General features: G+C 58.9%; 56 protein-coding genes (1 of these 56 only partly in view). 46 read left to right on the forward strand and 10 right to left on the reverse strand.

The annotated features are described in order from the left end of the window. From rimJ to murJ, 4 genes are all read left to right on the forward strand, one after another. A protein-coding gene (gene rimJ / locus AFK65_RS07580) for a ribosomal protein S5-alanine N-acetyltransferase (protein ID WP_032804492.1) crosses the window boundary here: on the forward strand, window positions 1–350 show its 3' portion. 235 nt of this gene lie to the left of the window's left edge; 350 of the gene's 585 nt are visible here — the last part of the coding sequence; the start codon falls outside the window, past its left edge; it ends in the stop codon at window positions 348–350. A 10-nt stretch (window positions 351–360) separates the two neighbouring features. Further along, window positions 361–1,014: a YceH family protein gene (locus AFK65_RS07585; protein ID WP_038857475.1), complete on the forward strand. Its 654-nt coding sequence runs from the start codon at window positions 361–363 to the stop codon at window positions 1,012–1,014. A gap of 2 nt (window positions 1,015–1,016) precedes the next feature. Further along, the gene (locus AFK65_RS07590; protein WP_038857474.1) at window positions 1,017–1,940 is read left to right on the forward strand and encodes a Gfo/Idh/MocA family protein; all 924 of its coding nucleotides are present in this window, start codon (window positions 1,017–1,019) and stop codon (window positions 1,938–1,940) included. A gap of 115 nt (window positions 1,941–2,055) precedes the next feature. After that, on the forward strand, window positions 2,056–3,591 hold the full coding sequence (gene murJ, locus AFK65_RS07595; protein WP_032804494.1) for a murein biosynthesis integral membrane protein MurJ: 1,536 nt from the start codon (window positions 2,056–2,058) through the stop codon (window positions 3,589–3,591). 160 nt (window positions 3,592–3,751) lie between these two features. On the opposite strand, the gene flgN is transcribed toward murJ, so the two are convergent. The 3 genes from flgN to flgA all read right to left on the reverse strand — a co-directional run bounded on the left by flgN (window position 3,752) and on the right by flgA (window position 5,230). Continuing rightward, complete coding sequence (flgN, locus tag AFK65_RS07600; protein WP_007707835.1) at window positions 3,752–4,177, reverse strand: flagella biosynthesis chaperone FlgN; 426 nt, start codon at window positions 4,175–4,177, stop codon at window positions 3,752–3,754. A gap of 3 nt (window positions 4,178–4,180) precedes the next feature. Continuing rightward, window positions 4,181–4,474: a flagellar biosynthesis anti-sigma factor FlgM gene (flgM, locus tag AFK65_RS07605; protein WP_007707837.1), complete on the reverse strand. Its 294-nt coding sequence runs from the start codon at window positions 4,472–4,474 to the stop codon at window positions 4,181–4,183. A 96-nt stretch (window positions 4,475–4,570) separates the two neighbouring features. After that, complete coding sequence (flgA, locus tag AFK65_RS07610; protein WP_007707840.1) at window positions 4,571–5,230, reverse strand: flagellar basal body P-ring formation chaperone FlgA; 660 nt, start codon at window positions 5,228–5,230, stop codon at window positions 4,571–4,573. A 153-nt stretch (window positions 5,231–5,383) separates the two neighbouring features. Here flgA and flgB point away from each other — a divergent pair, with 153 nt between their 5' ends. The 11 genes from flgB (at window position 5,384) to flgL (ending at window position 15,285) form a co-directional block, all read left to right on the forward strand. After that, window positions 5,384–5,797, forward strand: a complete 414-nt coding sequence (flgB, locus tag AFK65_RS07615) for a flagellar basal body rod protein FlgB (RefSeq protein ID WP_004385215.1) — start codon at window positions 5,384–5,386, stop codon at window positions 5,795–5,797. Window positions 5,798–5,810: 13 nt separating this feature from the next. After that, a complete protein-coding gene (gene flgC, locus AFK65_RS07620) occupies window positions 5,811–6,215 on the forward strand; it encodes a flagellar basal body rod protein FlgC (protein ID WP_004385214.1) in 405 nt (134 codons plus the stop codon). Between the two features lie 11 nt (window positions 6,216–6,226). Next, window positions 6,227–6,907 (forward strand): flagellar hook assembly protein FlgD, encoded by a 681-nt coding sequence (gene flgD, locus AFK65_RS07625; RefSeq protein ID WP_007707848.1) that lies wholly within the window; start codon window positions 6,227–6,229, stop codon window positions 6,905–6,907. A 26-nt stretch (window positions 6,908–6,933) separates the two neighbouring features. Then, a complete protein-coding gene (gene flgE / locus AFK65_RS07630; RefSeq protein WP_007707851.1) occupies window positions 6,934–8,166 on the forward strand; it encodes a flagellar hook protein FlgE in 1,233 nt (410 codons plus the stop codon). A 20-nt stretch (window positions 8,167–8,186) separates the two neighbouring features. Then, window positions 8,187–8,945, forward strand: coding sequence for a flagellar basal body rod protein FlgF (locus AFK65_RS07635; protein ID WP_007707853.1), 759 nt, complete (start codon window positions 8,187–8,189; stop codon window positions 8,943–8,945). Between the two features lie 16 nt (window positions 8,946–8,961). Further along, window positions 8,962–9,744 carry a flagellar basal-body rod protein FlgG gene (gene flgG / locus AFK65_RS07640; protein ID WP_007663430.1) on the forward strand — a complete coding sequence of 261 codons (783 nt, stop codon included), beginning with the start codon at window positions 8,962–8,964 and terminating at the stop codon, window positions 9,742–9,744. A 56-nt stretch (window positions 9,745–9,800) separates the two neighbouring features. Then, window positions 9,801–10,499 (forward strand): flagellar basal body L-ring protein FlgH, encoded by a 699-nt coding sequence (flgH, locus tag AFK65_RS07645; protein WP_015740836.1) that lies wholly within the window; start codon window positions 9,801–9,803, stop codon window positions 10,497–10,499. 12 nt (window positions 10,500–10,511) lie between these two features. Further along, entirely contained in the window at window positions 10,512–11,609 is a 1,098-nt protein-coding gene (locus AFK65_RS07650; RefSeq protein ID WP_015740837.1) for a flagellar basal body P-ring protein FlgI, read from the forward strand. Continuing rightward, a complete protein-coding gene (gene flgJ / locus AFK65_RS07655) occupies window positions 11,609–12,574 on the forward strand; it encodes a flagellar assembly peptidoglycan hydrolase FlgJ (RefSeq protein WP_007707876.1) in 966 nt (321 codons plus the stop codon). Before AFK65_RS07650 ends, flgJ begins: the two co-directional genes overlap by 1 nt. Window positions 12,575–12,649: 75 nt before the next feature. Further along, window positions 12,650–14,308: a flagellar hook-associated protein FlgK gene (gene flgK, locus AFK65_RS07660; RefSeq protein ID WP_007707879.1), complete on the forward strand. Its 1,659-nt coding sequence runs from the start codon at window positions 12,650–12,652 to the stop codon at window positions 14,306–14,308. A 14-nt stretch (window positions 14,309–14,322) separates the two neighbouring features. Continuing rightward, window positions 14,323–15,285 (forward strand): flagellar hook-associated protein FlgL, encoded by a 963-nt coding sequence (gene flgL, locus AFK65_RS07665; RefSeq protein WP_038857471.1) that lies wholly within the window; start codon window positions 14,323–14,325, stop codon window positions 15,283–15,285. Between the two features lie 81 nt (window positions 15,286–15,366). Here the strand turns inward: flgL and AFK65_RS07670 are convergent, their stop codons facing one another. Next, window positions 15,367–16,599 carry an MFS transporter gene (locus AFK65_RS07670; RefSeq protein WP_032804496.1) on the reverse strand — a complete coding sequence of 411 codons (1,233 nt, stop codon included), beginning with the start codon at window positions 16,597–16,599 and terminating at the stop codon, window positions 15,367–15,369. Window positions 16,600–16,714: 115 nt separating this feature from the next. Between AFK65_RS07670 and AFK65_RS07675 the strand changes: the two genes are divergently transcribed. Beyond that, window positions 16,715–17,653, forward strand: a complete 939-nt coding sequence (locus AFK65_RS07675; protein ID WP_038857470.1) for a LysR family transcriptional regulator — start codon at window positions 16,715–16,717, stop codon at window positions 17,651–17,653. A 56-nt stretch (window positions 17,654–17,709) separates the two neighbouring features. On the opposite strand, the gene rne is transcribed toward AFK65_RS07675, so the two are convergent. Beyond that, on the reverse strand, window positions 17,710–20,877 hold the full coding sequence (rne, locus tag AFK65_RS07680; protein WP_038857467.1) for a ribonuclease E: 3,168 nt from the start codon (window positions 20,875–20,877) through the stop codon (window positions 17,710–17,712). A gap of 567 nt (window positions 20,878–21,444) precedes the next feature. On the opposite strand from rne, the gene rluC reads away from it, so the two are divergent. Both rluC and AFK65_RS07690 read left to right on the forward strand, forming a co-directional pair. Beyond that, on the forward strand, window positions 21,445–22,398 hold the full coding sequence (gene rluC, locus AFK65_RS07685; protein WP_038857465.1) for a 23S rRNA pseudouridine(955/2504/2580) synthase RluC: 954 nt from the start codon (window positions 21,445–21,447) through the stop codon (window positions 22,396–22,398). A 124-nt stretch (window positions 22,399–22,522) separates the two neighbouring features. Beyond that, the gene (locus tag AFK65_RS07690) at window positions 22,523–23,239 is read left to right on the forward strand and encodes a DUF3053 family protein (protein ID WP_032805317.1); all 717 of its coding nucleotides are present in this window, start codon (window positions 22,523–22,525) and stop codon (window positions 23,237–23,239) included. Window positions 23,240–23,296: 57 nt separating this feature from the next. Here AFK65_RS07690 and AFK65_RS07695 read toward each other — a convergent pair whose 3' ends face one another. Then, window positions 23,297–23,884: a Maf family protein gene (locus tag AFK65_RS07695; protein ID WP_007707902.1), complete on the reverse strand. Its 588-nt coding sequence runs from the start codon at window positions 23,882–23,884 to the stop codon at window positions 23,297–23,299. A 140-nt stretch (window positions 23,885–24,024) separates the two neighbouring features. Between AFK65_RS07695 and yceD the strand changes: the two genes are divergently transcribed. The 14 genes from yceD to ptsG all read left to right on the forward strand — a co-directional run bounded on the left by yceD (window position 24,025) and on the right by ptsG (window position 36,371). Then, window positions 24,025–24,546, forward strand: a complete 522-nt coding sequence (yceD, locus tag AFK65_RS20870; RefSeq protein ID WP_007707904.1) for a 23S rRNA accumulation protein YceD — start codon at window positions 24,025–24,027, stop codon at window positions 24,544–24,546. 51 nt (window positions 24,547–24,597) lie between these two features. Beyond that, window positions 24,598–24,771 carry a 50S ribosomal protein L32 gene (gene rpmF / locus AFK65_RS07705; protein ID WP_007374494.1) on the forward strand — a complete coding sequence of 58 codons (174 nt, stop codon included), beginning with the start codon at window positions 24,598–24,600 and terminating at the stop codon, window positions 24,769–24,771. 72 nt (window positions 24,772–24,843) lie between these two features. Next, complete coding sequence (gene plsX / locus AFK65_RS07710) at window positions 24,844–25,878, forward strand: phosphate acyltransferase PlsX (protein WP_071602526.1); 1,035 nt, start codon at window positions 24,844–24,846, stop codon at window positions 25,876–25,878. A 6-nt stretch (window positions 25,879–25,884) separates the two neighbouring features. Further along, on the forward strand, window positions 25,885–26,838 hold the full coding sequence (locus AFK65_RS07715; RefSeq protein ID WP_007707907.1) for a beta-ketoacyl-ACP synthase III: 954 nt from the start codon (window positions 25,885–25,887) through the stop codon (window positions 26,836–26,838). A 17-nt stretch (window positions 26,839–26,855) separates the two neighbouring features. Continuing rightward, window positions 26,856–27,785, forward strand: a complete 930-nt coding sequence (fabD, locus tag AFK65_RS07720) for an ACP S-malonyltransferase (RefSeq protein ID WP_007707909.1) — start codon at window positions 26,856–26,858, stop codon at window positions 27,783–27,785. Window positions 27,786–27,798: 13 nt separating this feature from the next. Beyond that, window positions 27,799–28,533 carry a 3-oxoacyl-ACP reductase FabG gene (gene fabG / locus AFK65_RS07725; RefSeq protein WP_007707910.1) on the forward strand — a complete coding sequence of 245 codons (735 nt, stop codon included), beginning with the start codon at window positions 27,799–27,801 and terminating at the stop codon, window positions 28,531–28,533. A 154-nt stretch (window positions 28,534–28,687) separates the two neighbouring features. Next, complete coding sequence (gene acpP, locus AFK65_RS07730; RefSeq protein WP_000103754.1) at window positions 28,688–28,924, forward strand: acyl carrier protein; 237 nt, start codon at window positions 28,688–28,690, stop codon at window positions 28,922–28,924. Window positions 28,925–29,016: 92 nt separating this feature from the next. Then, window positions 29,017–30,258, forward strand: a complete 1,242-nt coding sequence (gene fabF, locus AFK65_RS07735; RefSeq protein ID WP_007707912.1) for a beta-ketoacyl-ACP synthase II — start codon at window positions 29,017–29,019, stop codon at window positions 30,256–30,258. A 107-nt stretch (window positions 30,259–30,365) separates the two neighbouring features. Next, window positions 30,366–31,166 (forward strand): aminodeoxychorismate lyase, encoded by an 801-nt coding sequence (gene pabC, locus AFK65_RS07740; protein ID WP_007707917.1) that lies wholly within the window; start codon window positions 30,366–30,368, stop codon window positions 31,164–31,166. Between the two features lie 10 nt (window positions 31,167–31,176). Continuing rightward, window positions 31,177–32,199, forward strand: coding sequence for a cell division protein YceG (gene yceG / locus AFK65_RS07745; protein ID WP_038857458.1), 1,023 nt, complete (start codon window positions 31,177–31,179; stop codon window positions 32,197–32,199). Further along, entirely contained in the window at window positions 32,189–32,827 is a 639-nt protein-coding gene (gene tmk / locus AFK65_RS07750; RefSeq protein ID WP_038857455.1) for a dTMP kinase, read from the forward strand. Before yceG ends, tmk begins: the two co-directional genes overlap by 11 nt. Further along, complete coding sequence (holB, locus tag AFK65_RS07755; RefSeq protein WP_038857452.1) at window positions 32,827–33,834, forward strand: DNA polymerase III subunit delta'; 1,008 nt, start codon at window positions 32,827–32,829, stop codon at window positions 33,832–33,834. Before tmk ends, holB begins: the two co-directional genes overlap by 1 nt. A gap of 10 nt (window positions 33,835–33,844) precedes the next feature. Continuing rightward, window positions 33,845–34,639, forward strand: coding sequence for a metal-dependent hydrolase (locus AFK65_RS07760; RefSeq protein ID WP_007707928.1), 795 nt, complete (start codon window positions 33,845–33,847; stop codon window positions 34,637–34,639). Window positions 34,640–34,937: 298 nt separating this feature from the next. Continuing rightward, complete coding sequence (gene ptsG, locus AFK65_RS07765; RefSeq protein ID WP_015740856.1) at window positions 34,938–36,371, forward strand: PTS glucose transporter subunit IIBC; 1,434 nt, start codon at window positions 34,938–34,940, stop codon at window positions 36,369–36,371. 180 nt (window positions 36,372–36,551) lie between these two features. Here ptsG and fhuE read toward each other — a convergent pair whose 3' ends face one another. Further along, entirely contained in the window at window positions 36,552–38,753 is a 2,202-nt protein-coding gene (fhuE, locus tag AFK65_RS07770) for a ferric-rhodotorulic acid/ferric-coprogen receptor FhuE (RefSeq protein ID WP_050569311.1), read from the reverse strand. 346 nt (window positions 38,754–39,099) lie between these two features. Here fhuE and hinT point away from each other — a divergent pair, with 346 nt between their 5' ends. From hinT to AFK65_RS07810, 8 genes are all read left to right on the forward strand, one after another. Continuing rightward, the gene (hinT, locus tag AFK65_RS07775) at window positions 39,100–39,459 is read left to right on the forward strand and encodes a purine nucleoside phosphoramidase (RefSeq protein ID WP_007707936.1); all 360 of its coding nucleotides are present in this window, start codon (window positions 39,100–39,102) and stop codon (window positions 39,457–39,459) included. A gap of 1 nt (window position 39,460) precedes the next feature. Continuing rightward, a complete protein-coding gene (locus AFK65_RS07780; RefSeq protein ID WP_032804500.1) occupies window positions 39,461–39,835 on the forward strand; it encodes a YcfL family protein in 375 nt (124 codons plus the stop codon). Between the two features lie 8 nt (window positions 39,836–39,843). After that, window positions 39,844–40,509 (forward strand): penicillin-binding protein activator LpoB, encoded by a 666-nt coding sequence (lpoB, locus tag AFK65_RS07785; RefSeq protein ID WP_038857449.1) that lies wholly within the window; start codon window positions 39,844–39,846, stop codon window positions 40,507–40,509. Beyond that, window positions 40,487–41,305 carry a thiamine kinase gene (gene thiK, locus AFK65_RS07790; protein ID WP_038857447.1) on the forward strand — a complete coding sequence of 273 codons (819 nt, stop codon included), beginning with the start codon at window positions 40,487–40,489 and terminating at the stop codon, window positions 41,303–41,305. Before lpoB ends, thiK begins: the two co-directional genes overlap by 23 nt. 17 nt (window positions 41,306–41,322) lie before the next feature. Further along, window positions 41,323–42,348, forward strand: a complete 1,026-nt coding sequence (gene nagZ, locus AFK65_RS07795) for a beta-N-acetylhexosaminidase (RefSeq protein ID WP_038857446.1) — start codon at window positions 41,323–41,325, stop codon at window positions 42,346–42,348. A 38-nt stretch (window positions 42,349–42,386) separates the two neighbouring features. Next, window positions 42,387–42,929 (forward strand): alpha/beta hydrolase YcfP, encoded by a 543-nt coding sequence (gene ycfP, locus AFK65_RS07800; RefSeq protein ID WP_007707945.1) that lies wholly within the window; start codon window positions 42,387–42,389, stop codon window positions 42,927–42,929. A 236-nt stretch (window positions 42,930–43,165) separates the two neighbouring features. Then, a complete protein-coding gene (locus AFK65_RS07805) occupies window positions 43,166–44,470 on the forward strand; it encodes an NAD(P)/FAD-dependent oxidoreductase (RefSeq protein WP_007707948.1) in 1,305 nt (434 codons plus the stop codon). Between the two features lie 185 nt (window positions 44,471–44,655). After that, window positions 44,656–45,195, forward strand: a complete 540-nt coding sequence (locus AFK65_RS07810; RefSeq protein ID WP_007707951.1) for a glycine zipper 2TM domain-containing protein — start codon at window positions 44,656–44,658, stop codon at window positions 45,193–45,195. Window positions 45,196–45,839: 644 nt separating this feature from the next. Here the strand turns inward: AFK65_RS07810 and AFK65_RS07815 are convergent. Beyond that, window positions 45,840–46,469, reverse strand: a complete 630-nt coding sequence (locus AFK65_RS07815; protein WP_038857445.1) for a TetR/AcrR family transcriptional regulator — start codon at window positions 46,467–46,469, stop codon at window positions 45,840–45,842. Between the two features lie 252 nt (window positions 46,470–46,721). On the opposite strand from AFK65_RS07815, the gene bhsA reads away from it, so the two are divergent. Continuing rightward, window positions 46,722–46,979 (forward strand): multiple stress resistance protein BhsA, encoded by a 258-nt coding sequence (gene bhsA / locus AFK65_RS07820; protein ID WP_007707967.1) that lies wholly within the window; start codon window positions 46,722–46,724, stop codon window positions 46,977–46,979. A gap of 55 nt (window positions 46,980–47,034) precedes the next feature. Here bhsA and ldtC read toward each other — a convergent pair whose 3' ends face one another. Continuing rightward, on the reverse strand, window positions 47,035–48,009 hold the full coding sequence (gene ldtC, locus AFK65_RS07825) for a L,D-transpeptidase LdtC (protein WP_007707969.1): 975 nt from the start codon (window positions 48,007–48,009) through the stop codon (window positions 47,035–47,037). A gap of 133 nt (window positions 48,010–48,142) precedes the next feature. Then, entirely contained in the window at window positions 48,143–51,589 is a 3,447-nt protein-coding gene (gene mfd / locus AFK65_RS07830) for a transcription-repair coupling factor (RefSeq protein ID WP_007707974.1), read from the reverse strand. 140 nt (window positions 51,590–51,729) lie between these two features. On the opposite strand from mfd, the gene lolC reads away from it, so the two are divergent. The 5 genes from lolC to cobB are packed head-to-tail and all read left to right on the forward strand — an operon-like array spanning window position 51,730 to window position 56,632. Continuing rightward, the gene (lolC, locus tag AFK65_RS07835) at window positions 51,730–52,929 is read left to right on the forward strand and encodes a lipoprotein-releasing ABC transporter permease subunit LolC (RefSeq protein ID WP_007707976.1); all 1,200 of its coding nucleotides are present in this window, start codon (window positions 51,730–51,732) and stop codon (window positions 52,927–52,929) included. Then, complete coding sequence (lolD, locus tag AFK65_RS07840; RefSeq protein ID WP_007769521.1) at window positions 52,922–53,626, forward strand: lipoprotein-releasing ABC transporter ATP-binding protein LolD; 705 nt, start codon at window positions 52,922–52,924, stop codon at window positions 53,624–53,626. The genes lolC and lolD overlap by 8 nt, the downstream gene beginning before the upstream one ends. Further along, window positions 53,626–54,870, forward strand: a complete 1,245-nt coding sequence (gene lolE, locus AFK65_RS07845) for a lipoprotein-releasing ABC transporter permease subunit LolE (protein WP_007707984.1) — start codon at window positions 53,626–53,628, stop codon at window positions 54,868–54,870. The genes lolD and lolE overlap by 1 nt, the downstream gene beginning before the upstream one ends. A gap of 15 nt (window positions 54,871–54,885) precedes the next feature. Continuing rightward, window positions 54,886–55,806 carry an N-acetylglucosamine kinase gene (gene nagK / locus AFK65_RS07850; protein WP_038857443.1) on the forward strand — a complete coding sequence of 307 codons (921 nt, stop codon included), beginning with the start codon at window positions 54,886–54,888 and terminating at the stop codon, window positions 55,804–55,806. 1 nt (window position 55,807) lies between these two features. Then, window positions 55,808–56,632 (forward strand): Sir2 family NAD+-dependent deacetylase, encoded by an 825-nt coding sequence (gene cobB / locus AFK65_RS07855; RefSeq protein ID WP_007707993.1) that lies wholly within the window; start codon window positions 55,808–55,810, stop codon window positions 56,630–56,632. Window positions 56,633–56,695 lie beyond the last annotated feature (63 nt).

The following is a 56,695-nucleotide window of genomic DNA, read 5'->3' on the forward strand; positions in this document are numbered from 1 at the left end:
CGCTGCTCGATCCGGACGAACATGAAATCCGCGGCGTCGCCAACTTTTCCAACGTGGTGCGCGGCTCGTTCCATGCCTGCTATCTCGGCTATTCGCTGGGCGAAAAGTGGCAGGGGCAGGGCATGATGTTTGAAGCGCTCACCAGCGCCATCCGCTATATGCAGCGCAGCCAGCATATGCACAGGATAATGGCCAACTATATGCCGCATAACCAGCGCAGCGGCGACCTGCTGGCGCGGCTCGGGTTTGAAAAAGAAGGCTATGCCAAAGATTACTTACTGATTGACGGCGTCTGGCGCGATCATGTGCTGACCGCGCTCACCGCGCGCGAATGGACGCCGGGGCGTTGAGGAGAAAACCATGAAACATCAGTTCAGCGCGCTGGAAGCGCGCGTCATCGGCTGCATGCTGGAAAAACAGGTCACCACGCCGGAGCAATACCCGCTTTCGGTCAACGGCGTGGTCACCGCCTGCAACCAGAAAACCAATCGCGAGCCGGTAATGAACCTGAGCGAGGCGCAGGTGCAGGAGACGCTGGATCAGCTGGTAAAGCGCCATTATCTGCGCACCGTCAGCGGTTTCGGCAACCGCGTGACGAAATATGAGCAGCGCTTCTGTAATTCCGAATTCGGCGATCTGAAATTCTCGCCCGCCGAAGTGGCGCTGGTCACGACCCTGCTGCTGCGTGGCGCGCAGACGCCGGGCGAGTTGCGCAGTCGCGCGGCGCGTATGCATGAGTTCAGCGACACGGCCGCGCTTGAAAACACGCTTGAGACGCTCGCAACCCGTGAAGATGGCCCGTTTGTCACGCGGCTGGCGCGCGAGCCTGGCAAGCGCGAAAGCCGCTATATGCACCTTTTCTGCGGCGAGCCGGATACCGCGACGCTTGCCGCGCACGACGAAAACACCGGCGCGGATACCGACGCCTTAACGGCGCGCGTCGACGCGCTGGAGCGTGAGGTGGCGGAACTGCGCGAGCGCCTCGAATCACTGTTAGGTCACCTGGGAGAATAATCGTGGCGAAATTACGCGTTGGGGTGGTCGGCCTTGGCGGCATTGCGCAAAAAGCCTGGCTGCCGGTGCTGTCACAGGCGACGGACTGGACGCTCACGGGGGCGTTCTCCCCGACGCGCGCGAAAGCGCTGCCGGTCTGCGAGGCGTATCGGATGCCGTATATCGATTCGCTAAAGGCGCTGGCCGCGCAGTGCGACGCGGTCTTCGTGCACAGCGCCACCAGCAGTCACTATCAGGTGGTGAGCGAGCTCCTGAACGCGGGCGTCCATGTCTGCGTCGATAAACCGCTGGCGGAAAACCTCGCCGACGCCGAACGTCTGGTCACGCTCGCGAAACAGCGCAACCTGACGCTGATGGTCGGCTTCAACCGCCGTTTCGCGCCGCTCTATCGCGATCTGAAAAACGCGCTGGGCGCGGGGGCGTCGCTGCGTATGGATAAACACCGCGCCGACAGCGTCGGCCCGCATGACCTGCGCTTTACGCTGCTGGATGACTACCTGCATCTGGTGGATACCGCGCTGTGGCTCGGCGGCGGCGAGGCAGTGCTTGCGAGCGGCGCATTGCAGACCACCGCGCAGGGTGAAATGTGGTACGCCGAGCATCATTTCCGCCGCGGCGATCTGTCCATCACCACCAGCATGCACCGTCGCGCCGGCAGCCAGCGCGAGTGGGTGCAGGCGGTGACCGACGGCGCGCTGATTGACGTGACCGATATGCGCGAGTGGCGCGAAGAGCGCGGCGCAGGCGTGGTGCAGCGCCCGGTGCCCGGCTGGCAGAGCACGCTGGAGCAGCGCGGTTTCGCCGGCTGCGCGCGTCATTTTATCGACTGCGTGCAGAATCAGACGGTTCCTGAAACCGCGGGCGAGCAGGCGCTTCTCGCCCAGCGCGTGGTGGAGCGGCTGTGGCGCGAGGCGATGCGCGAGTAACGGCGGCGCGCATCTGCCAGTAGTATTTCCCTTTCAGTCGAGTAGACTAAGCGCTTCGCTGAAAAGCCCCTGACGCCTGCCCTGCAGGCGTCGGTGTTTATGGGAAAGAACAATAATGAATTTACTGAAGTCGCTGGCTGCGGTCAGCTCGATGACCATGTTTTCCCGCGTGCTCGGGTTCGCGCGCGACGCCATTGTGGCGCGGGTGTTCGGGGCCGGGATGGCGACCGACGCCTTTTTCGTGGCGTTCAAGTTGCCGAACCTGCTGCGACGCATTTTTGCCGAAGGCGCGTTCTCGCAGGCGTTTGTGCCGATCCTCGCCGAATATAAAAGCAAGCAGGGCGAAGACGCCACGCGGGTGTTTGTGGCCTATGTGTCCGGCCTGCTGACGCTGGCGCTGTTTATTGTGACGATAGCCGGTATGCTGGCCGCCCCCTGGGTGATTCTGGTGACGGCGCCGGGCTTTGCCGATACCGCGGATAAATTCGCGCTCACCTCGTCGCTGCTGCGTATTACCTTTCCTTATATTCTGCTGATTTCGCTGGCCTCGCTCGCGGGCGCCATTCTTAACACCTGGAACCGCTTTTCGGTGCCGGCGTTCGCGCCCACGTTTCTTAATATCAGCATGATTGGCTTTGCGCTTTTCGCCGCGCCGTACTTTAACCCGCCGGTACTGGCGCTCGCGTGGGCGGTCACGGTCGGCGGCGTGTTGCAGCTTGTTTACCAGCTGCCGCACCTGAAGAAAATCGGCATGCTGGTGCTGCCGCGCATTAACTTTAAAGATGCGGGCGCGATGCGCGTTATGAAACAGATGGGGCCTGCCATCCTCGGCGTCTCGGTCAGTCAGATCTCGCTTATCATCAACACGATTTTCGCCTCGTTTCTGGTTTCCGGCTCGGTCTCCTGGATGTATTACGCCGACCGCCTGATGGAGTTTCCGTCCGGGGTGCTGGGCGTGGCGCTCGGGACCATTCTGCTGCCGTCGCTGTCGAGAAGCTTCGCGAGCGGCAACCATGACGAATATTCTCGCCTGATGGACTGGGGGTTGCGCCTGTGCTTTTTACTGGCGCTGCCAAGCGCGGTGGCGCTTGGCATTCTGGCGAAACCGCTGACCGTCTCGCTGTTCCAGTACGGCAAATTCTCCGGTCACGACGCGCTGATGACCCAGCAGGCGCTGGTGGCGTACTCGGTCGGGCTGATGGGGCTGATTGTGGTGAAAGTGCTGGCGCCAGGATTCTATTCGCGCCAGGACATCAAAACGCCGGTGAAAATCGCCATCGTGACGCTCATCATGACGCAGGTGATGAACCTGGCGTTTATCGGGCCGCTGAAACACGCGGGGCTGGCGCTCTCCATCGGTCTTGCGGCCTGTCTTAACGCGAGTCTGCTCTACTGGCAGCTGCGCAAGCGTAAAATTTTCCAGCCGCAGCCGGGGTGGGGCGCATTTTTAACGCGGCTGATAATCGCGGTGCTGGTGATGTCCGCGGCGCTTATCGGCGTGATGCACTTCATGCCGGACTGGGCGCAGGGCAGCATGCCGCTGCGTCTGCTGCGCCTTGCGGGCGTGGTGGTCGCGGGCGTTGTCGCGTACTTCGCGACGCTGACGTTACTGGGCTTCCGCGTGCGGGATTTCGCGCGCCGTACGGTGTAAACCGAACGGCGGTTAACGCCGTTACACAAAACGCGCCGCAGGATTTCTCCCCGGCGCGTTTTTATATGCCTGGTTTCCAGCACGCGTTTTTCAGACGCAAAAAACCTTCCAGCAGGTTTACCCTGCCGGAATGGCGTTTTTTTAACCCATGACCTTGCGGTCAGATGGCGATTTTCTTCCCGCCGCGATGCATATTCGCGGCAGTCTGGCCGTTAGCGCCGTACAGCGCCGGCTCCTGAAGCGGTTTTAACACCGCCAGGGCCTGCTGGTTACGCGCCATTTGCCCTTCGAGCAACCAGCCGTTATGCAGATTCAGATCGCGCAAATGCAGGGTTTTCTGAGTAATCGTCTGCCAGCGCTGCGCCATATCCGGCGGCGCGTCGCGGTGCGTTTTCTGTTCGCTGCGGCGCTGCTGTTCCAGATAGTCCAGCGTGGCCAGCAGCGAGCTTTTCTCTTCGGTGATGCGCTGAAGCGCACTACTGTTGAGACTGCCCGCGGATAACTGATGCTGTTCCGCATCCATCACCGACTTCAGCGAATTCAGTACAGTTGTCATTTGGTCTAACAGTTCTGACAGACGGCTCATAGATTATTTATCCTGCAAGAAACTCTGAGCTTCCTGGATAAGCGCATCGGCGATTTTGCCGGTATCCATTTTCAGCTCGCCATTACGAATGGCGGCCTTCAGCGCTTCCACACGCTCAACGTTGATATCATCAGCGCCTGGCTTCATCAGTTTTGCCTGGGCGCCGCTTAAGGTGACGCTGGCGCTGCCAGCCGCCGCGGTTTCCGTCGGGCGGGCTTTCGGTGCCTGCGGTTCACTGTTTTCGCGCGGTTGCACCGTACTCACCGGTTTCATGGATGACGTGCGTTCAATGCTCATTGATTTTTTCCTCATAGAGGGGCTCGCGGCGTAGAGCCGATATTCATCGTTAGTTGATTAACTATATCGGCAGCCACAATGAATTCTTTATAAAGATTACAGGTTAATCAGAATAATCCCATCAGAACCCACGATGCCGCTTACCACCTGGCCTGAGGCCATTCTGACCCGGGCGTTTTGCGCCACCGCCGCATTGTTCAGGGCCCGGCCTTCGCCATTAATGCTAAAGCCTTCGCCGTTGGCGATAATCTGTACCTGCTGACCCGCTTTTACCCGCCAGGACTGACGTACCATCGACAGCATTACCGGCTGATTTGGCGCGAGGTCACGCAGGGTAACAGCTTCGCGCGCCTGGTCAAGATTGAGCATAGCGTTTGGGGGCAGGAGATCCAGCCGGCCGCGCTCCAGGCGGACGTTAGACTCATCCAGCGTGCCGCCGCGCGCGACAGGCTGGCTTGCCACCACATAGTTCCCGAAAGCCTGAACATTCACCTGCATATACCGTTTCTGATCGCCGCAACGCACCTGCACGCTGAGGTTTCCCCACAGACGCGCGTTGCCCGGCAGGCTGAAATCAGGGGTATCGCAAGTCAGTCTCTGCGGCTCCGGCGTTTTCACCGTCACCACCACCGCATCGCTAATTCCCGCCAGACGCTGCAGAAAGAACGGCGTCAGCTGCGCATTGAGCGCATCGGCGAAAATGCCGGGGCTTAACAGCAGCAAACCCGCGGCGAGACAGAATTTCAGGCTCTTCATTGCACATCTCCACTTTCGGAACAGGGAGGATTCTACTCTGCTCTGTTTTTGTTCAAGGCAACAAATAGCGACGCATTTTGCGTTTATTCCGGCGATAACGCACGCGTGAGGAACAGTAAGCTGTGCACACTCACCAGACTAAGTGGAGGCACCATGCTCGATAAACTGGACGCCGCGCTGCGCTTTCAACAGGAAGCTATCAATTTACGCGCTCAGCGTCAGGAGATTCTGGCGGCCAATATCGCCAACGCCGATACCCCAGGTTATCAGGCGCGCGATATTGATTTCGCCAGCCAACTGAAAAAAGTGATGGATCAAGGCCGCGCGTCAGGCAGCACCATGACGCTCGCCATGACGTCATCACGCCATATACCGGCTCAGGCGTCGACCGGCGCTTCTCTTGATTTGCTGTACCGCGTGCCGGATCAGCCGTCGATGGATGGCAACACCGTCGATATGGACCGTGAGCGTACCCAGTTTGCCGACAACAGCCTGAAGTATCAGACCGATCTGCAGGTTCTTGGCGGCCAAATCAAGAGCATGATGTCCGTGCTGCAGCAACAGTAAGGGTTAAGAAGCGATGGCGCTTTTAAATATTTTCGACATTGCCGGTTCCGCGATGACCGCGCAATCCAAACGCATGAACGTGGCGGCAAGTAACCTTGCCAACGCCGACAGTGCGACCGGGCCGGATGGTCAGCCTTATCGCGCAAAGCAAGTGGTTTTCCAGGTTGACGCCGCGCCAGGCGCCGCCACCGGCGGCGTGAAGGTGACGGATGTCGTGGAAAGCCAGGCGCCGGACAAACTGGTTTATGAGCCAGGCAACCCGCTGGCGGACGCCAAGGGGTATGTCCGTATGCCGAACGTTGACGTGGTCGGCGAGATGGTGAACTCCATGTCCGCCTCGCGCAGCTACCAGGCCAACGTAGAAGTGCTGAACACCGTGAAAAGCATGATGCTGAAAACGCTCACGCTCGGTCAATAAAGGAGAGAGTTATGTCGGTTACGTCCAGCATTAACGAAAGTTACAGTCCCAGCAGTGCCAGCAGCGCGACCTCCAGCACCAGTCTGACCGGGAGCAATGCCTCGGACCTGCAAAGCAGCTTCCTGACGCTTTTGGTGGCGCAGCTGAAAAACCAGGACCCGACCAACCCGATGCAGAACAACGAGCTGACCACGCAGCTTGCGCAGATCAGCACCGTGAGCGGCATCGAGAAACTGAACACCACGCTCGGATCTATCTCCGGCCAGATCGATAACAGCCAGTCGCTTGCGGCGAGCGCGCTTATCGGTCACGGCGTGATGATCCCGGGCAGCACCATTCTGACCGGCAAAGACACCACGACACCGTTTGGCGTCGAGTTGCAACAGGCCGCAGATAAAGTTACCGCCACTGTCACTGATAAGAGCGGGAAAGTCGTTCGTACCATCGAAATCGGCGCGCTGAGCGCTGGCGTCCATACCTTCTCTTGGGATGGCACGATGAGCGACGGCACCAAGGCGCCGGATGGCTCCTACAACGTCTCCATTGCCGCAAGCAACGGAGGCACCCAGCTGGTCGCACAGCCGCTTAACTTCGCGCTGGTGAACGGCATTACGCGAAGCAACGGTTCGAACCTGCTGGATCTGGGCACCTACGGGACCACGACACTCGACCAGGTACGGCAAATTATTTAAGCCTTCAATCTTATCAGGAGTAAGAAATGGCCTTTTCACAAGCGGTCAGCGGTCTGAATGCTGCCAGCACCAACCTCGACGTTATCGGCAACAACATTGCCAACTCCGCCACTTATGGTTTTAAGTCTGGCTCCGTCTCTTTCGCCGACATGTTTGCCGGTTCGAAAGCGGGCCTGGGCGTTAAAGTCGCGGGTATTACCCAGGACTTCGGCGACGGCGTGACCACCAACACCGGCCGTAAGCTGGACGTGGCTATCAGCCAGAACGGTTTCTTCCGTCTGCTCGACAGCAACGGCGGCGTGTTCTACAGCCGTAACGGCCAGTTCAAACTGGACGAAAAAAGCAACCTGGTGAACATGCAGGGTATGCAGGTGACCGGCTATCCGGCAACCGGCACCCCGCCGACCGTTCAGCAGGGCGCAGACCCGATTCCGCTGACCATTCCGACCGCGCAGATGCCGGCAAGCCAGACCACCAGCGCGAATTTCGTCATGAACCTGAACTCCTCTGACGATGTTCCGGCGCAGACCCCATTCGATCCGGCTAACTCCAGCACCTTTAACAAAAGCGTGCCGCTGACCGTTTACGATAGCCTGGGTAACGAACACAACCTGAAGCTGTACTACGTGAAAACCGCGGATAACAAATGGGATGTCTACAACATGGACACCAGCGTTAGCTCCGCGACGCCGACCACCCCGCTGACCAGCCTGACCTTCAGCGACAGCGGCGCCCTGACCGGCATCACCAACGCCGCACCGGCGGGCTCCCAGCAGGTGCCGATTTCCGTGGCGTCCCTGAACGGCTCCGCGGCATTCAACTTCAGCATGAACCTGACGGGCACCACCCAGCAGAACTCCGGCGCTAACGTCCTGCTGACCTCCAACCAGAACGGCTACAAGCCGGGCGACCTGGTGGGTTATCAGGTGAACGAAGACGGCAGCCTGGTGGGTAACTACTCCAACGAGAAGAGCCAGCTGCTGGGTCAGATCGTGCTGGCGAACTTCGCCAACCCGGAAGGTCTCTCTTCTCAGGGCGACAACGTCTGGTCTGCAAGCACCGCCTCTGGCGTGGCGCTGCTGGGCTCTGCCGGCACCGGCAACTTCGGCAAACTGACCAGCGGCGCGCTTGAAGCGTCCAACGTCGACCTGAGTAAAGAACTGGTCAACATGATCGTCGCGCAGCGTAACTACCAGTCGAACGCGCAGACCATCAAGACTCAGGACCAGATCCTCAATACCCTGGTTAACCTGCGCTAATTGTCTGAAGGGATGGCTTAATGGATCACGCAATTTATACCGCCATGGGCGCAGCCAGCCAGACGCTGAACCAGCAGTCTGTCACGGCGAGCAACCTGGCCAACGCATCAACGCCTGGCTTTCGCGCTCAGCTCAACGCGCTGCGCGCCGTGCCGGTAGAAGGGCTGTCATTGCCAACCCGCACGCTGGTCACGGCTTCCACTCCTGGCGTGAATATGAGCCAGGGGTCGCTCGACTACACCTCCCGTCCGCTGGACGTTGCCATTCAGGGCAGCGACGGCTGGCTGGCGGTGCAGGCGCCGGACGGCACCGAAGCGTATACCCGCAACGGTAACATCCAGCGCACGGCGACCGGCCAGCTCACCATCCAGGGGAATCCTGTGATGGGCGAGGGCGGCCCGGTCGTGGTCCCGGAAGGCGCGGAAGTGACTATCGCCGCCGACGGGACTATCTCGGTACTGAACCCGGGCGACGCCCCGAACACCATTGCGCCGGTAGGCCGTCTGAAGATGGTCAAAGCCAGCGCGCAGGAAGTGGTACGCGGCGACGACGGACTGTTTCGTTTAAACCAGCAGGCGCAGACCGCCCGCGGCGCGACGTTGCAGGCCGACCCGACCATCAGCCTGATGTCCGGGGTGCTGGAAGGCAGTAACGTGAAACCCGTGGAAGCAATGACCGACATGATAGCCAACGCCCGTCGCTTCGAAATGCAGATGAAAATCATCAGCAGCGTCGATGAAAACGAGCAGCGCGCTAACCAGTTATTGTCGATGAGTTAATCAACAGGACGACACTATGATCAGTTCCTTATGGATTGCCAAAACCGGCCTCGACGCCCAGCAAACCAATATGGACGTTATCGCCAACAACCTGGCGAACGTCAGCACCAACGGTTTCAAACGTCAGCGCGCTGTGTTTGAAGATCTGCTTTACCAAACCATCCGCCAGCCGGGCGCGCAGTCGTCTGAACAGACCACGCTGCCTTCCGGCCTGCAGATTGGTACCGGTGTGCGCCCCGTCGCCACCGAGCGTCTGCACAGCCAGGGCAACCTGTCTCAGACCAACAACAGCAAAGATGTCGCGATTAAAGGCCAGGGCTTCTTCCAGGTTCTGCTGCCGGACGGCACCTCCGCGTATACCCGCGACGGTTCTTTCCAGGTGGATCAGAACGGTCAGCTCGTGACCGCGGGCGGCTTCCAGGTTCAGCCGGCTATCACCATTCCTGCGAACGCGCTGAGCATCACCGTCGGTCGCGACGGCGTGGTGAGCGTGACCCAGCAGGGGACGGCGGCGCCGGTACAGGTCGGCCAGATCAACCTGACCACCTTTATGAACGACAGCGGTCTGGAAAGCATTGGTGAAAACCTCTACACCGAAACCCAGTCCTCCGGCACGCCGAACGAAAGCACGCCGGGCCTGAACGGTGCGGGGCTGCTGTATCAGGGTTATGTCGAAACCTCTAACGTCAACGTGGCGGAAGAGCTGGTCAACATGATCCAGGTGCAGCGCGCTTACGAGATCAACAGTAAAGCGGTTTCCACCACTGACCAGATGCTGCAAAAACTGACGCAACTCTAAAGCCTGTTTCGGTGTGGCGTAACGCCACACCGAACGCCACTACGAAGATGAAAGCAATGCAAAAGACCGGTGCGCAACTCTGCCCTATCGCGATAGCTCTCGCATTAACCCTGTCGGGCTGTGCGTGGGTGCCTTCTACTCCGCTGGTTCAGGGCGCGACGACCGCGCAGCCCGCGCCTGCCCCCGCGCCGGTGGTTAACGGTTCCATTTTCCAGTCCGTACAGCAGATTAACTACGGTTATCAACCGCTGTTCGAAGATCGTCGTCCGCGTAACGTCGGCGATACGCTCACGATTGAGCTGCAAGAAAACGTCAGCGCGAGCAAGAGCTCGTCGGCGAACGCCAGCCGCGACGGCAAGACCAATTTCGGTCTCGACACCGTTCCGCGCTATCTGCAGGGCCTCTTCGGCAATGCGCGCGCCGATATCAGCGCATCCGGCGGCAATACCTTTAATGGCAAAGGCGGCGCTAACGCCAGCAACACCTTCAGCGGCACGCTGACCGTGACCGTCGATCAGGTTCTCGCCAACGGCAACCTGCATGTGGTCGGTGAAAAACAGATTGCCATCAACCAGGGCACAGAATTTATCCGCTTCTCGGGCGTGGTTAACCCTCGCACCATCAGCGGCAGCAACACGGTACCGTCCACCCAGGTGGCGGATGCCCGAATCGAATATGTCGGCAACGGCTACATCAACGAAGCGCAGAACATGGGATGGCTACAGCGTTTCTTCCTTAATTTATCGCCGATGTAACAGAGGTGAAAAATGTTTAAATCGCTCCCAGGACTCCTGCTGCTGCTCGTCGCGACTTTCGCGCAGGCTGACCGCATTCGTGACTTAACCACCGTACAGGGCGTGCGTGAAAACTCCCTGATCGGCTACGGCCTTGTGGTGGGCCTTGACGGCACTGGCGACCAGACGACCCAGACGCCGTTTACCACCCAGAGCCTGAACAACATGCTCTCTCAGCTGGGGATCACCGTTCCGGCGGGCACCAACATGCAGTTGAAAAACGTGGCGGCGGTCATGGTTACCGCGTCCTACCCGGCGTTCGCGCGCCAGGGGCAGGCCATCGACGTGGTGGTCTCCTCCATGGGTAACGCCAAGAGCCTGCGCGGCGGTACGCTCCTGATGACGCCGCTGAAAGGCGTCGATAACCAGGTCTACGCGCTGGCGCAGGGCAACATTCTGATCGGCGGCGCGGGCGCTTCCGCAGGCGGCAGCAGCGTGCAGGTGAATCAGCTTAACGGCGGGCGTATCACCAACGGCGCGGTGATTGAGCGCGAGCTGCCGACCCAGTTCGGCAACGGCAACACCATTAACCTGCAGCTGAACAATGATGACTTCACGCTGGCGCAGCAGATCTCCGACACCATCAACCGCGCGCGCGGTTATGGCTCCGCGGTGCCGCTGGACGCCCGTACCGTTCAGGTGCGCGCGCCGAGCGGCGGCAGCTCTCAGGTGCAGCTGCTGGCAGGTATCCAGAACCTCGAAGTGAATGTCGCGGTACAGGACGCCAAAGTCATTATTAACTCACGCACCGGCTCGGTCGTGATGAACCGCGAAGTGTCGCTGGACAGCTGCGCGGTCGCGCAGGGCAACCTCTCGGTGACGGTTAACCAGCAGGCCAACGTCAGCCAGCCGAATACGCCGTTTGGCGGCGGCCAGACTGTCGTGACGCCGCAGACGCAGATCGATATGCGCCAGAGCGGCGGCGCGCTGCAGCGCGTAACCTCCAGCGCCAACCTGAACAGCGTCGTGCGCGCGCTTAACGCGCTGGGCGCCACGCCGATGGATCTGATGTCGATTCTGCAATCCATGCAAAGCGCGGGGTGTCTGCGCGCAAAACTGGAAATCATCTGATGCTGACTGATAGCAAATTACTGTCCAGCGCCGCCTTTGACGCGCAATCGCTTAATGACCTGAAAACTAAGGTCGCAAAGGATCCGAACGGCAACCTGAAATCGGTTGCCCGTCAGATGGAAGGGATGTTCGTGCAAATGATGCTGAAAAGCATGCGCGAAGCGCTGCCCAAGGATGGGCTGTTCAGTAGCGATCAGACCCGGCTTTACACCAGCATGTACGATCAGCAAATCGCCCAGCAGATGACGGCGGGCAAAGGCTTAGGCCTCGCGGACATGATGGTGAAACAGATGGGCGGCGATCCGGCTTCCGCCGAGCAGCCCGCCGCCGCTGCGGATACCGCGTCTCAGGTGCCGATGAAGTTCGATATCGATACCATGAACAGCTACCGCAACCAGGCGATTACGCAGATTGTGCGCCAGGCGATGCCGAAGGCGCCGTCAAACGAAGAGCCGCTCTCCGGCGACAGCAAAGACTTCCTGGCGCAGCTTTCGCTGCCTGCGAAGCTTGCCAGTCAGCAGAGCGGCGTGCCTCACCACCTGATTCTGGCGCAGGCCGCGCTGGAATCGGGCTGGGGTCAGCGCCAGATCCGCAAAGAGAACGGCGAGCCGAGCTTTAATATCTTCGGCGTCAAGGCGACCTCTTCATGGAAAGGGCCGGTGACCGAGATAACCACCACCGAATATGAAAACGGCGAAGCGAAAAAGGTCAAAGCGAAGTTCCGCGTTTACGGCTCCTATCTTGAGGCGCTGTCGGATTACGTGGGTATGCTGACGCGCAACCCGCGCTATGCGGCGGTGACCACGGCCGCCTCGGCGGAAGAGGGGGCGAAAGCCTTGCAGAGCGCCGGTTACGCGACCGATCCGAACTACGCCCGCAAGCTGACCAGCATGATCCAGCAGATGAAATCGCTGGGTGAAAAGGTGAGCAAAGCGTACAGCCAGGATATCTCGACGCTGTTCTGAAATCGCTCAAGTTCTCTTAAGCGCTGCCGATAAATATCGTCAGGACCCGCATATGAATGTTCAAAAGGAACCTCCATGTCCAGTAGCTTAATTAACAGCGCCATGAGTGGCCTGAGTGCGGCACAAACCGCACTGAGCACGGTGAGCAATAACATTTCTAACTATAACGTCGCAGGCTATACCCGCCAGACCACTATTCTGGGGCAGTCTAACAGCACCATGACGCAGGGCGGCTGGGTCGGCAACGGCGTGTTTGTTTCAGGTATTCAGCGTGAATATGATGCGTTCATCACCAATCAGCTGAACGCCGCGCAAAACCAGAGCAGCGGCTTAACCACCCGCTATGAGCAGATGTCGAAAATCGACGATATGGTCTCTGGCACCACCAATAATATCTCCACCACCATGCAGGATTTCTTCAAAAGCCTGCAAACGCTGACCAGCAACGCCGAAGATCCGGCCGCGCGTCAGACCCTGCTGGGTAAAGCAGACGGTCTGGTTAACCAGTTTAAAGTGGTGGATCAGTATCTGCGCGACCAGGATAAGCAGGTCAACACGGCCATTACCGCCAGCGTCCAGCAGATCAATAACTACGCCACCCAGATTGCGTCGCTGAACGAACAGATCACCCGCCTGACCGGCATGGGCGCCGGCGCGTCGCCGAACGATCTGTTGGATCAGCGCGATCAGCTGGTGAGCGAACTGAATAAAATCGTCGGCGTAGATGTCGCTGTTCAGGACGGCAACACCTTTAACGTCACGATGGCGAACGGCTATAACCTGGTGCAGGGCAGCAAGGCGAGCCAGCTGGCTGCCGTACCGTCCAGCGCCGATCCGGCCCGCACGACGATCGCGTTTGTCGACAAGACGGCCGGCAACATTGAGATCCCGGAGAAACTGGTGACTACCGGTTCACTGGGCGGTCTCATCGCCTTCCGCAGCGAAGATCTCGACCAGGCGCGTAATAACCTGGGCCAGATCGCGCTTGCTTTCGGCGACGCATTTAATAAACAGCACGAAGCGGGCTTTGACGCTAACGGCGACGCCGGTAAAGCGTTCTTCACGCTGGGTTCCGCCGCGGCCATGAGCAACGCGCGCAACATCGGCTCTGCTTCGCTGACGGCGACGATTACCGACAGCACCGCGGTAAAAGCCAGCAACTACCAGATGGCTTACGACGGCACGAACTGGAAAGTGACGCGCCTGTCTGACAACGTGACCGTGAACGCCACGCCGACCACCGATGGCTCCGGCAACGTGACCGCGCTGGAGTTTGACGGCCTGAAGATTGGCATCACGGGCGCGGCCGCGAACAAAGACACCTTTATCGTGAAGCCGGTCAACGACGTGATCATTAGCATGGATGTCGCCGTTCACGACGAGTCTGAAATCGCGATGGCGTCGACGGCGACCTCCGGCGAGAGCGACAACCGTAACGGTAAGGCGCTGCTGGATCTGCAAAACAGCAAGACGGTCGGCGGCAGCAAAACGTTTAACGATGCGTACGCGGCGTTTATCAGTGAAGTGGGTAACAAAACCAACACGCTGAAAAGCTCCAGCACCACCCAGACTAACGTGGTCACGCAGCTGACTAACCAGCAGCAGTCCATTTCCGGGGTAAACCTGGATGAAGAGTACGGCAACCTGCAACGCTATCAGCAGTACTACCTGGCGAATGCCCAGGTGCTGCAAACCGCGTCCACGGTGTTTGACGCGCTTCTCCAGATTCGCTAACAGGGAACCGAACGATGCGTATTAGCACTCAAATGATGTATCAGCAGAACATGCGGGGTATTACCGACTCGCAGAGTACCTGGCTGAAATACGGTGAGCAGATGTCCACCGGCAAACGCGTTAACCGTCCGTCTGACGATCCGATCGCCGCCGCTCAGGCCGTGGTGCTCTCCCAGGCGCAGGCGCAGAACGAGCAGTACACCCAGGCGCGTACCTTCGCGACCCAGAAAGTGTCGCTGGAATCGAGCGTGCTGAACCAGGTGACCAGCGTTATCACCTCCGCGCAGGAAAAAATCGTTTACGCGAACAACGGCACGCTCAGCGACACCGACCGCGCGTCGGTCGCGACAGACCTGCAGGGGATGCGCGATCAGCTGCTGAACCTGGCGAACAGCACCGACGGTAACGGCCGCTATATTTTCGCGGGCTATAAAACCGATGCGGCGCCATTCTCCGGCACGCCTGGCAACATCACGTATAACGGCGGTACCGAAAACATCACGCAGCAGGTGGATTCCGCGCGTACGATGGTTATCGGCCACACCGGCAACCTGGTGTTTGACAGCATCACCAGCAACGCCAAGCCGGAGCCGGATGGCTCGGCCAGCGAAACCAACCTGTTCAAAATGCTCGACTCCGCTATCGCCGCGCTGAAAACGCCGATGGAAGGCGCCGATGAGACGACCCAGCAGGGCCTGCTGGATGCTATCTCCAAAACATCGCGTGGCCTGAGCAACTCGCTGGATAACGTCGGGACGGTACTGGCGGAAGTGGGTACCCAGCAGAAAGAGCTGGAAAACCTGGATCAGCTGGGCGCTGAACGCTCTCTGGGCCAGACGGCGCAGATGAGCAACCTGGTGGATGTGGACTGGAACTCAGCCATCTCCTCCTACGTGATGCAGCAGGCGGCGCTTCAGGCTTCCTACAAAGCGTTTAGCGATATGCAGGGCATGTCGCTGTTCCAGTTGAATAAATAAGTTTGTCGATTTGAAGCATGCCATGAAACTGGGCATGCTTGATGTGCCCGCCTCACGATACTGAGGCGGGCTTTTTTTTGCTTAGCGCGCGGGCTCTTGCGCCACGACGCCTGCCGGGCGCGCTTTTTGCGTCAGGCGAATCACCAGCGCCACGCCGCTTGCGAGCGTCGCCAGCGCCACCACCGCAGGCCAGCCGCCGAACGCCCAGGCTTTACTGCCGAGCAGCGATCCCAGCGCCATACCAATAAACACGCCGGTAAAGAGCAGGGCGTTAAGACGACCGCGCGCTTTTGGCTCCAGGCTGTAGACCAGCGTCTGGTGCGCCACCAACGACGACTGCAAGCCTAAATCAAAACCGACCGCCGCGACGGCAATCAGCACTAACTGCATGGATGGCGAAAGCAGGGGCAGCGCGAACATCGCGGCAAACGAGAGCATCACCAGCAGGCTGCCGAGCTGCGTGACCCGCGCCGGGCCGAAGCGATCCGAGAGCGCGCCGGAGAGCGGGGCGGCCAGCGCGCCCGCGGCGCCCGCCAGACCAAAAGCGCCCGCGACCGCGCTCCCCATGTGGAATTTATCGGCCAGCATCACCGCAAGCATCGACCAGAACGCGCTAAAGCCAATCGACAGAAAGCCCTGCGCCAGCGCCGCGCCGCGCAGCGTCGGGTAGCGTTTCCACAGGCCGCCCATGGAGTGCAGCAGGGCCGGGTAGCTCAGCGTTGCATGGGTTTCAAAGCGCGGCAGCACGCGCCACAGCACCAGCCCCGTGAGCGCGATGCTGGCGGCGGCGAGCTGATACATGACTCGCCAGCCAAAGGCCGCGCTGATAACGCCGCTCACCGAGCGCGAGAGCAGGATGCCAAGCAGCAGACCGGTCATTACGGTGCCGACAATTTTACCCTGCTGTCCGGCGGGCGAGAGGATCGCGGCGGCGGGCACGATATCCTGCGCCATCGTCGCCATCATCCCCACCAGCAGGCTTAATACCAGCAGACTGTGCAGGCCGCCGCTCAGGCTGTAGAGCGCCAGCATGACGGCGAGCGCCAGGCACTTCACCAGAATCAGCGTGCGGCGGTCGTGACGATCGCCCAGCGGCAGCAGAAACAGAATGCCGAGCGCGTAGCCTGCCTGGGTCAGCGTCGGGATAAGGCCCATGCCGTCCACACTCAGATGTAGATCGCTGCCGATAAGCGGCAGGATAGGCTGCGCGTAGTAAATCGAGGCGACGCTCAGGCCTGTCGCCATCGCCAGAATCAGTATCAGCAGCCGGGAGAGCCCGGGGGCGGGTTGTGCGGCGTCGTTATGGTTATTCATGGTGAAACCCTCGTGTGTAGTCAGTGCGGAGGATTGTCCGCCCGCGGCGGCTGGCGCGGTAGAGGCCGACATGATAAAACGGTTATACGTGTAGCGTATGACAAGAATAAATTTTATGGGTATTGAGCGTATAGATCGCGTAGAGCTGATGCATACCTTTGTGCGGATCATCGAAAGCGGCTCGCTCTCTGCGGCCGCGCAGCAGATGAACACCACCCAGGCGACCGTCAGCCGCCGCCTCAAATCGCTGGAGGATTTGCTGGGGGCGAGACTGCTTCTGCGAACCACACACGCCATGAAACTCACCGATGACGGCGAGCGCTGCTATCAGCACGCCCGCAGCGTGCTGGCGAGCTGGCAGGCGCTTGAGGATGAAATAAAAAACGCCGAAGGGGAGCCGGTCGGCGTATTGCGCGTGCGCGCGCCGCACGCATTCGGTCAGGATCAGCTTATCGCGCCGCTGACCGACTTTCTGAACCGCTATCCGGGGCTGTGCGTCGACTGGATGCTGAACGACAAGTCACCAGACTTTATCAGCGATAATATCGACTGCGCGCTGCACGTCGGCCCGGATATCGACCCGTCGGTCATTGCCGTACAGCTCGCCGAAGTGCCGCGCATTGTGGTCGCCTCGCCGGATCTGGTGGCGCGCCACCCGCCAGTGAAAGCGATTGACGAGCTCGCCGCGCTGCCGTGGGTGGCGCTCAGCACCTTTTACCGTCGCGAAGTGACGCTGCATCATACGCAGAGCGGCGAACGGCAGACCTTTACGGTGATGCCGCGCCTGAGTTCCGACAGCCTCTACGCTATCCGCCGAACCATTCTTAACGGCCTGGGCGTGGGGATGATTTCCGCATGGGCGGTGGAAGAGGATCTGCGCGAGGGACGTCTGGTGCAGCTGTTGCCGCTGTGGCAGGCGCCCGCGCTGCCGGTATATCTGCTCTATCCGTGGGCGCGCTACTATCCGGCGCGACTGCGTCGTTTTCTGGAGCTGATGAAAGCGGTGATGCCTGAGCTGGCGGGGATGCGGCAGATAACCGCGGCGAAGCGTTAGTGGAAAACAGGCAATAAAAAAGCCGGTCAGAGACCGGCTTTTTTGTGCGGGGAGAGTTACTTCACCGGCTGAGGACGCGTCGCAGGGGCAGAGGCCTGATGGGTGGCGCTGTGGCCGCCCGCCGAACCTTTACCGCTGAACTCGAACGCCGGGCGAACCCAGTCGCTGTGACGCGGCGGCTCCGGCACATATTCCGGCGCCGGTGCGCGGGTCATCGGCGCAGAAGCGACGGCGGCGGAAGCGACAGCCACGACCGGCGCTTTCACGTCGTCTTCCTGCGCTTTCGGCGCGACGACCGGGGCAGCTTCCGGGGCTTTCACCGGCTCATCAGCGATCGCTTCCGGCAGCGCCTCCTGCGCAGGCGCGCTTTCGGCCATCACAGCGGAAGCCTCTTCGCGAGGCGCTTCGTCAGCGACAACCGCGGCGTCAGCCGGAACGGCTTCCTGGGCTATCTGCTCAGCGACGGCTTGATCCTGCGGCTCGGCGTCAACCGGCGCGGAGATAGCTTCAGGATGAGTGGTTTCCACCACGGGCTCCTGCGGCGCGCTCTCCACAACCGACGGCTCAACCACTACTGCTTCGGCGACCGGCGCAACCGGCGCTTCAGGGGTCTGAGCTTCTGCGACCGGCGCGGTGTTCTGCTCCAGCTGCTGCTCCTCCTGCTCCTGTACACGCGGCAGCGGGTAGCGGATCCAGACTTTACCGGACGCCATCTCCGGCGACGCGCACGCGACAGTCAGCGGCATCGGCGACTGGGTCGGGTAACGCTCATCACGGTAGCGGCGGCGGCGCTGGCCGCTGACGCGCAGGTGACGCGGAGAACGGCGGGAGCGACGCGGCATACCGGCGTTTTCGCTGCCCGTCTGGTTGGTCTCTTCGGCGACGGCTGGCGTTTCCACGTTAGCCGGCAACGCCAGCGGCGCGGCCTCTTCACGCGGTTCAGCGACCGGCGCGTCGGCGGTGCCGACGGCAGCCGCTTCGGCCGCGGATTCGATACGCACTTTCTGGCTCAGCTGGCGCGGCTTACGGCGCGGCATCACCTGAACAACGCGATCTTCCTGTTCGGTCTCTTCCACGGCCTCATCACGGTTCAGGACATTGACTTCCTGCTGCGCCTGACGTTTCTCTTCAGAGCGACGACGGTTGCGATCGCGGCGCGGCGACTGCTGCTGCTCGTCACGGGATTTCGGCTTCTCAGCGGCGTCTTCGGCGACCGGCGCGCGGGCTTCACGCGCCTCGGCGTTCTGCTGCTGTTTCTCGCGGCGGTTACGGCGGTTCTCTTCGCGCGCTTCGCTGTTGTCACGGTTGTCGCGGTTATCGCGGGACGGACGCTCGCCGCGTTCGCTGCGATCGCCACGGTCGTTACGGTCGCGACGGTTGTTCTGACGACGACCGTTACGGCGGTCCTGCTGCTTCTCGTCGCGGTTTTTGGCAGGCTGCTGCTCCGGCTCGCTCGCGACAGGCTGCGCCTGCGGTTCGCTGGCGAACAGGCTCTTCAGCGCGCTGATGGCGCGGCTCAGGAAGCCTTCTTTCGCTGGCTCGGCGGCCTTGACCGGCGCTTTCGGCGCCGCGGTTTCGGCTTTCGGCGCCGCGGTTTCCTGCGGCACTGGCGGCACGTCCGGCATCACGAACGTGGCGAGCGCCGGCTGCTCAGGACGTTTACGCTCGGCGTATTCGTCTTCAGACGGCAGCGCCATCGCTTCTTCATGCAGCTTCGGCAGCATGTAGCTCAGGGTGTGCGTCTCTTCGCCTTTGCGCACGCGCAGAACGGAGTAGTGCGGGGTTTCCATCTGATCGTTCGGCACGATCACGCAGCGCACGCCGCCCTGGCGCGTTTCGATAGCGGTAATCGCTTCACGCTTCTCGTTAAGCAGGTAGGAGGCGATAGGCACCGGAACGATAGCGTGAACTTCCTGGGTGTTCTCTTTCAGCGCTTCTTCTTCAATCAGACGCAGAATGGAGAGCGACAGGGATTCGTTATCGCGGATGGTGCCGGTGCCGCTACATCGCGGACAGACGTGATGGCTGGATTCGCCAAGCGACGGGCTCAGGCGCTGACGGGACATCTCAAGCAGGCCGAAGCGGGAAATATGGCTAATCTGGATGCGCGCGCGATCCTGACGCACCGCTTCGCGCAGACGGTTTTCTACCGCACGCTGGTGGCGTACCGGCGTCATATCGATAAAGTCGATAACGATAAGACCGCCTAAATCGCGCAGGCGCAGCTGGCGGGCGATTTCATCCGCCGCTTCCAGGTTGGTGTTGAACGCCGTCTCTTCGATATCGCCGCCGCGGGTAGCGCGGGCGGAGTTGATGTCGATGGCGGTCAGCGCTTCAGTGGTGTCGATAACAATCGAGCCGCCGGACGGCAGACGCACTTCGCGCTGGAAGGCAGACTCAATCTGGGATTCGATCTGATAGTGGCTGAACAGCGGGATTTCACCGGTGTAAAGCTTAATTTTGCTGCTGAAATCCGGACGACCCAGCGCGGCGATGTGCTGGCGGGCCAGCTCAAGCACTTTCGGGTTATCGATCAGGATTTCGCCGATGTCCTGGCGCAGATAGTCGCGGAACGCGCGCACGATAACGTTACTTTCCTGATGGATAAGGAACGGGGCCGGGCGGTTTTCAGCGGCTTTCTGGATGGCTTCCCAGTGCTTCAGACGGAAGCTTAAATCCCACTGCAGCGCTTCGGCGGATTTGCCGACGCCTGCGGTGCGCACGATAAGCCCCATGCCATCCGGCAGTTCCAGGCTTGAAAGCGCTTCTTTAAGCTCGGTGCGATCGTCGCCTTCGATACGACGGGAGATGCCGCCCGCGCGCGGGTTGTTCGGCATCAGCACGAGGTAGCTGCCCGCGAGGCTGATAAAGGTAGTCAGCGCTGCGCCTTTGTTGCCACGCTCTTCTTTGTCGATCTGAACGATGACTTCCTGGCCTTCGCGCAGGACATCTTTAATATTCGGACGACCATGAGAGGCGTAGCTGGCGGGGAAGTATTCGCGGGCGATTTCTTTTAAGGGGAGGAAACCGTGTCTTTCGGCGCCATAATCCACAAATGCGGCTTCGAGACTGGGTTCAATGCGGGTGATTTTGCCTTTGTAGATGTTCGCTTTTTTCTGCTCGTGCCCAGGACTTTCGATATCCAGGTCGTACAGACGTTGCCCATCCACGAGGGCGACGCGCAACTCTTCCTGCTGAGTTGCGTTAATTAGCATTCTTTTCATCGTAACTTACTCGTTATTCTTACATTGACGACAAAGCTGCGGGCATGGTGACGCTGACCGGGAGTGAACCGATGGCCTCGTGACTGTTCGCGCCGTCAACCTCCCGGTTGTCGAACGCTTAAGAGGCGCAGAGTGTCGGTAGCCTGTATTTCAGGTGGAAATACAGCGCAATTATCCGAGGAATGACCGGGATTGTTTCTCCGGAAGCTTCCCTTTACCGGCCAGGCTGCAACCCGCAGCCCGCTAACTGCCTGAAAGTTCAACACGTCTTACGCCATTGCCGCGTGGAAGGACTGTCAGGCAAAACTGGTAATTCCGCAAAATTCCTTGTCTAAACAAGTCTCAACACGGAAAACAATCGCATTATTCCATTGCTAAGCTTGATATAGCAAGCTGACTTTTGCCCTTTATCACCGACTTACTCACAGTTTTTTAACTTCTTGTTCCTCTGTTCCGCCGAAGCGGCGACAAAACGAACTCATTAGCTGTGTGAATCGATGAGTTACTAAATATAAGCATATAAAAATGTGTGGCGCTACGGTCATCCGGTATTTAGAATCGCGCACCATGAAAACAGAGACTCCATCCGTAAAAATCGTTGTCATCTCCGCCGATCAGGCCGGGCAGCGTATCGATAATTTTTTGCGCACGCAGCTGAAAGGCGTGCCGAAAAGCCTGGTTTATCGCATCCTGCGTAAAGGCGAAGTGCGCGTAAACAAAAAACGCATCAAGCCGGAATATAAGCTTGAAGTGGGCGATGAGGTGCGCATTCCGCCGGTTCGCGTGGCCGAACGCGAGGAAGAAGCGGTTTCCCCGCATTTGCAAAAGGTGGCGGCGTTAAGCGACGTTATCCTTTATGAAGATGATTATATCCTTGTGCTGAATAAACCGTCCGGCACCGCCGTGCACGGCGGCAGCGGGCTGAGCTTCGGCGTGATCGAAGGGCTGCGCGCGCTGCGCCCGGAGGCGCGTTTCCTGGAGCTGGTGCACCGTCTCGACCGCGATACCTCCGGCGTGCTGTTGGTCGCGAAAAAGCGCTCGGCGCTGCGTTCGCTGCATGAACAGCTTCGTGATAAGGGAATGCAGAAAGATTATCTGGCGCTGGTGCGCGGACAGTGGCAGTCGCATGTGAAAAACGTGCAGGCGCCGCTTTTGAAAAATATTCTGCAAAGCGGTGAGCGTATTGTGCGCGTCAATCAGGAGGGCAAACCGTCCGAAACTCGTTTCAAAGTGGAAGAGCGCTTCGCCAGTGCGACGCTGGTACGCTGTAGCCCGGTGACAGGCCGCACGCACCAGATCCGCGTCCATACGCAGTATGCGGGCCACCCGATTGCGTTTGACGATCGTTATGGCGATCGCGCGTTTGACGCGCAACTGGCGTCCACGGGGCTTAACCGTCTTTTCCTGCATGCGGCGGCGCTGCGCTTTGAGCATCCCGGCACCGGCGAGACGATGCGCGTGGAAGCGCCAATGGACGACGAACTTAAGCATTGTCTGAAAGTATTGCGTGCGGGCGGCTGATGGCCTCCCGAATGTGGTAGTTCCCGACCATGCCTGTCCGCATTGCGGTTTTAAATGCACTATAATGAACACCCGGCTTTGGCCGGGTGTTTTTTTATACAATTACAACCGCATGGAGATAAAAATGGCCTGGTTACAATCCCGGACATGGAAACGTGTTTTCTTTACCCTGTTCATGACAGGTATGGTATGGCAGCTCGCAGCTTGTGATAACAATAAAGAACCGGAGCAGCGCAAAGCGTTTATCCAGTTCCTCCAGACTCGTATTCTGCCGTCCGAGAAACTGTCCGTCCCGACGCTGACCGAGCAGGAAAAAGAGAGCTTCGGCAAGTACGCTGACGATTATGCCATTCTTAGCGATTACTCCAGCGAAATGACCACGGCGTTTTCCGGCAACGATCAGGCGATGCGCCAGATGCGCAGCGTGACCAGCGCGAAAGATATGGTGGAAAAACGCGAGACGATCGAAAAATCCCGTAAAGAAGTGGGGAACATCGAGTCGAAACGCGCCGATACCATGAAGAGCGTGGAAGATCGTTACTCTAAACTGAAACAGCCGGACGACCTGAAAGCCGTGTTCGACCAGGCCTATCAGAAAACCGTGGTGCGTCCTAACGCGCTGCTGACCCAGACGCTGTCTCTGACCGACGCCATTCTTGGTCAGGCGCTGGATATTGGCAACTACCTGAACAGCCTCGGCAATAAAGTGCAGTATGTCGGCTCGATGGCGCAGTTTACCGACCAGAAACAGCTGGACCTGTTTAACGAAAAACTGAGCGCGATGCGCGAGAAACAGCAGGAACTGCTGGCCGTTGCGCGCCAGCTGGCCGGCATGCAGTAAGTCTCGCTCCGCACCTTAAAAAAGCCCTGCATTGCAGGGCTTTTTGCTTTTCGGGGCTCAGCGGTGGGCGAGGGGATCGACGCCTTCGCTTCTTAGCATGTCGCAAAGGCGGATCAGCGGCAGGCCGATCAGCGTGTTAGGGTCGCGCCCGTCCAGGCGGTCAAACAACGTGATGCCAAGCCCTTCGCTTTTAAAGCTGCCCGCGCATTGCCAGGGTTCTTCACGACGCAGATAGTTTTCAATTTCACGCTCGCTGAGCGTGCGGAAATGTACGTGAAACGCTTCGCAGTCGGACTGGTATGTACCGGTCTCGCTATTATAAAGCGCGAGCCCCGTGTAAAAGGTAACGACGTTACCGCTGGCCTGTCGCAACTGCTTTACGCCATTTTCAAAGGTGTGCGGTTTGCCGGTAATGGTATTATTCAGCACGCAAACCTGATCGCTGCCAATAATCAAATGCCGGGGATATTTCTCCCGCAGCGCTTGCGCTTTTTGCAAAGCCAGCCTTAATACTAATTGTGGTGCGGTTTCATCCGCGTATGGCGTTTCGTCGGTCTCGGGGGCTGCGGTTTCAAACGGTAAACCGAGCTTTTCTAACAGGCTAAGGCGAAACGGCGATGTGGAAGCCAGCACGATTGAGGTCATATTTTTCAGGGAAAGATAGCGGATTGATGTTCGCTATTTTAAACTGTCAGCCGCAATGTGTGCGAATAAATGGTAAAAGGTGTTTCAAACCCGCCTTTTTCTTTGACTCTATGACGTTACAAAGTTAATATGCGCGCCCTATGCAAAAGGTAAAATTACCCCTGACTCTTGATCCGGTTCGTACGGCTCAAAAACGCCTCGATTACCAGGGTATCTATACTCCTGAACAGGTAGAGCGTATCGCCGAATCTGTGGTCAGTGTGGACAGCGATGTCGAATGCTCCATGTCGTTCGCTATCGATAACCAGCGTCTCGCCGTGTTGAAAGGCGATGCGACGGTTACGGTAACGCTCGCATGTCAGCGTTGCGGCCAGCCGTTTAGTCATCTTGTCCACACAACGTATTGTTTCAGCCCGATCTCTAACGACGATCAGGCGGAAGCACTCCCGGAAGCGTATGAGCCGATTGAAGTTAATGAATTCGGCGAAATCGACCTGCTGGCAACGGTTGAAGATGAACTCATCCTCGCCCTGCCTGTAGTTCCGGTGCATGATTCTGAACACTGTGAAGTGTCCGAGGCGGACATGGTCTTTGGCGAACTGCCTGAAGAGGCACAGAAACCAAATCCATTTGCCGTGTTAGCCAGTTTAAAGCGTAAGTAATTGGCGTTTCCCGCGCGAGCAGGAATAAGCCGTAATTGAGGAGTAAGGTCCATGGCCGTACAACAGAATAAACCCACTCGTTCCAAGCGCGGTATGCGTCGTTCTCATGACGCGCTGACCGCTGTCACCAGCCTGTCTGTAGACAAAACTTCTGGTGAAACCCATCTGCGTCACCACATCACCGCCGACGGTTTCTACCGCGGTCGCAAGGTTATCACTAAGTAATCACGCGCAAGCGTGGTTGAGCTTAGTGCGCTTTCCCCGCTCTGGCGGGGATAACCGTAACCTGGCGATATCTTGACACCTCTAACCCTGGCGTTAGATGTCATGGGCGGGGACTTTGGTCCTGCCGTGACAGTGCCTGCAGCATTGCAGGCACTGAATTCTGATCCACATTTGCATCTTCTTTTAGTCGGCGATCCCGACGCCATCACGCCATTACTTGCCAGAGCTGATTTTGAACAACGTTCGCGGCTGCAGATTATTGCGGCAGAGTCGGTTATTGCCAGTGATGTCCGTCCTTCCCAGGCTGTGCGCAACAGCCGCGGCAGCTCTATGCGTATCGCGCTGGAGCTGGTGAAAGAAGGGCGCGCGCAGGCCTGTATCAGCGCCGGTAACACCGGCGCGCTGATGGGGCTTGCGAAACTGCTGCTTAAACCTGTCGACGGTATTGAGCGGCCTGCGCTGGTGACGGTTTTGCCGCATCAGCAGAAAGGAAAAACGGTGGTGCTGGATTTAGGCGCCAACGTGGATTGCGACAGCACGATGCTCGCCCAGTTTGCGATTATGGGCTCGGTAATGGCGGAAGAGGTGCTCGGCATCAAGAATCCGCGCGTCGCGCTGCTCAATATCGGCGAAGAAGAAACGAAAGGGCTTGATAGCATCCGCGATGCGGCGGCGCTGTTAAAAACCGTACCATCGTTGAACTATATCGGCTATCTCGAAGCCAACGAATTACTGACCGGCAAAACCGATGTGCTGGTATGCGACGGTTTTGTCGGTAACGTCACGCTAAAAACGATGGAAGGTGTTGTCAGGATGTTCCTTTCGCTGCTCAAATCGCAGGGCGAAGGAAAAAAACGGTCGTGGTGGTGGCTTTTACTCAAGCGTTGGTTACAAAAAAGCCTCTCAAGGCGATTCAGTCACCTCAACCCCGACCAGTATAATGGCGCCTGTCTGTTAGGATTGCGCGGCACGGTGATTAAGAGCCACGGTGCAGCCAATCAGCGAGCTTTTGCGGTCGCGATTGAACAGGCAGTGCAGGCGGTGCAGCGACAAGTCCCTCAGCGGATTGCCGCTCGCCTGGAATCTGTATTACCCAAGAGTGACTGAGCGTACATGTATACGAAGATTATTGGTACAGGCAGCTATCTGCCTGAACAAGTGCGGACAAACGCCGATCTTGAAAAAATGGTGGAAACCTCTGACGAGTGGATTGTCACTCGCACCGGTATCCGCGAGCGTCGTATTGCGGCGCCCGACGAGACCGTCGCCACCATGGGCTATGAAGCGGCGCTGCGCGCCATTGATATGGCCGGTATCGACAAAGAACAGATTGGCCTGATCATCGTCGCCACCACCTCCGCCACGCACGCTTTCCCGAGCGCCGCCTGCCAGGTGCAGGGCATGCTCGGCATCAAAGGCTGCCCGGCGTTTGACGTTGCCGCCGCCTGCGCCGGTTTTACCTATGCGTTGAGCATCGCCGATCAATACGTGAAATCCGGCGCGGTGAAAAATGCGCTGGTGATCGGATCCGACGTGCTGGCGCGTACGCTCGATCCTGAGGATCGCGGCACGATCATTCTGTTCGGCGATGGCGCTGGCGCGGCCGTACTGGGCGCCAGCGAAGAGCCGGGCATTCTCTCCACGCATCTGCACGCCGACGGCAGCTATGGCGAACTGCTGACCCTGCCAAACCAGGATCGCGTGAACCCGGATAGCCCGACTTACCTGACCATGGCCGGAAACGAAGTCTTTAAAGTCGCGGTAACGGAACTGGCGCATATTGTCGATGAGACGCTGGAAGCGAATAAGCTGGATCGCGCCGATCTCGACTGGCTGGTGCCGCACCAGGCGAACCTGCGCATTATCAGCGCCACCGCGAAAAAACTCGGTATGTCGATGGACAATGTCGTCGTCACTCTCGACCGACATGGCAACACCTCTGCGGCTTCCGTGCCATGCGCGCTGGATGAAGCGGTACGCGACGGACGCATTCAGCGGGGCCAGCTGGTGCTGCTGGAAGCCTTCGGCGGCGGCTTCACCTGGGGTTCCGCGCTGGTTCGTTTTTAATCGAGAAGGATAAAAAAATGACGCAATTTGCTTTTGTATTCCCGGGCCAGGGCTCTCAGGCCGTGGGAATGCTGTCTGACATGGCGGCAAATTTTCCCGTTATTGAAGCGACGTTCCGCGAAGCCTCCGCGGCGCTGGGCTATGATCTCTGGGCGCTGGTGCAACAAGGCCCGGCGGAAGAGCTGAACAAAACCTGGCAGACGCAGCCCGCGCTGCTGACCGCCTCCGTCGCGCTGTGGCGCGTATGGCAGGAGCAGGGCGGCAAAGCGCCTGCCCTGATGGCCGGTCACAGCCTTGGCGAATATTCCGCCCTGGTGTGCGCGGGCGTGATTGATTTCGCTGACGCGGTTCGTCTGGTTGAACTGCGTGGTAAATTTATGCAGGAAGCGGTGCCGGAAGGCACTGGCGCCATGGCGGCGATTATCGGTCTGGACGATGACGCGATCGCCAAAGCCTGTGAAGACGCGGCTGAAGGGCAGGTGGTTTCACCGGTTAACTTCAACTCGCCAGGCCAGGTGGTTATCGCCGGTCACAAAGACGCCGTTGAGCGTGCCGGCGCCGCCTGTAAAGCCGCGGGCGCTAAACGTGCGCTGCCGCTGCCGGTCAGCGTGCCGTCTCACTGCGCGCTGATGAAGCCCGCCGCTGAGAAACTGGCCGCTGAGCTTGAAAAAATTACGTTTAACGCTCCGCAGATTCCGGTAGTGAATAACGTGGACGTGAAATGCGAAACGTCGCCGGAAGCTATCCGCGATGCGCTGGTGCGCCAGCTTTACAGCCCGGTGCAGTGGACGAAGAGCGTTGAATTTATCGCGGCGCAGGGCGTCACGCAGCTGTATGAAGTCGGTCCGGGCAAAGTGCTGACCGGTCTGACGAAACGTATTGTTGACACCCTGACGGCGGCGGCGATTAACGAGCCCGCTAGCCTGTCAGCGGCACTTGCGCAATAAAACGAGGAAAACCATGAGCTTTGAAGGAAAAATCGCGCTGGTCACCGGTGCGAGCCGCGGTATCGGCCGCGCTATCGCCGAAACCCTGGCCGCACGCGGCGCGAAGGTTATCGGCACCGCAACCAGCGAAAGCGGCGCGCAAGCGATTAGCGACTATCTGGGCGCGAATGGCAAAGGCCTGATGTTGAATGTGACCGATGCGGCATCCATCGAATCGGTTCTGGAAAATATTCGCGCAGAATTTGGCGAAGTGGACATTCTGGTCAATAATGCCGGGATAACCCGTGACAACCTGCTGATGCGAATGAAAGATGACGAGTGGAACGATATCATCGAAACCAACCTGTCATCGGTTTTCCGTCTGTCAAAAGCGGTAATGCGGGCTATGATGAAGAAACGTCACGGCCGCATTATCACTATCGGTTCTGTGGTCGGTACCATGGGAAATGCCGGTCAGGCCAACTACGCTGCGGCGAAAGCGGGTCTTATCGGTTTCAGTAAATCGCTGGCGCGCGAAGTGGCGTCCCGCGGTATTACGGTAAACGTTGTTGCTCCGGGCTTTATTGAAACGGACATGACGCGTGCGCTGTCTGACGATCAGCGTGCGGGTATTCTGGCGGAAGTTCCTGCGGGTCGTTTAGGCGACGCAAAAGAAATCGCCAGTGCGGTTGCATTTTTAGCCTCTGACGAGGCCGGGTACATCACTGGTGAGACCCTGCACGTCAACGGCGGAATGTACATGGTTTAACCACGAATAAAATTATTTGCGTTATCAGGGCAATTGCCCGCAAAATAGCGTAAAATCGTGGTAAGACCTGCCGGGATTTAGTTGCAACTTTTTCAACATTTTATACACTACGAAAACCATCGCGAAAGCGAGTTTTGATAGGAAATTTAAGAGTATGAGCACTATCGAAGAACGCGTTAAGAAAATTATCGGCGAACAGCTGGGCGTTAAGCAGGAAGAAGTTACCAACAATGCTTCCTTCGTTGAAGACCTGGGCGCTGATTCTCTTGACACCGTTGAGCTGGTAATGGCTCTGGAAGAAGAGTTTGATACTGAGATTCCGGACGAAGAAGCTGAGAAAATCACCACCGTTCAGGCTGCCATTGATTACATCAACGGCCACCAGGCGTAAGTGAACATCTCCAGGCGGTCGCTCGACCGCCTGAGTTTTATCTTTTAGTCCCACAAGTATCTACTAATATCATCCCTCCCTGGAGGACAAACGTGTCTAAGCGTCGTGTAGTTGTGACCGGACTGGGCATGTTGTCTCCTGTCGGCAATACCGTAGAGTCTACCTGGAAAGCTCTCCTTGCCGGTCAGAGTGGCATCAGCCTGATCGACCATTTCGATACTAGCGCCTATGCAACGAAATTTGCTGGCTTAGTAAAGGATTTTAACTGTGAAGAGATCATCTCGCGCAAAGAACAGCGCAAGATGGATGCCTTCATTCAATATGGAATTGTCGCCGGCGTACAGGCCATGCAGGATTCCGGCCTTGAAGTGACGGAAGAGAACGCTCCCCGTATCGGCGCGGCTATCGGTTCCGGCATCGGCGGCCTTGGCCTTATCGAAGAAAACCACAGCTCGCTGGTTAACGGCGGCCCGCGGAAAATCAGTCCCTTCTTCGTGCCATCAACGATTGTCAACATGGTGGCCGGTCACCTGACCATCATGTACGGTCTGCGCGGTCCCAGCATTTCCATCGCCACTGCGTGTACTTCAGGCGTGCATAACATCGGCCATGCGGCGCGTATCATCGCCTATGGCGATGCTGACGTTATGCTCGCAGGCGGTGCGGAAAAAGCCAGTACGCCGCTTGGCGTTGGCGGTTTCGGCGCGGCGCGTGCGCTCTCCACCCGTAACGATAACCCGCAGGCGGCAAGCCGTCCGTGGGATAAAGACAGGGATGGTTTTGTGCTGGGCGACGGCGCGGGTATCATCGTACTCGAAGAGTACGAGCACGCGAAAAAACGCGGCGCGAAGATTTACGCCGAGCTGGTCGGTTTTGGTATGAGCAGCGATGCCTACCACATGACCTCTCCGCCGGAAAACGGCGCAGGCGCGGCGCTGGCGATGGTTAACGCGCTGCGTGACGCGGGCCTCGACGCAAGCCAGATCGGTTATGTCAATGCGCACGGGACGTCGACGCCAGCAGGCGACGTTGCCGAAGCGCAGGCAGTGAAATCGGTCTTCGGCGACGCGGCGAAACGTGTCATGGTGAGCTCCACCAAATCGATGACCGGCCATCTGCTTGGCGCGGCGGGCGCAGTAGAATCTATCTACTCCATCCTCGCGCTGCGCGATCAGGCCATTCCGCCAACCATTAACCTGGACAATCCGGACGAAGGCTGCGACCTCGACTTCGTTCCGCATGAAGCGCGCCAGGTGAGCGGTATGGAGTACACCCTGTGTAACTCCTTCGGCTTCGGTGGCACCAACGGCTCGCTGATCTTCAAAAAGGTCTGACAGCCGTTACAAAGGCCCGCCCCGCGCGGGCCTTTGTACATTTTCCTTCCTCTTGCTCCCTGTCGGTCATCCTGCGAGACTAATGCGCTACCCGTTAAGGAGCCTCTATGCTGTTAATCAATGGTATCGAACAGGATTGCCTGTCGGCGACCGATCGCGCCGTACAGTTCGGTGACGGCTGCTTTACGACCGCCCGCATACGCGACGGCGTCGTTCTCCTGCTGGAACAGCATCTGGCGCGCCTGCGGGAAGGCTGCGAACGGTTGCTGATCCCGGTGCCGGATAGTGACGCGCTGCGTGAAGAAATGCGCCAGGCGGCGCAGGGGCAGGGGAGCGCGGTGGTGAAAGTTATCATCACCCGTGGCGCAGGCCAGCGCGGCTACAGTATTGTCGGGTGCGGCGCGCCCACGCGTATTGTCTCGCGCGGCGCGTACCCTTCTTTTTATAACGAATGGCGCGAGCGGGGCGTGAGCCTCGTGACAAGCCCCGTACGGCTCGGGCGCAATCCGTATCTCGCGGGCGTCAAACATCTGAACCGGCTTGAACAGGTGTTGATCCGCACGCATCTTGAGCAGACGCCCGCCGATGAGGCGCTGGTGCTTGACAGCGAAGGGTGGGTTACGGAATGCTGTGCGGCTAATTTGTTCTGGCGTAAAGGAAAAGCGGTGTACACCCCCCGTCTCGATCAGGCTGGCGTTGATGGCCTTATGCGGCGCCATATTATTGGTCTGCTGAATCAGTCATCCTGGCGATTGTCTGAAATTAACGCGCCCGCCAGCGCGCTTGAAGGTGCGGATGAAGTATTCATCTGCAACGCGCTGATGCCGCTGGTGCCGGTGCGCAGTATTGACGGCCACGCTTACGCCTCGCGCGAACTGTACCACTACCTCATTTCCCACTGCGAATAACCGGGTTCCCATGAAGAAAATGTTGCGCGTCGCGCTACTGCTGGTTCTTGTGCTTGCCATCGCGGCAGGCGTCGGTTACTGGAAAGTGCGCCAGCTGGCGCACAGCCCTCTGCCGATCACGAAAGAGACGATTTTCACCCTGAAGCCGGGCACCGGGCGTCTGGCGCTTGGTCAGCAGCTCTATGACGAAAAGCTCATCAACCGCCCGCGCGTGTTTCAGTGGTTGCTGCGCCTTGAGCCTGAACTTTCTCACTTTAAAGCCGGCACCTATCGATTCACGCCGCGAATGACTGTCCGCGATGCCCTGCGTCTGCTGGCGAGCGGCAAAGAGGCGCAGTTTCCGATTCGCTTCGTTGAAGGTATGAAACTGAGCGACTGGCTGAAACAGCTGCGCGACGCGCCGTATATTAAGCATACGCTTAAAGATGACGACTATGCGACGGTGGCGCAGGCGCTCAAGTTTGAACACCCGGAATGGGTGGAAGGCTGGTTCTGGCCGGATACCTGGCTCTATACGGCGAATACGTCTGATGTAACGATCCTCAAACGCGCCCACGACAAGATGGTAAAAGCGGTCGATAACGTCTGGAAAGGGCGTATGGACGGGCTGCCGTACCAGGATCCGAACCAGCTGGTGACGATGGCGTCGATTATTGAGAAAGAGACGGCGGTGGCGAGCGAGCGCGATCGCGTCGCCTCGGTCTTTATCAACCGCCTGCGTATCGGCATGCGGCTGCAAACCGACCCGACGGTCATCTACGGCATGGGTAAGAATTACAACGGCAAGTTGTCCCGTAAAGATCTGGAAACGCCGACGCCGTATAATACTTACGTCATTAGCGGCCTGCCGCCGGGTCCTATCGCGATGCCTGGCGAGGCGTCGCTGAAAGCGGCGGCGCACCCGGCGAAAACGCCGTATCTCTATTTCGTGGCGGACGGCAAGGGCGGCCACACGTTTACCACGAATCTCGCCAGCCATAATCGTGCGGTGCAGGATTATCTCAGGGCGCTTAAGGATAAAAATGAGCAGTAAATATATTGTTATCGAAGGGCTGGAAGGCGCCGGAAAAACCACGGCGCGCAACCTGGTGGTGGAGACGCTGAAATCGCTTGGCGTTACCGACATGACCTTCACCCGCGAGCCGGGCGGCACGGTGCTGGCGGAAAAACTGCGCAGCCTCGTGCTGGATATCAAATCGGTCGGTGATGAAGTTATCACCGATAACGCGGAAGTGCTGCTGTTCTACGCCGCCCGCGTACAGCTGGTGGAAACGGTCATTAAACCTGCGCTGGCGCGCGGCGAATGGGTGATCGGCGACCGTCACGATCTTTCAACGCAAGCTTATCAGGGCGGCGGGCGCGGCATCGACCGTGAACTGCTGGCCACGCTGCGCCAGGCGGTGCTCGGCGATTTCGCGCCGGACCTGACGCTGTATCTGGATGTCGATCCGCGCATCGGGCTTGAGCGGGCCCGCGCGCGCGGTGAACTCGATCGTATCGAGCAGGAGTCGCTCGACTTCTTTAACCGCACCCGCGCCCGCTACCTTGAGCTGGCCGCCGCCGATCCGCGCATTATCACGATTGACGCTTGCCAGCCGCTGGAGGCCGTCAGCCGTGATATTCGCGCGACGGTGACGCGCTGGGTGCAGGAGCAGCAATAATGAAATGGTATCCGTGGCTGCGCCCCTCGTTTGAACATCTGGTCGGCAACTGGCAGGCCGGCAGGGGACACCATGCGGTATTGATCCATGCGCTGCCCGGCATGGGCGACGACGCGCTGATTTACGCGCTGAGCCGCTGGCGCATGTGCCAGCAGCCGCAGGGTCAGAAAAGCTGCGGCGAGTGCCGCGCCTGCCAGCTGATGCAGGCGGGCACGCACCCGGACTATTATCTGGCGGAGCCGGAAAAGGGCAAATCGACGCTCGGCATCGACGCTATCCGCGACATCAGCGAAAAGCTCTACGATCGCGCGCGGCTCGGCGGCGCCAAAGTGGTCTGGATCAAAGAGGCGGCGCAACTGACCGAAGCGGCGGCGAATGCGCTTTTGAAAACGCTGGAAGAGCCGCCGGAAAACACCTGGTTTTTGCTGGGCTGCCGCGAGCCGGAACAACTGCCTGCCACGCTTCGCAGCCGCTGCTTTAGCTGGCATCTGGCGCCGCCCGACACGCGCTACGCCGAAGCCTGGCTTGCGCGCGAGATTCAGGCGGAGCCGTCGCGCATTAACGCGGCGCTGCGCCTGACCGGCGGCGCGCCCGCCGCCGCGCTTGAGCTGCTCCAGCCGGCGCAGTGGCAGCAGCGCGTGGCGCTTGGCGATAAAATCACGGCGGCGCTGACGAGCGGCGACTGGCTCTCTTTATTGCCTGCGCTGAACCATGAACAGTCGCCATTTCGCCTGCACTGGCTGGCGGCATTCCTGATGGATGCGCTGAAGTGGCGTCATGGCGCACAGGGCGCGCTGGTCAACACCGATTACCCGGTGCTGGTGGCCCAGCTGGCGCAGCGTTTTTCACCTGCCGTCCTTCAGGCGATGCTTGACTCCCTGTTCCGCTGCCGCGACAGGCTGCTCAACGTCGCCGCCGTCAACCGCGAACTGCTGCTGACGGAACTGTTACTCACCTGGGAGCGCTACATGCGTCCTGACGCGACGCTTCCTTCTTATCACCTCTGAGAGAGACGTTATGTTTTTAGTCGACTCACACTGCCATCTCGATGGCCTGGATTATCAGTCTCTGCATAACGATGTGGATGACGTGCTGGCGAAAGCCGCCGCGCGCGACGTGAAATATTTTCTGGCGGTCGCCACGACGCTGCCGGGCTACAAATCTATGCGCGAGCTTATCGGCGAGCGTGACAATGTGGCTTACTCCTGCGGCGTGCATCCGCTGAACCAGGATGAAGAGTATGACGTGGAAGAGCTGCGTCGCCTGGCCGCCGACCCGCGCGTGGTGGCGATGGGCGAAACGGGCCTTGATTACTACTACACGCCGGAAACCAAAGCCCGCCAGCAGGAATCCTTCCGCCATCATATCCGCATTGGCCGCGAACTGAACAAGCCGGTTATCGTCCATACGCGCGATGCCCGCGAAGATACGCTCGCTATCCTGCGCGAAGAAAAAGTGACGGACTGTTCAGGCGTACTACACTGTTTTACGGAAGACAAAGAGACGGCGGGCAAACTTCTGGATCTGGGTTTTTACATCTCCTTTTCCGGCATTGTGACCTTCCGCAACGCGGAGCAGATCCGCGAGGCCGCGCGCTATGTTCCGCTCGACCGGATTCTGGTGGAAACCGACTCCCCGTACCTGGCGCCGGTTCCGCACCGCGGTAAAGAAAATCAGCCTGCGCTGGTGCGCGATGTGGCGGAATATATGGCGGTGCTTAAGGGCGTGAGCCTGGAAACGCTTGCTGAAACCACCACCCGCAACTTCTCCACGCTGTTTCATATTGACCTCGCCACACAGCAATCTGCCTGATAAAACGAGTTATTTTAAAGCTCGTAATTAATGGGCAAAGCGAGTAAAGTTCACCGCCGAAATTCAGGCGGTGAATGACGATTTATAAACATCCTGAAACACTTAATGTAAAGAATCGCAAGTTTTCGCCTAAGGCTTGTTTGAAACGTGATAGCCGTCAAACAAAGATCGCGTGATTTATTTTACTCTGCGTAATAAATAAAGGGCGCTCAGATGCCCTGTTTATGGCCCGTTTCTCCCCCGGGCTGATGCGTGAAACGCGTAAAAAAAGCACAAATACTCAGGAGCACTCTCAATTATGTTTAAGAATGCATTTGCTAACCTGCAAAAGGTGGGTAAATCGCTGATGCTGCCGGTATCCGTACTCCCTATCGCAGGTATCCTGCTGGGCGTCGGTTCTGCAAACTTCAGCTGGCTGCCAGCCGTGGTTTCCCACGTTATGGCGGAAGCGGGCGGTTCAGTTTTCGCCAACATGCCGCTTATCTTCGCTATCGGTGTTGCGCTGGGCTTCACCAATAACGACGGCGTGTCTGCCCTGGCGGCGGTAGTGGCTTACGGCATCATGGTGAAAACCATGGCGGTCGTTGCGCCGCTGGTTCTGCATCTTCCCCCTGAAGAAATCGCGGCGAAACACCTGGCGGATACCGGTGTGCTTGGCGGGATCATTTCGGGTGCGATTGCAGCCTACATGTTCAACCGTTTCTACCGCATTAAGCTTCCTGAGTATCTGGGCTTCTTCGCTGGTAAACGTTTCGTGCCGATCATCTCTGGTCTGGCGGCGATCTTCACTGGCGTGATCCTGTCCTTCATTTGGCCGCCGATTGGTTCCGCTATTCAGACCTTCTCTCAGTGGGCGGCTTATCAGAACCCGGTTGTGGCGTTTGGTATCTACGGCTTCATCGAACGCTGCCTGGTGCCGTTTGGTCTGCACCATATCTGGAACGTTCCTTTCCAGATGCAGATCGGCGAATACACCAACGCGGCAGGTCAGGTGTTCCACGGCGATATCCCGCGTTACATGGCGGGCGACCCGACCGCGGGCAAACTCTCTGGCGGCTTCCTGTTCAAAATGTACGGTCTGCCGGCTGCTGCCATCGCTATCTGGCACTCCGCTAAACCGGAGAACCGCGCTAAAGTGGGCGGTATCATGATCTCCGCTGCGCTGACCTCGTTCCTGACCGGTATCACCGAGCCTATCGAGTTCTCCTTCATGTTCGTGGCGCCGATCCTGTACGTAATCCACGCGATTCTGGCAGGCCTGGCCTTCCCGATCTGTATCCTTCTGGGTATGCGTGACGGTACGTCCTTCTCCCACGGTCTGATCGACTTTATCGTTCTGTCTGGCAACAGCAGCAAACTGTGGCTGTTCCCGATTGTCGGCGCGTGCTATGCGGTGGTTTACTACACCATCTTCCGTGTGCTGATTAAAGCGCTGGATCTGAAAACGCCGGGTCGTGAAGACGCGACAGAAGACACCAAAGCAACCGGGACCAGTGAAATGGCGCCGGCTCTGGTGGCCGCGTTCGGTGGTAAAGAGAACATCACTAACCTCGACGCCTGTATTACTCGTCTGCGCGTAAGCGTGGCCGACGTAGCGAAAGTGGATCAGGCTGGCCTGAAGAAACTGGGCGCTGCGGGTGTGGTTGTCGCAGGCTCCGGCGTTCAGGCGATTTTCGGCACCAAGTCCGATAACCTGAAAACCGAAATGGATGAGTACATCCGTAACAGCTAATCCTGGCTGACGGGGAGATGAAAAGGGAGGCGCAAGCCTCCCTTTTTTACGTCTGTAGTCATCGCAAACGAAGAGCGCAACGAGAGGGCGCATCAATAAGCCCGGCGTCAGCAGACGTTATCTTGTTCTGCGTGTATAAAAAAGGGAGCCATCAGGCTCCCTTGCTCGTAGTAATCCATATCAGAAGCTGTAGCTTGCCGTCACGGAGAAGTTACGCGGCGCGCCGTAGACGCCATACGTGCCCAGATAATCGTAATACTCTTTATCGAACACGTTGTTCAGGTTGGCCTGAACCGCCAGGTTTTTGGTCGCCTGGTAGCGCGTGAACAGATCCACCACGGTATAGCCATTCTGGGAAATGCGCGTGTCGCCATTCGGCCCAACAATGTCCTGCCAGGTTTTGGTCTGCCAGCGCGCGCCGCCGCCGACAGTTAATGCAGGTATAGCCGGCAACTGGTAACGCGTGAACAGTTTCATCGTGGTGCGCGGCTGGTCGGGGTTAACGGCCACGCCATCGCCCGCTTCGGCCACATAGCGGCTGGCGCCGAAGGTCAACTGCCAGTTGTCGGTCAGCGCGCCGTTCAGTTCAAGCTCCACCCCTTTGCTGACGGTGCCATCGACGGATTTATATGCCGTCTGTCCGCCGGAGCCGGGAATGATCGCCCCGGTGTTCACCGCCACGTTATCCTGCTCGATACGGAACACCGCCAGCGACGCCGTCAGGCGGGTATTAAACCAGTCGGCTTTTACCCCGGCTTCATAGGCTTTACCGGTGGTCGGATCGAGGAACTCGCTGTTCACATCGCGCTGGCCGCTCGGCTGGAAGATAGAGGTATAGCTGGCATACGCAGACCAGGTATCGTCGATATCGTAAATCAGACCCGCGTAAGGCGTGACGTCATCCGCTTTGCTGCGGCGAATTTCATCCGGCTTACGTTCCAGATTATATTTCGCGTTCCACTCGGTGTAGCGCGCGCCCAGAATCAGATGCAGCGGATCGGCAAGCGAAAGACGTGTGGCGGCGTAAATAGATTTCTGACGAATCACGTCGCGCTGATAGAGCGCAAAATCGGACCACGTCGGGTTCGCCACCGTGCTGCCGTTATAGTCGTGAATATTGCCGACATCCATCAGACCGGAATTGTTATTCACCGGATAGGCGTTGTCGTAATTGTTGCGCTGGCGGCTGTAGCTGCCGCCAAACATCATTTCATGCTGACGACCCGCCAGTTCGTAGCCGCCGCGCACGAAGGCGTCGATCGAATCCTGCTTACGCTCGCCCACGTTCCAGCCGCCCCATGCGCCCTGCCAGAGCGCGGCGTTGTAACGGCCGGTGGTTTTATCCGGAAAACCATCGATATACATCATGCGGTTATCGAAATTGGTCTCGGCGTGCATCGCGTTCACTTTCGCCTCCCAGCCGTTTTCAAAGCGCTGCGTCAGGTTGGCGAAAACTTTGGTGGAATCGAGGTCTGAATACGCCCAGTCGGCGGCAGTGTTAAAACCGCGGCGGAAATGCGTCCGGCTGCCGTCGCTGTAAAGCGAAGGGAAGCCGCCCCAGGTCGGGCTGTCTTCTTCGCTTTTTTGATAGTCATAGCCGAGTGACAGTAGCGTCGACTCGGTGAGATCGGCATCCACGACGCCATAAATGAATTTTTTGCGGTAATGGTTACGCTCAACAAAGCTGTCGTTATCCTGATAACCCGCGACCACGCGCCCGCGCACTTTACCGGACTCCACCAGCGGCGACTGCACATCCATCACATAGCGTTGTTTATCCCAGCTGCCGTAAGTGGCGGAGACGTTACCTTTAAACGTCTGGCTGTCGGCGTGTTTGCGCACCATATTCACGTACGCCGACGGGTTGCCGGTGCCGCTCATCAGCCCGGCCGCGCCGCGCACGACTTCGATTTTGTCATACATCGCCGTGTCGCCCGCGGTATCGCCAAAGTTCCAGCGGTTATCGAGAAACGTCGGCATATCTTCATAGGCGAAATTGCTGATGTAGAAACCGCGCGCGAAGAAATTTGTCCGGCTGGTGTCGATGCGCGAGGCGGTCACGCCCGTCGTGTTTTCCAGCACATCTTCAATCGTGTTCAGTTGCTGATCCTGCATGCGCTGCTGGCTAATGACGCTCACCGACTGCGGAATGTCCCGCGGCACCAGCAGCATCTTTGTGCCGGATGTGGTGGTTTTTACGCTGTAATCCTGTGACTCGTCAGGCGTGCCGCTGTCGGCGGCGGCATCGACCACCATTGTGTCGCTCGCGGCGGGCGCGGCGTACGCCGCCGGGGCCGCCAGCGCGCTGGCGATACTGAGCGCCAGCAAAGAGGGAAGGGAAGACGCCGGAATGACGCCCTGACGAAGTGCATGCTTAGCCATGTGTTGCCCTTAAAATAAAAAAATGATGCTGCGCATCAGGCTGTTGTAATACGACGCTTTTCGGCGGCTTCCTGGCCTGATGAAAAGAGATCGCGGGACTAAAACAACGTTCCACTGTCAATAAGAATGAGAAATATAATCATTTGTCTTTGCGGTGTAAACAAATGTAAGAGGTGTGACAAACCGACAGCTAAGCGGGGCGGGAGACGCGTCAGGCGCCGTGGCGATCGGCCAGGCGCATGGCGCGCCATAAATATCCGCTTTATAAAGAAAAACCGGGGCAAAGGTTGAAAGGAAGCGATTATCTCGCTCATACTCTTAACGTTTATCCAAGAAGGAAAAAATCATGGCCGAAGAAACCATTTTCAGCAAAATTATTCGTCGCGAAATTCCTGCCGACATCATCTATCAGGATGATCTCGTTACCGCGTTTCGCGATATTTCTCCCCAGGCCCCGACCCACATCTTAATCGTCCCGAACGTGCTGGTGCCGACGGTCAATGACGTCACGGCGGAACATGAGCAGGCGCTGGGGCGTCTTTTTACTGCCGCGGCGAAAATCGCGCAACAGGAAGGCATCGCGGAAGATGGCTATCGCCTCATCATGAACTGCAATCGTCACGGCGGGCAGGAGGTTTACCACATCCATATGCATCTGGTTGGCGGCCGCCCTCTGGGGCCGATGCTTGCGCATAAAGGCCTCTGAGATGGGGCGCGCACGTACAGGCTTATTGCTGGCCGCGCTGCTGATGGCAGGCTGCCGCTCCGCGCCGACCATACCCGTCAGCGACGATCAGGCGGTGGTGATGGAATCCAGCGTGCTGGCGGCGGGCATTACCGCTGAAAAACCAGACTTTTCTTTGCAAAACGGCAAGCCTGTCGCCGCCGCCACCATTTACAATAACAAAGACGCGCCCGTTACCGTGCACTACCGCTTTTACTGGTATGACGCCCGCGGGCTGGAAGGTCAGCCGCTGGAAGTCCCGCAGACGGTCGTTATCCCGGCCCAGAGCCGCGTGACGGTAAACGGTCAGACTGACTATCTGGCGGCACGGAAAGCCCGTCTTTATCTCTATCTCTGAAGGGGGAAATGTTGAACAGAATGTATCGCTATGCGCTGCTGGCGACCGTCGCCCTGGCGCTGTCGGGCTGTATTATGCCCGGCGAGCAGAAACCGGCGCCGGTAGAACAAGCGCAGCCAGGCACACAGCAACCGACGCAGCCTGTACCAGAGCCGACGCAGCCGGTACCGACGGTGCCGTCCGTGCCGTCGATCCCGGCGCAGCCAGGCCCGATTGAACATCAGCCAGAAAACGCGACGCCTGAGCCAAAAGCGCGTACCTATGACTGGAACAGCGCAATGGCGCCGATGGTCGGCAAAATGTTGCAGGCCGACGGCGTGAACGCAGGCAGCGTACTGCTGGTGGACAGCGTTAACAACCGTACTAACGGCTCGCTGCAAACCGGTCCGGCTACCGAGGCCCTGCGCGGCGCGCTGGCGAACAACGCCAAATTCACGCTGGTTTCCGCACAGCAGCTTTCGATGGCGAAGCAGCAACTGGGCCTTTCGCCGCAGGATAGCCTCGGCTCGCGCAGTAAAGCCATCGGCATCGCCCGCAACGTGGGCGCGCAGTACGTGCTTTACGCCAACGCCAGCGGCAATGTGAATGCGCCTACGCTGCAAATGCAGCTGATGCTGGTACAGACCGGCGAAATCATCTGGTCAGGTAAAGGTGCCGTTCAGCAAACCCAGTAATCTGAGCCCGGAAGGGTTCTTAGCGCAAAGTTTTCCGGCGGCTTCGGCCGCCGGTGTCGTTTGTGCGCTACCCGGCCTCAGCGACGGCGCCTGGCAGGTGGTCGTCGATGGCGAATCGCTGGTGGCGCGCCGCGACGCGCGCAAAAGCCGAGCCCGCAGTCCGCGGCAGTATCGCGCGCTGAAACGGCTGCCCGCGACGCTCGCTCCGCGTCCGCGCTGTTGCGTCAACGGCTGGCTGGCGGTCACGTTTTTACCCGGCGAGATCCAGGACGCGCTGCCGCCGGTGCCGCAACTCGGCGCGCTGCTGTATCATCTGCACCAGCAGCCGTGTCTGGGCTGGCGTATCGAACTGCTGCCGCTTCTGCGGCGCGACTGGCAGCAGAGCGCGCCGTCGCGCCGCACGCGCTTCTGGCTGCGTCTGCTGCGCCGTTTGCGCCGCACGGGCGAGCCGCGCCCGCTGCGCCTCGCGCCGCTGCATATGGATGTCCATCCCGGCAATCTGGTCTGGCAGCCGAACCGGCTCATGCTCATTGACTGGGAATATGCCGGCGACGGCGATGTGGCGCTGGAGCTCGCCTGCGTCTGGCTTGATGACGAGGCACGACAGACGCTCATTACCGATTATGCGCGCCGCGCGGCGATCGACGAGACGCAACTGCGCCGTCAGGTCGCGCGCTGGCGTCCGTGGAGCGGGTTGCTGATGGCGGGCTGGTATGAGCGCCGTTTTCAGGAAACCGGCGACCGCACATTTATCACACTTGCAGACGAGGCCTGGCGCCAGCTGCAAACGCGTTAACACGAAGGGAGAGAAACATGGGTCCGGTCATGCTGGATGTGGAAGGCTTTGAGCTTGATGCCGAAGAGCGCGAAATCCTCGCGCATCCGCTGGTGGGAGGGCTTATCCTCTTTACCCGCAACTATCACGATCCCGAGCAGTTGCGTGAACTGGTCCGCCAGATCCGCGCGAGCGCCCGCAACCATCTGGTGATTGCCGTAGACCAGGAGGGCGGGCGCGTACAGCGTTTTCGCGAGGGCTTTACCCGCCTGCCGGCGGCGCAAAGTTTCGCCGCGCTGCTGGGCATGGACGCAGGCGGCAAACTGGCGGAAGAGGCCGGCTGGCTGATGGCCTGCGAAATGATCGCGATGGATATCGATATCAGCTTTGCGCCTGTGCTGGATGTCGGGCATCTCAGCGCCGCGATTGGCGAGCGTTCTTTCCACGATAAGCCTGAAAAGGTGCTGGCGATGGCGAAGCGTTTCATCACCGGCATGCAGAGCGCGGGTATGAAAGCGACCGGCAAACACTTCCCCGGCCACGGTGCCGTGAGCGCCGATTCCCATAAAGAGACGCCGCGCGACCCACGCCCGGCTGAGGAAATCCGCCGCCACGACATGCTGCCGTTTCGCGAGCTTATTAGTTACAACATGCTTGATGCGGTGATGCCGGCGCACGTCGTCTACAGCGACGTCGATCCGCTGCCGGCGAGCGGTTCGCCTTACTGGCTGAAGCAGGTGCTGCGCAAGGAGCTCGGTTTTGATGGCGTGATTTTCTCAGACGATCTGTCGATGGAAGGCGCGGCTATTCTCGGCAGCTATGCGGAGCGCGGCCAGGCGGCGCTGGATGCCGGTTGCGATATGATCCTTGTCTGTAATAATCGTAAGGGTGCCGTAAGCGTTCTTGATAACCTGTCACCGATCAAAGCAGAGCGTGTTACACGTTTGTATCATAAAGGTGTAATTACGCGTCAGGAACTGATTGCGTCGGCGCGCTGGAAGCAGGTAAGCGGCGAGCTTACCGCGCTGCATGAGCGCTGGCAGACGCACAAGGCGGGGCAATAACGCTTGCCCTGAAGCTGCTACGCTGGGATGAGAATGCGATGATTATCTACTTACACGGTTTCGATTCAAACAGTCCGGGTAACCACGAGAAAGTGCTGCAACTGCAGTTTATCGACCCGGACGTGCGGCTTATCAGCTACAGCACGCGCCACCCGAAACACGATATGCAGCATCTGCTGCGCGAAGTGGACAAAATGCTGCAGCTGAACGTCGATGACCGCCCGCTCATCTGCGGCGTGGGGCTCGGCGGTTTCTGGGCGGAGCGCATCGGCTTTTTATGCGACATCCGCCAGGTGATTTTCAACCCGAACCTGTTTCCGTATGAAAACATGGAGGGCAAAATCGACCGTCCGGAGGAGTACCTCGATATCGCCACCAAGTGCGTCGAGAATTTTCGTGAGAAAAACCGCGATCGCTGCCTGGCCATTCTTTCCCGCGAGGATGAAGCGCTCGACAGCCAGCGTTCCGCCGAGCTGCTGCATCAGTATTATGAAATCGTCTGGGACGAAGAGCAGACGCATAAATTCAAAAACATCTCGCCGCATCTTCAGCGTATCAAGGCGTTTAAAGCGTTGGGGTAATCCCGACGTCACGCCGACATTTTGCATTACCGAACAAACGGGTCAGCCAAACGCTGGCCCGTTTTTGTTTAACTTTAATGCATAAAAATTGATGCACATCAAATTTGGTATGACCAATGCACCGTTCATGTTATGCTCATACTTGTTGTGAGCGGTGTTGCTAAACTATTGTTAATTAAAAGCTATTTTTAATAACTTTGAATTAACAATTAGTTAAACACTTTAAGGGGGTCACGTTGACTACGCCATTAAGAAAGATCGTTATCGTGGGCGGCGGCGCCGGCGGACTGGAGCTCGCAACGCAACTCGGTCACAAACTGGGCCGCGGCAAAAAAGCGAAAGTCACGCTTGTCGATCGCAACCACAGCCACCTGTGGAAACCGCTGCTGCACGAAGTGGCGACCGGTTCGCTGGATGAAGGCGTCGACGCGCTGAGCTATCTGGCGCACGCGCGCAATCACGGTTTCCAGTTCCAGCTCGGTTCAGTGGTAGACATTAACCGCGAAGCCAAAACCCTGACGCTTGCCGAACTGCGTGATGAAAAAGGCGAGCTGCTGGTGGCTGAACGTAAAGTGCCTTATGACACGCTGGTCATGGCGCTCGGCAGCACCTCTAACGACTTCAATACGCCGGGTGTGAAAGATCACTGCATCTTCCTCGACAATCCGCATCAGGCGCGCCGTTTCCATCAGGAAATGCTCAACCTGTTCCTGAAATATTCCGCTAACCTTGGCGCTAATGGCAAAGTGAATATCGCGATTGTCGGCGGCGGCGCGACGGGCGTTGAGCTCTCCGCTGAGCTGCACAACGCGGTGAAACAGCTGCACAGCTACGGTTATAAAGGGCTGACCAACGAAGCGCTGAACGTGACGCTGGTGGAAGCGGGCGAGCGTATTCTGCCTGCGCTGCCGCCGCGCATCTCCAGCGCCGCGCATAATGAGCTGACCAAACTCGGCGTGCGCGTGCTCACCAACACCATGGTGACCAGCGCGCAGGAAGATGGCCTTAACACCAAAGACGGCGAATTTATCCAGGCCGACCTGATGGTCTGGGCGGCAGGCATCAAAGCGCCGGATTTCATGAAAGAGATTGGCGGCCTGGAAACCAACCGCATCAATCAGCTGGTGGTGGAGCAGACGCTGCAAACCACGCGCGACCCGGATATTTTTGCCATCGGCGACTGCGCGTCCTGTCCGCGTCCGGAAGGCGGCTTCGTCCCGCCGCGCGCCCAGGCGGCCCACCAGATGGCTTCCTGCGCGCTGGATAACATCCTGGCGCAGATCAAAGGCAAGCCGCTTAAGCCATATGTCTATAAAGACAAAGGCTCGCTGGTGTCGCTGTCGAAATTCTCGACCGTCGGCAGCCTGATGGGCAACCTTATGCGCGGCTCGATGATGATCGAAGGGCGCATCGCGCGCTTTGTCTACATCTCGCTGTACCGTATGCACCAGATTGCGCTGCACGGTTACTTCAAAACCGGCCTGATGATGCTGGTGGGCAGTATTAACCGGGTGATCCGCCCGCGCCTGAAGCTGCATTAACAGAATCCTCCGCCTCTGTCACACAGGGGCGGATGACATTTTATTTCCGTCACATTTTCCCTTCAGACTCCTCTTAATCCGCTGATCCGCCCCACGTTATCCTGTTTTTTGAGTCGTTTTCCGATAGGCCATCTGTGGCGTTAATTGCAAAATTGTTACTAATTGCACAGCCGGGAGGAATTCCTGTGAATAAATCAATGTTAGCGGGTATTGGTATCGGGGTAGCAGCTGCGCTGGGCGTAGCGGCGGTGGCCAGTCTGGATGTTTTCAGTTCTTCGCCGAAGTATGCCCAGGTGGTTTCAGCCACCCCTATCAAAGAGACGGTGAAAACGCCGCGTCAGGAGTGCCGTAACGTCACTGTCACGCACCGCCGTCCGGTTCAGGATGAAAATCGTCTGACCGGTTCGGTGCTGGGCGCGGTCGCCGGCGGCGTTATCGGTCATCAGTTCGGCGGCGGGCGCGGTAAAGATGTCGCGACGGTCGTGGGCGCGCTGGGCGGCGGCTATGCCGGCAACCAGATCCAGGGCCACCTGCAGGAAGGCGACACCTACACCACGACGCAGCAGCGTTGTAAAACCGTGTATGACAAAGCAGAGAAAATGCTGGGTTACGATGTGACATACCGCATCGGGGAAGAGCAGGGCAAAATCCGTATGGATAACGATCCGGGCAGCCGTATCCCGCTGGACAGCAACGGGCAGCTGGTGCTGAATCAGAAAACCTGACAATAAAATAGCGTTACGCAACGATTGCCCCTCCCGCACTCAGGCGGAGGGGCTTTTTTTTGGTTTGGGCAGGTGAATGAAAATGGCTGGATACCTGTAAAAACGCGTATGCCTCACGGTGAAGCAAGGCATAAGCGTTTAAGCATAATTACATAGCATTGTGTTGTCTGAATAAAATAAAACCAGTGATCAGCACTGATAAAAATGCGAACAGAATAGAACCACCGCAGAACAACCAAAGGCCAAATAACAATGTTATTACTATTAGCACCTTAAATAATGGTAATAGCAAAACCATGTTCATCTTCCTTCTGTAGGTGTATAGCCAAAAAGCGTCTCGTGCCTTCCATATCTGAAACTCGATACACCACGGATACTGTGTGGAAAAACGTCCTCGTCCCTGCACGGCCCCGTCTTCATGACGTAAATAGCTCCTGTTCTAATAATTGGTGGTGCTAATTAATTAGCACACGAATAATCATTTCTTTAACGGTAAAAGAGTAGCCATTCTGGAGGATATATTTGCCAGTTTTTACCTATTAATAATACGTGCAGAAAGGCAGTCAGCGGGAATGAGATATTCACTAAAGATATAAGGGAGAAGCGTGAGCGACGGATGTCGCCCACGAAGCAGCAGAAATGCTTTACAGAAGGTGCGGCCACAACCGCATGGTCATATTCACAATATCAATCAATTCTTCCTGCGTAGCGCCTTCACGGGCGCTGACAGACATGCCATGCACCAGGCAACTGATAAAGCGCACCAGCGCGGGCAGGTTGCAATTTTGCGGAATTTCATTCTGCGCCTGACGCTCGCTTAAAAAACGCAGCAAAATCGCTTCGCGTTGCGTATGGCGCGCTTTCAGCGTGGCGGCTATCTCTTCAGACGACGCCGCAAGCGCGGCGGATGTCGTCACCATAAAGCAGCCAGCAGGGGTCTCTTTGCTGGCGAAGCAGCGTGCGACCGCGCAGAGGTAATCATGCAACGCCTCGTCAACGCGTTTATCGGCGCGGAACAGTAACGTTTCCTGCTGCTGCGCGAAGCGCGCGATGTAGCGATCGAGCACAGCGCGGAACAGCCCCTCTTTATTGGTAAACTCCGCGTACAGCGTCGGGGCCTTGGCGCCGGTCGCTTCGACGAGATGCGCGAGCGACGTGGCTTCGTAACCGTGCTGCCAGAAGAGTGCCATGGCCTTATCAAGCGCCGCTTCCCTGTCGAACACTTTTGGTCGGCCACGGCTTTTTTTTGCGCAACTTTGGGCTTCTGTTGTCATAGTGCCGTTTAACCTCTTGATGTAAACCTGCCCCCAAAATACTCCTTTTTGCCCCCGCAGTACCAGCAAAACCGCGCCATAAATGCTTTTACAGGCGAATCCGGATGGGGTTTCGCAATTAAAATAACGATCGTTAAAAATCATATTGACATGTGATGCAGATCACAACTATCATTTATCTATCGATCGTTAATTAAATAAATTTTAACGACCACCTAACCAAATCCGCATTACAAAAGAAAGGGTACCCACATGAAAAACGTAAAAGCACTGTTAGCCGCCGCGGTTCTGAGCTCTCTGTCCTTTGCAAGCGTCGCCGCCGTTCAGGTGCAGTCCACCCCGGCAGGCCAGCATAAAGCGGGCACCATTTCCGCGACCGCCGGCACCAACCTGTCTTCGCTGGAAGCCGAACTCGCGCAAAAAGCTGACGACATGGGCGCGAAATCGTTCCGTATTACCTCAGCGAACGGCCCGAACAATCTGCACGGCACCGCGGTTATCTATAAATAAGCCGTCACGGTCACCTGTTAAAAGGCCCTGTCTCCGGACAGGGCCTTTTTTCGTTTCAGATGGCGTCGCTGGCAGGCGCTGGCGGATGCGCGGTGACGTTAACCGGCACGCCGGAGCGCAGGCGCAGGGCGTGTTCCATCACCTCGCGGTCGGTCTGCGGGGCGGCTGCAAAAGTTTTCAGCGTCGCGTCCAGCACGATCGGTAGCGTTTTCGGGTCATCCTCAATGCGTTTCGACAGCGGCTGATGCACCTCGACAACATGCCGACCGTCCGGCTCGATCGAGGCTTTTACCGGCGCGTTGATGATATTCACGCGCGTGCCGACCGGCACCACGCTGAACAGGTGTTTGATGTCGTCATCGCGCAGGCGGATACAGCCGGAGCTGACGCGCATCCCGATGCCGAAATCGGCATTCGTGCCGTGCAGCAGATAGACGCCGCCGTAGGCCGCAAGACGAATGGCGTGGTGCCCCATCGGGTTTTCCGGGCCGGCAGGCACGACCGGCGGTAAATCGATCCCCTGCGCTTTATAACGCGCGCGGATATTGGCGGTCGGCGTCCAGGTCGGGTTGGCGCGCTTTTGCGACACGGTGGTCTGCATGGTCGGCGTCAGCGTGTCGCCATCAAGCTGACCAATGCCTATCGGGTAGACGGTCACGCTATTCTCGCCTGGCGGAAAATAGTAGAGCCGCAGCTCAGCGAGATTAATCAGAATGCCCTCACGCGGCGCATCCGGCAGCAGCATCTGGCGCGGGATGGTCAGCACGCTGCCCGCGCGCGGCACATACGGGTCCACGCCCGGATTGGCCTGCAACAGCGCCAGAAAGCCGACGTTATAGCGTTTGGCGATGGCCTCCAGCGAGCCGCCGTCATCCGCTACCGTGTGATAGAGGGTTTCGCCAATTAACCGGCTGCCCGGCGCGGGCAGGGGATAACTATTCGCCAGCGCCTGGCTTGCGCCAAACGTTATGCCAGCGACCAACGCCAGCCACGACAGCCAGCGCGAAAAACGCGTGTGTTCTCTTTTCATTTACCGATCCCGGAGGCGGAGAAGTTTTTATAATTCATAGATAAAGAGAGAAGTATGGCGGGGCTTCGTCCAGGAAACCCTGGACGATTGCAAAGGATTGTAAAGTTACGCCCCGGGGCGGGGCGTGATCGGATTACGGGAGGGTATGTTCGGCGAGCTGCGCCATAAACTGACGCACCCATTCCATACGCGTTTTCCGCTCTTCCAGTTCGCGGAAGAACTTCAGGCGTGTCGGGCCGTCGAGGCGGTAATGCTGCGGCTCTTTTTGCAGCAGGCCGATAAGCCAGCCCGGATCGACATGGTTTTTCTCGGCAAACTCAATGGTGCCGCCTTTCTCGTTGGCCTCGATTTTACGCACGCCAAGCTTCTGCGCCTGCTGACGCAGGGCGGCGATATCCAGCAGCGTGCGCGCCGGGTCCGGCAGCAGGCCAAAGCGGTCGATAAGCTCCACTTTGATCTCTTCGAGCTCCTGCTCCTTTTTGGCGCTGGCGATGCGCTTGTAGAACGACAGGCGCGTGTTCACATCCGGGATAAACGCCTCCGGCAGCAGCGACGGCATTCGCAGCTCCACTTCCGTCTGCTGGCTGGTGAGATCTTCAAGCGACGGCTCGCGCCCGGCCTTCAGCGCGTCAACGGCGTTTTCCAGAAGCTCCATATAGAGCGAGAAGCCGATGGTTTCCATCTGCCCGCTCTGATCTTCGCCCAGCAGCTCGCCCGCGCCGCGAATTTCCAGATCGTGCGTCGCCAGCGCAAAGCCCGCGCCGAGATCTTCCAGCGACGCGATCGCCTCCAGACGCTTCTGGGCGTCGGTGGTCATCGCCTTTGGCGGCGGCGTCAGCAGCCACGCATACGCCTGGTGATGCGAACGCCCGACGCGGCCGCGCAGCTGGTGCAGCTGTGCGAGACCAAAATGATCGGCGCGCTCGATGATAATGGTGTTGGCGGTTGGGATATCGATACCGGTTTCAATGATCGTGGTGCACACCAGTACGTTAAAGCGCTGATGGTGGAAATCGTTCATCACCCGTTCAAGCTCGCGCTCGCGCATCTGGCCGTGACCGATGGCGATGCGCGCCTCCGGCACCAGATTCGCCAGCCGCTCGGCGGCCTTCTGGATATTCTCGACATCGTTGTAAAGGTAATAGACCTGGCCGCCGCGCAGGACTTCACGCAGGATAGCCTCGCGCACCACCAGATTGTCATACTCGCGCACGAAGGTTTTCACCGCCAGACGGCGCGCGGGCGGCGTGGCGATAATTGACAGGTCGCGCATACCGCTCATCGCCATGTTGAGCGTGCGCGGAATAGGCGTCGCGGTGAGCGTCAGAATATCCACATCGGCGCGCATCGCCTTAATACGCTCTTTGTGACGCACCCCGAAGCGGTGCTCTTCATCGACGATCAAAAGACCGAGGTCTTTCATTTTGACGTCGCTCTGCAACAGCTTGTGGGTGCCGATAAGGATATCGACTTTCCCGTCGGCGGCCTGTTCCAGCACCTGCGCCTGCTCTTTGGCGCTACGAAAGCGCGACAGCAGTTCAATGCGCACCGGCCAGTTGGCGAAGCGATCGCGGAAGTTGTCGTAATGCTGCTGGGCCAGAAGCGTGGTCGGCACCAGCACCGCCACCTGTTTATTGTTCTCAACCGCCAGAAACGCCGCGCGCATCGCCACTTCGGTTTTACCGAAGCCCACGTCGCCGCACACCAGACGATCCATCGCCAGCGGCTGGCACATGTCGCTCAGCACCGCGTTAATCGCCTGCGCCTGATCCGGCGTGGTTTCAAACGGGAACCCCTCGCAGAAGAGCTGATACTGTTCTTTGTCATGCTTAAAGGCGAAACCGGATTTCGCGGCGCGCTGGGCGTAGATATCCAGCAGCTCCGCCGCCACGTCACGCACTTTCTCCGCCGCCTTCTGGCGCGCTTTCGACCACGCGTCGCCGCCAAGCTTGTGCAGCGGCGCGTTCTCTTCGGCTCCGCCCGCGTAGCGGCTGATCAGATGCAGCGACGAGACCGGCACATAGAGCTTCGCGTCGTTGGCATAGGTGAGCATCAGGTATTCCGCTGTGATGCCGCCCGCTTCCAGCGTCGTCAGCCCGGCGTAGCGGCCCACGCCATGCTCCAGATGCACCACCGGCTGGCCGGGGCGCAGCTCCGCCAGGTTGCGGATGAGCGTGTCCGGATTAATGGTGCGGCGGCTCTCCTGGCGACGGCGCGTGACGCGCTCGCCCAGCAGATCGCTTTCACAGATAAACGCGCGCTGGCGCAGGGTGTCGATAAACCCGCGCTCCGACGCGCCGATGCTCAGGTAGCGCTGGCCTTCCTGCGCGTCGTCAAGCCGCAGAAGACGCTTCGGCATGACTTTAATGCGCGAAAGCAGTTCCGAAAGCGCCTCGCGGCGGCCCTCGCTTTCCACCGAGAAAATCACCGGGCCGGTGAAGGATTCCAGAAAGCGACGCAGGCTGTCGAGCGGCGATTTCTGCTGGGCCTGAACGGCGATATCCGGCAGCGGCTGATACCCCAGATTGGTATTGGCGGCTTTGTCGGCCAGCGCCTCGGTTTTCAGCTGCACGCGCGGCCAGGCTTTTAACTGCGCATGAAGTTCATCGGTGCGCAGCCAGAGCTCTTCCGGCGGCAGCAGCGGGCGCATCGGGTCGACGCCGCGGTTTTCAAAGCGCGCCACGGCGTCGGCCCAGAAGCGGTCGGCGCTGGCTTCCAGATCGCCCGTGCTCACCACCAGCGTGTTTTTCGGGAAATAGCTGAACAGCGGCGGCAGCGGCTCGCTGAAGAACAGCGGCTGCCAGTATTCAATACCGGCGGGCAGGGTGCCTTTGCTCACCTGCTGGTAGATATGCTCCGGGTCGCGTTTCACCTCGAAACGATCGCGCCACTGGCTGCGGAACAGCTCAATGGCCGCTTTGTCGGTCGGGAATTCGTGCGCCGGCAGCAGGTTTATCGCCTCAACCTCTTCCAGCGTGCGCTGGGTATCGACATCAAACAGCCGCAAGCTGTCGATTTCATCATCGAAGAAGTCGATACGGTAGGGCTGCTCGCTGCCCATCGGGTAGAGATCGAGCAGCGCGCCGCGGGTGGCGTATTCGCCATGCGCCATCACCTGATCCACATGGCGATAGCCGGCCTGGTCCAGCTGGGCGCGCAGGGTGTCGCGCGAGAGCTGCTGACCTTTTTGCATCACCAGCGCGTGACCATGCAGGAAGCTGTGCGGGCAGACGCGCTGCATCAGCGTGTTCACCGGCAGGATCAGCACGCCGCGCTGCATGCCGGGCAACTGGTAGAGCGTCGACAGGCGCGAGGAGATAATCTCCTGGTGTGGCGAGAAGCTGTCATACGGCAGCGTCTCCCAGTCGGCCAGGTTCATCACCAGGCTTTCGGTAAATTGTTGAATTTCATCGTGCAGACGCAGGGCGCTTTGCATATCCGGCGCGATAAGCACCAGCGGGCCGGCATGGCGTTCCGCCATTTCCGCCACCTCGACGGCGCAGGCCGCGCCGCTCAGTTCACCCAGTTGACGCTGATCGCCCGCTTTGACGGGCAGAGAGTAACGATATTGTTCAGGCATAGAAGGCGAAGCGTGCTCCGGTTGTGCCGCTTGTCCGGGATAAAAACCCGGCGACAGAGTGGGTTAGTGGTTCCATAAATCAGATCTGGGCTTTATTATCGTTGATCACTTTGCATTAGCAACCGTACAAGACGGATTTCATGTATCAACCTGTCGCGTTATTTATCGGCCTGCGCTATATGCGCGGGCGTGCAGCAGACCGCTTCGGCCGTTTCGTCTCCTGGCTCTCCACTATCGGCATCACGCTCGGCGTGCTGGCGCTGGTGACAGTGCTCTCCGTGATGAATGGTTTCGAGCGTGAACTGCAAAACAACATTCTCGGGCTGATGCCGCAGGCGCTTATCAGTTCAACCAAAGGCTCCGTCAACCCGCAGCAACTGCCTGCCGACAGCCTCCACCTGCAGGGCGTTAGCCGTATCGCGCCGCTGACCACCGGCGATGTGGTGCTGCAAAGCGCCCGCAGCGTGGCGGTGGGCGTGATGCTGGGCATCGATCCGGCGCAGCGCGACCCGCTGACGCCGTATCTGGTCAACGTCAACCAGCAGGATCTGGCCGCCGGGAAATACAACATCATTCTCGGCGAGCAGCTCGCGGGCCAACTTGGCGTTAAACGCGGCGACCAGCTGCGCCTGATGGTGCCGTCGGCCAGCCAGTTCACGCCGATGGGCCGTCTGCCGAGCCAGCGTCTCTTTACCTTTATCGGCACTTTCGCCGCCAACAGCGAAGTGGATGGCTACCAGATGCTGGTCAACATCCAGGACGCCTCACGCCTGATGCGCTATCCGGCAGGCAATATCACCGGCTGGCGACTGTGGCTGAATGAGCCGCTGAAGGTGGATGTGCTGAGCCAGCAGACGTTGCCGGCAGGCACGCAGTGGCAGGACTGGCGCGAGCGTAAAGGCGAACTGTTCCAGGCCGTGCGCATGGAGAAAAACATGATGGGCCTGCTGCTGAGCCTGATTGTCGCCGTCGCCGCGTTTAACATCATTACGTCGCTCGGACTGATGGTGATGGAGAAGCAGGGCGAAGTGGCTATCCTGCAAACCCAGGGCCTGACGCGCCGTCAGATCATGGCGGTGTTTATGGTGCAGGGGGCCAGCGCAGGCGTTATCGGCGCGCTGTTTGGCGCGCTGCTCGGCGCGCTGCTCGCCAGCCAGTTGAATAATCTGATGCCGGTGATTGGCGCGTTCCTTGATGGCGCCGCGCTGCCGGTCGTTATCGAACCGTGGCAGGTCATCGGTATTGCGCTCTCGGCGATGGCCGTCGCGCTGTTGTCCACGCTTTATCCTTCCTGGCGCGCCGCCGCCACCGAACCCGCTGAGGCTTTACGTTATGAGTAATTCTGTGCTGTTACAGTGCGACAACCTGTGCAAACGCTACCAGGAAGGCAAAGTGCAAACGGATGTGTTGCACAACGTCAGCTTCAGCATCGACGCGGGCGAAATGATGGCGATTGTCGGCAGCTCCGGCTCCGGTAAAAGTACGCTGTTGCACCTGCTGGGCGGGCTGGATACGCCCACCTCCGGCGACGTGATTTTCAGCGGCCGGGCGCTGAGCACGCTCTCTTCTTCCGCCAAAGCGGAGCTGCGTAACCGCGAGCTTGGTTTTATCTACCAGTTTCACCATCTGCTGCCGGACTTCACCGCGATGGAAAACGTGGCGATGCCGCTGTTAATCGGCAAAGCGCCGAAGGCCGAAACCGAGCGCCGGGCGCTCGCGATGCTCGACGCCGTGGGCCTCGCGCACCGCAGCAACCACCGTCCGTCTGAACTTTCCGGCGGCGAGCGCCAGCGCGTCGCTATCGCCCGCGCGCTGGTGAATAACCCGCGGCTGGTGCTGGCGGATGAACCGACCGGCAACCTCGACGCCCGCAACGCCGACAGCATTTTCGACCTGCTCGGCGAGCTGAATAAAACCCAGGGCACCGCCTTTCTGGTGGTGACGCACGATCTGCAACTGGCGAAGCGGCTGTCGCGCCAGCTGGAGATGCGCGACGGGCACCTGAACCCTGAGCTGACCCTGATGGGGAGGGCGTAATGGCTTCCCCGTTATCGTTACTGATTGGTCTGCGCTTTAGCCGGGGACGCAGACGCAGCGGCATGGTGTCGCTCATCTCCGTTATCTCAACGATAGGCATCGCGCTTGGCGTGGCGGTGCTGATTGTGGGCTTAAGCGCCATGAACGGCTTTGAGCGCGAGCTGAACAACCGCATTCTGGCGGTCGTGCCGCATGGCGAAATCGAGCCGGTCGAGCAGCCGTGGCGCGGCTGGCAGGATGTCGTGACGCGCGTTGAGAAGGTCAACGGCATTGTCGCGGCGGCGCCGTACGTCAATTTTACCGGCCTGGTGGAGAGCGGAGCGAACCTGCGCGCTATCCAGGTGAAAGGCGTTGATCCGGCGCAGGAGCAGCGTTTAAGCGCGCTGCCGCATTATGTGCAGAACAACGCCTGGCAGAGTTTTCAGGCGGGCAAACAGCAAATCATCATCGGTAAAGGCGTTGCGGATGCGCTGAAAGTGAAGCAGGGCGACTGGCTCTCTATCATGATCCCGAATTCTGACGCCGACCATAAGCTGTTGCAGCCCAAACGCGTGCGTTTGCAGGTGGCAGGCATTCTGCAACTGAGCGGCCAGCTCGATCACAGCTTTGCGATGGTGCCGCTGGCCGATGCGCAGGGGTACCTGAATTTAGGTGACAGTGTCACGGGCATAGCCATTAAAGTGAATGACGTCTTTAACGCGAATCAGCTGGTGCGCGACGCGGGCCAGGTGACGGACGCTTACGTCTACATCAAAAGCTGGATCAACACCTACGGCTACATGTACCGCGATATCCAGATGATCCGCGCCATTATGTATCTGGCGATGGTGCTGGTGATTGGCGTCGCCTGTTTTAACATTGTCTCGACGCTGGTGATGGCGGTAAAAGATAAAAGCAGCGACATCGCGGTGCTGCGCACGCTTGGCGCGAAAGACGGGCTTATCCGCGCGATTTTCGTCTGGTACGGGCTGCTCGCCGGGCTGCTCGGCTCGGTCAGCGGCGTGGTGGTGGGCGTACTGGCGTCGTGGCAGCTCACGGCCATCATTCACGGGATTGAAAAACTGATCGGCCATCATTTCCTCTCCGGCGATATCTACTTTATCGACTTCCTGCCGTCGGAGCTGTACGCGCTCGACGTGGTCTATGTGCTGCTGACGGCGCTGGTGTTGAGCCTGCTGGCGAGCTGGTATCCGGCGCGGCGCGCAAGCCGCATCGATCCGGCGCGGGTACTGAGCGGACAATAATTCAGGGAGCGGCGGATGTATTACGGGTTTGACATTGGCGGCAGCAAAATCGCCCTCGGGGTGTACGATGACGCGCGGCGTCTGCAATGGCAAACCCGCGTCGCGACGCCGCACGACAGCTACGAGAACTTTCTCGACGCTCTCAGCGCGCTGGCGACAGAGGCCGACCGCCGCTTCGGCGGCGCGGGGCATGTCGGCGTCGGTATTCCCGGCATTCCGGAAACCGACGACGGCCTGCTGTATGCCGCTAATCTGCCCGCCGCCAGCGGCAGGGCGGTGAGGCGCGATCTCAGCGAGCGGCTCGGGCGCGACGTGCGTATCGATAACGACGCCAACTGTTTTGCTCTCTCCGAGGCCTGGGACGATGAGTTCAGCGCGTATCCGGTCGTGATGGGGCTGATCCTCGGCACCGGCGTCGGCGGCGGCGTGATTGTCGATGGCAAACCGGTGACCGGACGCAGCTTTATCACGGGCGAATTCGGGCATATCCGCCTGCCCGTAGATGCGCTTGCGATCCTCGGGCGCGATATCCCGTTTATCCGCTGCGGCTGCGGGCAACACGGCTGCATTGAGAACTATCTTTCCGGCCGGGGCTTTGCATGGCTCTGGCAACACTTCTACCATGAATCACTGGAGGCGCCGGAAATCATCGCGCGCTGGCAGCAGGGTGACGCCCGGGCGCAGGCGCATGTCGAGCGCTACACTGACCTGCTGGCGGCCTGTGTGGCGAGCCTGCTGACCGTGCTGGACCCGCATCTGGTGGTGCTCGGCGGCGGGCTGTCGGGTTTTTCGCATCTGACAACCGCGCTTAGCGCGAAGCTGCCTGCGTATCTGCTGCCCGTTGCGAAAGTGCCGCGTATTGAGCAGGCGCGCCACGGCGACGCGGGCGGTATGCGCGGCGCGGCTTTTCTCCATCTCACACGCTCACGGAGTTGAAATGCAATCGCGTCGTCTGCACCGGCTGGGCCGGTTTCGAAGGAATAAACGTCGGCTGCGCGAGCGCTTGCGCCAGCGTATTTTTTTCCGGGACAGAATTATGACACCTGAAGTGATGAATAAACCTGTGGTAGTGGTCTTAACCGGGGCGGGGATCTCGGCGGAATCGGGCATTCGCACCTTCCGCGCCGCCGACGGGCTGTGGGAAGAGCACCGGGTGGAGGATGTGGCGACGCCGGAAGGGTTCGCGCGCAATCCGCAGCTGGTGCAGGAGTTCTATAACGCCCGGCGCCGTCAGCTACAGCAGCCGGAGATCAAGCCTAACGCGGCGCATCTGGCGCTGGCGCGGCTCGAAGAGGCGCTCGGCGACCGCTTTTTACTGGTCACCCAGAATATCGATAATTTGCATGAGCGCGCGGGCAACAAAAACGTAGTGCATATGCATGGCGAACTGCTGAAGGTGCGCTGTTCGCAGAGCGGGCAGGTGCTGGAGTGGACCGGCGACGTGACGCCTGGCGATAAGTGTCACTGCTGCCAGTTTCCGGCGCCGCTGCGCCCGCACGTAGTGTGGTTCGGCGAGATGCCGCTCGGTATGGACAGCATTTACGAAGCGCTGGCGCGCGCCGATGTGTTTATCGCCATCGGCACCTCCGGGCACGTTTATCCGGCCGCCGGTTTCGTGCATGAAGCGAAGCTTCAGGGCGCGCATACGGTGGAGCTTAACCTTGAGCCAAGTCAGGTCGGCAGCGAGTTCGAAGAGAAGCATTACGGGCTGGCAAGCCAGGTGGTGCCGGAGTATGTCGAGAAGCTGTTGAAAGGTCTGTGACGGCAGGGGCGGCAGAGGGAAACGGCGGGTGCGCTTCGCTTACCCGCCCTACACAAAATATTA

Source organism: Cronobacter universalis NCTC 9529, from assembly GCF_001277175.1.
Classification (GTDB): Bacteria; Pseudomonadota; Gammaproteobacteria; order Enterobacterales; family Enterobacteriaceae; genus Cronobacter; species Cronobacter universalis.

Bases quoted from the DNA above. Each gene is read 5' to 3' on its own strand.
- AFK65_RS07585 (WP_038857475.1), top strand. From the start codon at position 361: ATGAAACATCAGTTCAGCGCGCTGGAAGCGCGCGTCATCGGCTGCATG.
- murJ (WP_032804494.1), top strand. From the start codon at position 2,056: ATGAATTTACTGAAGTCGCTGGCTGCGGTCAGCTCGATGACCATGTTT.
- flgN (WP_007707835.1), bottom strand. From the start codon at position 4,177: ATGAGCCGTCTGTCAGAACTGTTAGACCAAATGACAACTGTACTGAAT.
- flgM (WP_007707837.1), bottom strand. From the start codon at position 4,474: ATGAGCATTGAACGCACGTCATCCATGAAACCGGTGAGTACGGTGCAA.
- flgA (WP_007707840.1), bottom strand. From the start codon at position 5,230: ATGAAGAGCCTGAAATTCTGTCTCGCCGCGGGTTTGCTGCTGTTAAGC.
- flgB (WP_004385215.1), top strand. From the start codon at position 5,384: ATGCTCGATAAACTGGACGCCGCGCTGCGCTTTCAACAGGAAGCTATC.
- flgC (WP_004385214.1), top strand. From the start codon at position 5,811: ATGGCGCTTTTAAATATTTTCGACATTGCCGGTTCCGCGATGACCGCG.
- flgD (WP_007707848.1), top strand. From the start codon at position 6,227: ATGTCGGTTACGTCCAGCATTAACGAAAGTTACAGTCCCAGCAGTGCC.
- flgE (WP_007707851.1), top strand. From the start codon at position 6,934: ATGGCCTTTTCACAAGCGGTCAGCGGTCTGAATGCTGCCAGCACCAAC.
- AFK65_RS07635 (WP_007707853.1), top strand. From the start codon at position 8,187: ATGGATCACGCAATTTATACCGCCATGGGCGCAGCCAGCCAGACGCTG.
- flgG (WP_007663430.1), top strand. From the start codon at position 8,962: ATGATCAGTTCCTTATGGATTGCCAAAACCGGCCTCGACGCCCAGCAA.
- flgH (WP_015740836.1), top strand. From the start codon at position 9,801: ATGCAAAAGACCGGTGCGCAACTCTGCCCTATCGCGATAGCTCTCGCA.
- AFK65_RS07650 (WP_015740837.1), top strand. From the start codon at position 10,512: ATGTTTAAATCGCTCCCAGGACTCCTGCTGCTGCTCGTCGCGACTTTC.
- flgJ (WP_007707876.1), top strand. From the start codon at position 11,609: ATGCTGACTGATAGCAAATTACTGTCCAGCGCCGCCTTTGACGCGCAA.
- flgK (WP_007707879.1), top strand. From the start codon at position 12,650: ATGTCCAGTAGCTTAATTAACAGCGCCATGAGTGGCCTGAGTGCGGCA.
- flgL (WP_038857471.1), top strand. From the start codon at position 14,323: ATGCGTATTAGCACTCAAATGATGTATCAGCAGAACATGCGGGGTATT.
- AFK65_RS07670 (WP_032804496.1), bottom strand. From the start codon at position 16,599: ATGAATAACCATAACGACGCCGCACAACCCGCCCCCGGGCTCTCCCGG.
- AFK65_RS07675 (WP_038857470.1), top strand. From the start codon at position 16,715: ATGGGTATTGAGCGTATAGATCGCGTAGAGCTGATGCATACCTTTGTG.
- rne (WP_038857467.1), bottom strand. From the start codon at position 20,877: ATGAAAAGAATGCTAATTAACGCAACTCAGCAGGAAGAGTTGCGCGTC.
- rluC (WP_038857465.1), top strand. From the start codon at position 21,445: ATGAAAACAGAGACTCCATCCGTAAAAATCGTTGTCATCTCCGCCGAT.
- AFK65_RS07690 (WP_032805317.1), top strand. From the start codon at position 22,523: ATGGCCTGGTTACAATCCCGGACATGGAAACGTGTTTTCTTTACCCTG.
- AFK65_RS07695 (WP_007707902.1), bottom strand. From the start codon at position 23,884: ATGACCTCAATCGTGCTGGCTTCCACATCGCCGTTTCGCCTTAGCCTG.
- yceD (WP_007707904.1), top strand. From the start codon at position 24,025: ATGCAAAAGGTAAAATTACCCCTGACTCTTGATCCGGTTCGTACGGCT.
- rpmF (WP_007374494.1), top strand. From the start codon at position 24,598: ATGGCCGTACAACAGAATAAACCCACTCGTTCCAAGCGCGGTATGCGT.
- AFK65_RS07715 (WP_007707907.1), top strand. From the start codon at position 25,885: ATGTATACGAAGATTATTGGTACAGGCAGCTATCTGCCTGAACAAGTG.
- fabD (WP_007707909.1), top strand. From the start codon at position 26,856: ATGACGCAATTTGCTTTTGTATTCCCGGGCCAGGGCTCTCAGGCCGTG.
- fabG (WP_007707910.1), top strand. From the start codon at position 27,799: ATGAGCTTTGAAGGAAAAATCGCGCTGGTCACCGGTGCGAGCCGCGGT.
- acpP (WP_000103754.1), top strand. From the start codon at position 28,688: ATGAGCACTATCGAAGAACGCGTTAAGAAAATTATCGGCGAACAGCTG.
- pabC (WP_007707917.1), top strand. From the start codon at position 30,366: ATGCTGTTAATCAATGGTATCGAACAGGATTGCCTGTCGGCGACCGAT.
- yceG (WP_038857458.1), top strand. From the start codon at position 31,177: ATGAAGAAAATGTTGCGCGTCGCGCTACTGCTGGTTCTTGTGCTTGCC.
- tmk (WP_038857455.1), top strand. From the start codon at position 32,189: ATGAGCAGTAAATATATTGTTATCGAAGGGCTGGAAGGCGCCGGAAAA.
- holB (WP_038857452.1), top strand. From the start codon at position 32,827: ATGAAATGGTATCCGTGGCTGCGCCCCTCGTTTGAACATCTGGTCGGC.
- AFK65_RS07760 (WP_007707928.1), top strand. From the start codon at position 33,845: ATGTTTTTAGTCGACTCACACTGCCATCTCGATGGCCTGGATTATCAG.
- ptsG (WP_015740856.1), top strand. From the start codon at position 34,938: ATGTTTAAGAATGCATTTGCTAACCTGCAAAAGGTGGGTAAATCGCTG.
- fhuE (WP_050569311.1), bottom strand. From the start codon at position 38,753: ATGGCTAAGCATGCACTTCGTCAGGGCGTCATTCCGGCGTCTTCCCTT.
- hinT (WP_007707936.1), top strand. From the start codon at position 39,100: ATGGCCGAAGAAACCATTTTCAGCAAAATTATTCGTCGCGAAATTCCT.
- AFK65_RS07780 (WP_032804500.1), top strand. From the start codon at position 39,461: ATGGGGCGCGCACGTACAGGCTTATTGCTGGCCGCGCTGCTGATGGCA.
- lpoB (WP_038857449.1), top strand. From the start codon at position 39,844: ATGTTGAACAGAATGTATCGCTATGCGCTGCTGGCGACCGTCGCCCTG.
- nagZ (WP_038857446.1), top strand. From the start codon at position 41,323: ATGGGTCCGGTCATGCTGGATGTGGAAGGCTTTGAGCTTGATGCCGAA.
- ycfP (WP_007707945.1), top strand. From the start codon at position 42,387: ATGATTATCTACTTACACGGTTTCGATTCAAACAGTCCGGGTAACCAC.
- AFK65_RS07815 (WP_038857445.1), bottom strand. From the start codon at position 46,469: ATGACAACAGAAGCCCAAAGTTGCGCAAAAAAAAGCCGTGGCCGACCA.
- bhsA (WP_007707967.1), top strand. From the start codon at position 46,722: ATGAAAAACGTAAAAGCACTGTTAGCCGCCGCGGTTCTGAGCTCTCTG.
- ldtC (WP_007707969.1), bottom strand. From the start codon at position 48,009: ATGAAAAGAGAACACACGCGTTTTTCGCGCTGGCTGTCGTGGCTGGCG.
- mfd (WP_007707974.1), bottom strand. From the start codon at position 51,589: ATGCCTGAACAATATCGTTACTCTCTGCCCGTCAAAGCGGGCGATCAG.
- lolC (WP_007707976.1), top strand. From the start codon at position 51,730: ATGTATCAACCTGTCGCGTTATTTATCGGCCTGCGCTATATGCGCGGG.
- lolD (WP_007769521.1), top strand. From the start codon at position 52,922: ATGAGTAATTCTGTGCTGTTACAGTGCGACAACCTGTGCAAACGCTAC.
- lolE (WP_007707984.1), top strand. From the start codon at position 53,626: ATGGCTTCCCCGTTATCGTTACTGATTGGTCTGCGCTTTAGCCGGGGA.
- nagK (WP_038857443.1), top strand. From the start codon at position 54,886: ATGTATTACGGGTTTGACATTGGCGGCAGCAAAATCGCCCTCGGGGTG.
- cobB (WP_007707993.1), top strand. From the start codon at position 55,808: ATGCAATCGCGTCGTCTGCACCGGCTGGGCCGGTTTCGAAGGAATAAA.